The organism is Salinisphaera sp. LB1 (assembly GCF_003177035.1).
GTDB lineage: Bacteria > Pseudomonadota > Gammaproteobacteria > Nevskiales > Salinisphaeraceae > Salinisphaera.
In genome coordinates this window covers 230,686-287,804 of record NZ_CP029488.1, presented here as the reverse complement: position 1 = coordinate 287,804, position 57,119 = coordinate 230,686, and the positions used below count along the sequence as shown (strand labels likewise).

Genomic DNA, 57,119 nt, shown 5'->3' with positions numbered 1-57,119 from the left:
CCTGGGCATCGACACGTCCTCGCTGGCCGAGCAAGCGGATGAGCTGGCCCGAGCGGCCAAGACGCCGCTGTTCGCGGCCATCGATGGGCAGTTGGCCGCTTTGATCGCGGTCGCCGATCCGGCGCGCGCCGAGGCCAGGTCCATGGTCGAAGCGCTGCACGCCATGGATCTGTCGGTCGCCATGCTGACCGGCGACAACGAAGCAACAGCCCGGGCCATTGCCGATGAGCTCGGCATCGACAACGTCTTGGCCGGCGTCATGCCGGATGGCAAATCCGACGAGATCAAGCGGCTCCAGGGCGAAAACCAGTCGGTCGCGTTCGTCGGCGACGGCATCAACGATGCCCCGGCGCTCACCCAGGCCGATGTCGGCATTGCCGTCGGCAGCGGCACGGATATCGCCATCGAGTCCGGCGACGTCGTGCTGATGCGGGCGGATCTGTCGGGTGTGGTCAACGCGATCGCCCTGTCGCGGCGCACTATGCGCACGATCCGGATGAACTTCGGCTGGGCCTACGGCTACAACGTGCTGCTGATCCCGCTGGCGGCCGGCGCCCTGTTCCCATTCACGGGGTGGTTGCTCAACCCCATGATCGCGGCGGGCGCCATGAGTGTTTCGAGCATCTTCGTGCTCACGAATTCGCTCCGGCTCAAGCGTTTTGAGGCCGCATTGAAGCCAAGCCCAGAAGCGCGACCCGAGGCTGCCAAGACTGAAACGCCCGTCGACGCAGCACAATACAATCAAGCGGCTTGATCAGTTTCCCAGGGCTTTGCCCCGGGAAACGTGTTCATGCGAGCCCGGCTCGGGAGACCTGGTGTGACGTTTGTCGGCCCCGAGTCTCTGGCCGGGCTGCTTTCATGCCCAATCGACCGATCTATTGCATGTTGGGCCGACCTCGCCAAATGCGTTTCAAGACATCATCTCGGCGAACGAAATGATGGTATAGCGAGCCGGCGATGTGGACGCCAAGTGCGAGCAAGACGATCCACCAGCCTGTGAACGCATGTAGCGCGCCGAGCGTTGCACCGGCTTGCTCGCCGAGCGTGATGAAAGCCGGAATCGAGAACAGGCCGAAAAACGGGATCGGTTGGCCGTGAGACGCCACCATCAGTATCCCGAAAATTGGCTGGGCGATAACGATGGCATAAATCACGAGATGGACGAAGCGTGCCAACAGACGCTGCCAAGCAGGATCGGCTCGCAGTGACGGCTTGGGCTGCGTTAGCCGCCAAGCCAAAAGAACCAAGCCAAACAGCAGGATCAGAACACCAATGGAATTGTGAAGCATCATCACCGTCTCATGAAGACTGGCGGCCTGATGTTCATGATGATGATCGCCGCCATGCTCCGGCGCGACCCAGGTAAACACAAAGACAAGCGAGAACTGCGTGAGGATCAGCAGTGCCAGCAGCCAGTGCAGAGACCGGCTGACGACTCCGTAATGCGTGTTTGAGTCTCTCATGGTTTATCTCATATGTAGGGATTGCTGCGGTCGGGCCGATGGCGGCCGGTGCCGCCATCAGCGAGTTGCCTCAGGCTCGTTTTTCGACTGGTTGGGGCCAGCGATAAACGACCATGAAAGTTAAAAATATCAAAGCGTAAAGCACCGCATTGCCGAGCATGTTGCCGGTCATGCCAGTCTGACCCAACGCGCTATATGGGCCGCCAAAACCTTCGGCGGTCGACCAGATAACCAGGGAGTAGACGAATCCGGCAGGCATGAGTACACGTAGAAAGCGCCCCGTGATCAAAGCCCAGGCCAGGATGCCCTCCAGCAAGGCGGCCAGTACAGCGAAAAAGACCGGATTCACCAAGGTTATGAAGTCAATCCAGGCTTGGGTATAAGCCGCCAGCCAAGCCGGCTCACCTTGTTGGGATGCCGTCAGATAACCCACGAGATGAGTGAGATAGTAGGGGTGCCATTTGAACAGCGCATCCCAAGCCCACAAACCTCCAAATAATAGTCGCATCGCATAGATCGCAAGCCGTGCATGCTCGTCCGTTGCGGTGTGACCGGCTGTCGCGGGTTGGGTAAGACGCCAACAGGCAAAGGTGATGATAAGCATGATCAGGTAGGGTGGAGCTATTCCCGGATCGGTTTGCCCGGCCGCCGTATTGAAGCCGCCGGTATGTGAGATGCCCACCCACATGACGAGCAGATAGGCCACGCCAAGCCAGAGCGCGATGCGCATGCCGCGCCCGGAGAGCAAGGCGACCGCAAGAATTAGATCGAGTAGCAGAACCCCGTTGCCGATCACTCGTACCGGCCACGCCCCAAAGGGCACGCCGATGAACTGCGCTATGGCGTGTTTGTTCGCACTGGCCGACGCAGTCCAGCTGTTGAAGAGCCAGATCAGCCCGAAAGAAATACGTAGAGCGTGGAAAGCGAGTTCCTGCGGCGCTGTGATGTTTGCCGGAATATCGCGCGGTGGCCGGAGATCAAAGTCCAGCCAGCGATAAACTGTTTGAGTTACTTTTGACATGGTAAAACCTTGATTTTCAGCTTGGTGTAACGCAAATCTGATGCGGAGCTATAAGTGATTGCTGCACTAACCAGTCGATCCTCGGCTGCAATCAGTCGTCAAGCTGACATTCGAGCCGCGCTCGACCCATGACGTTTCGATTGCATGCCGTGCTTTGGTTCCGATCTTGACCCGATACCTAACGTGATGTCCGTGCGCATTGATTGAGGCCGTGATATGGGCACCGTACATGAACGCGCTGCGGCTCATAGCGGTCGCAGCGTATGAGCAGGACGAGGAAATAGCGGCGAAAAAGCGGGCTCGGGACAGCGATGCGGCACTGTCGTCCCCCATGACCTGCACCATGCGGCGCTTGGGCACGAAGGCTTGTACGGCCCCCGAAATCGCGAAGCCGAGAATCAGCGCCCACAGAATTTTCCAGAACATGCCGGCGATCGTATAGAGCGTGTCGTCGAGCAGTAAAATGATATCCATAATAATGTGCTTGAAAACGAGGGCGACCGATTAGTACCAGGCGCTCAGCCCGACCACGAACGCGGTCGAGGAACTGCGCTGACCTTCGGCCTCGGTGATACGCCGGGTATCGCCGTATGTCTTGTTCCAGCGCACGCCGATATAGGGTACGAACTCGCGCCGGACCTGGTATTTCAGCCGCAGGCCCAGTTGGGTGTTCTGCAGGCCGCCGCCCAAGCCGTAACGGGCATCGCGAGCCCCGATATTGATTTCCACGCGCGGGGCCAGACGCAAGCGCTGCGTAATCAACGGCTCGTACTGAAACTCGCCCCGGAAGCTGGGCACGCCGTCCTGACTGACGTAGAACGAAAGTTCGGTATCAAGATACAGCGGGGTCAATCCCTGCAGCTTGAGCATGCCGAACGCACGATCCTTTCCGGGATACAGGTCGTAGCGCGCGCCGATCAGCGCGTTCCAGAATGGCGTGATCGCGCGTCCGTAGTCGGCCTCGAACGACGTCGAATCGGGCGAGCCACCGGCGGTCGCGCCTTCGCCCTCGGTTTTCCACCAGAAGCGATTGATATCGCCGCCAACCCAGCCACTGCCCTCCCATTGATAACTGTCGGGCGCGTTGCCGGTGCCGTACTCCAGGCGATTGATAGCGCTGTATTGATGGATCGCGTCGTCGTGGATCGGTGGATTCCAGCTTGCTGGTGCGCCGCTCGATGCATTTTCGGCGCCGTGGGGCACAACGCTGTTCGGATTCGCTTTGCCGGGCGGCTCGGCGGCCAGAGCGAGAGAGCCAGCGCTGGTCAGCGCGAGTGCCAAAGCGGTCATTGTCCCTTGCATAAACTTAGGCATGAGTCATCTCCGAGGCCGGAGCCACGCGCACGACGCGAAACATGCCGGCCTCCATGTGGTATAGCAGATGGCAATGAAAGGCCCAGCGGCCGGGTTCATTTGCCGTCACCAGTAGCGATACGCGCGACCCTGGCAGGACGCTGATCGTATGCTTGTATGGCCGATGTTCGCCCTGATGGTTTTCCAGCTCCATGAACATGCCGTGGAGATGGATCGGATGCTCCATCATGGTGTCGTTGACCAGGATCAACCGGATGCGGTCGCGGTAAGGGAACTCAATCGGTTTGGCCTGCGAATACTCGCGGCCGTCGAACGACCACATGTAACGATCCATGTTGCCGGTAAGATGGACCTCGATCGTCTTCGACGGCTCGCGCGTATCCGGCGGCACCACGATGTTGCGCAGCTGACTGTAGGTCAGCACGCGATGTGCGACGTCGGCCAGCCCGGTCGGGCGGTCGGCCAGCCGGTACCGTTCGGCCTCGGCGACGTTGACGTTGCCGACGCCGTGAGTGCTGGGGCCGTGCTGGGCGATGACCGGGCCGGAATTATCCATGCCCATATCAGCCATTGCCGGGCTCGAGCCACCCGCAGCTTTGCCTGAGTCGGACATGCCGCGGGCGCTGCCGTGAGCGCCGTGCATGTCGCCCATAGCAGGCTCGGCGCCCATCACCGTCGTGGTTTTCTCGCCGCCGGCTGAAGACGAATGGCCGCCAGCCATTGCCATGCTCTGGTCGGACATATTCTTGTCCATGGCCATGTTCTTCATGGGCATGCCCATATCGACCATGGTGCGGGTCGGCGGCGGGCGCAGCGCCGGCACAGCCGCGGTCATTCCAGGACGCGGCGCGAGCGTGCCGCGGGTATAGCCCGAGCGGTCCATCGATTCGGCCATGATCGTATAGGCGGTGTCGGCATGCGGTTTTACAATGACGTCATAGGTTTCGGCCACGGCAATCTGAAACTCGTCGGTGTCGACCGGATCGATTTTCTGGCCGTCGGCGGCGACGACAGTCATCGGCAGACCGGGGATACGGAAATTGAAGTAGGTCATCGACGAGGCGTTGATCACCCGCAGTTTGATGCGCTCGCCGGCCGTGAACAGGCCGGTCCAGTTCGCCGCCGGGTGCTGGCCGTTCATCAGGTAGGTATAGGTATGCCCGGTGACATCGGCGATATCACGCGGGCTCATGCGCATCTTGTTCCAGGCCAGTCGGGTCTTGAGTGTCTCGGTTAGGCCCTGTCTTTCCACTTCGTCGATAAGATCGATCAGCGTGCGTTGGTGGAAGTTGTAGTAGTCGCTGGACTCTTTGAGCTTGGCAAACAGACGCGCCGGGTTCTCGAAGGTCCAGTCCGTGAGTACAACGACATACTCGCGATCCGCCGGGTTGGCCTCGGGTTCGGCCGGATGGATCACGATGGGCCCGAGCTGGCCAATTTGCTCCTGAAAACCGGCATGACTGTGGTACCAGTACGTACCTGACTGGCGCACCGGAAAATAGGCTTCGAACGTATCGCCTGCCGCCACGCCGGGGAATGACACCCCGGGCACGCCATCGAGTTCGAACGGCAGCAGGAGGCCGTGCCAGTGAAGCGACGTTATCGAACTACTCAGATGATTGTGCACGCGCAGTCGCGCATTGTGGCCTTGCCAGAGTTCCAGCAGCGGCCCCGGTACACCGTGGTCAACGGTGTTTGCCGTAGCTTGGCCACCCGCAATCTCAATGCGTTCCGATCGGATATGGAAGTCACGCGTGACCGAGCGTGGCATGCCGCCCTTGACACGTGCGGCCTGGCCGGCAGTACGCACGGCTGCGGCGCGGGATACACCCGGCAAGAACATGTCGAGGCCGGCCAGCATGCCGCCGGCGGCCATGGCCTGTAGGAGGCGCCGGCGCTCGGAATTGAGTGTGCGATCGTTCATGCGTGATCCTTTTCGCTATGCTGGGCTGCTTGCGGATCATGGCAATCGGTAGCGGCCGGGTGGCTATGGCGGTACATATTTATGGCGTGCCCACGGTTTTCTTCATCGCCCCGGGCTTGGGTGATAAATTTTTGATCGATGGCGTCTGTCATATCGGGAATGGCCTTACAAAAATTGGAATAGACGGGGTCCCGCTTTACGAGACATGTTCTGCTTGAATGAGGTGGACAGCCCGTGGCCGGGGCTTTTCTCGATCGGTGGCTTGTTCTGATCCGTGTTTTTATTTCTTTCACACCCTTCTCCGTATTCACATTCAAAAAGACGGCCTCGGGTACCCGGTCAGGGGGTAGCAGGGCGGGGTACCCGAAGGCCGAATAGCGGCGATACCGTTGATTTGGCCTCGCCGCTGGCACCCCGGTAGCAGGGGGACTACCGAGATGACCGGGCGCCAGCGCCGGAGATCGATATGTCGTTACAGCCCGGCGGACCAGCGATATACCGTGAGGTAAAACAGGCCTGAGTGATCAACCCGATGCCGAAACGCTACTGGCGGCACCTGCAAAGAGGCAGGATCAGGCCAGGGACCCGCGGCCGAGTGCGATCGCAGCTGAGAGGGGACGCGGCGGTCCGATTGGTTCGGATGATGCCGCCGTCAATAGGCTGCTGAGCCAAGGAAGAACAAAGTGTCATGGAGATCGCCTTTCGCATGGCGACTCGCAATTGCTATTCGCCATGGCCTTAAGGCCAGACGATCCCGAAAACCGGTATGGACAACCGATTCGTGGCAGCAACAATCACGAGGCACCTGGGTTAACTGGATTGCGACATCACAGACGTCGCTGAGCGTCAGTTAAATGGCGAAAGACGGGGGGCGATAGGGGAGTCGGACGAAGCCAAGCTGCGCTCGCGACATCGTCGTCGCGAGCGGATAGGTCGGTCTCGGGTTGGGTGCGACGGACGCAAGCGCATTGCTTGCCAAAGCGCTGGGCGAACAGCTGCCGATCGTGGCACAACAGCCCATCTCATGCCGAGGCGGCTGGTCCGGTTGCGAGGCGCGGCCATGCGCTGTAATCGAGGCAGGTTGCGGCGACTCGCCTGACGGGCTATGTAGACACGATATCCCGTGGACGCCGGCCTGAGCGACCAGTGCCTGCATGACTAAAAGGGTTATCGCGATTAAGCGCAACATCGGCGAAGAATAGCTTAAGCCGGGCTGGAAAGACAATATCCAGTCCATACCCGAGATGGTGGCTCGGGCTGCGGGCATGCGTTAGGCGTTCCGATGAGTCCGGGACCTACCTCGTGCCGGTCCCGCGGCGGCGGCCGGGTTTTGCCGGCCGGCTGCCGCGGAACAGAGGATGGTTAAACTTGAGTAGTGCGATAGCGCTTCGCATCGCTCGAAGCCGAGCGTCGGCGTCGTTTCCATTCTTTGGTTATGAATGGTTTCTTGTTGCTTGACTTTATATGCGATGAGTGAGCACGGATCCATCTGCAGATCAACTGACTCGAGCGGGCTCATGAACATTTACGTCCTGTCATCACAGTGCTGGAGCAGGAACGCGGTTTCTGGCTGGTCGGGTCCGGGTGTCAAAGGTTCGTTCGGCTCAGTCGTAGCGCATTGCTGATTACCGACACCGACGAGAAACTCATGGCTGCTGCCGCGAGCATCGGCGACAGCAAGGTGCCGATCAGTGGATATAGGACGCCGGCGGCGACCGGCACGCCGGCGCCATTGTAGATAAATGCAAAGAACAGATTCTGTCGAATATTGCGCATGCTCTGTTCGGACAACCGGCGCGCCTTGGCGATGCCGCGCAGGTCGCCTTTTACCAGCGTGATGCGGGCGGACTCCATGGCCACGTCGGTGCCGGTGCCCATGGCGATGCCCACGTCGGCTTTGGCCAGCGCCGGCGCATCGTTCACGCCGTCGCCGGCCATGGCCACCTTGCGTCCTTCGCTCTGGAGTTTTTCCACCAGCGCATGCTTGTCTTCCGGCAAGGCGCCGGCATGGACCTCATCAATGTTCAATCGTTCAGCCACCGCCTGGGCGGTCTTTTCGTTGTCGCCGGTGAGCATGATGAGGCGCAAGCCTGCATCATGCAGAATGCGCACGGCCTCGTGGGTGGATTCCTTGATCGGGTCGGCGACGGCGACCGCGCCTATGAGAGCGCCGTCCACGGCAGCCAGCATCACGGTTTCACCCCGGGCACGGCGCTTGTCGACGACATCGGACAGCGCCGCGGCGTCGATACCGTTGTCCTCCATCAAGCGGGCGTTGCCGATGAACACCGCGTGTCCGTCCACGGTGCCGCGGACCCCTTTACCAGTGATGGAATCGAAATCTGTGACACGCCCCGGCTTGATGCCGCGCTCGGCTGCGCCGGCCACGATCGAGCGGGCCAGTGGATGTTCGCTGGCGTTTTCCAGCGAGGCGACCCATTGCAGTACGTCGGATTCCTGAAAGCCTGACGTGGTTTCTATCGCCACCAGCTTCGGTTTGCCTTCGGTGAGCGTGCCGGTCTTGTCGACCAGCAGCACGTCGACCTGCTCCATCAATTCCAGGGCTTCGGCATCGCGGATCAATACGCCTTCGCGGGCGCCGCGGCCCACGCCGACCATGACGGACATGGGCGTGGCCAGGCCGAGCGCGCAAGGACAAGCGATAATCAGCACGGAGATCGCTGCCACCAACGCATAAGCCAGCGCCGGCGCGGGGCCGATCAACGCCCAGACCACAAAGGCAATGATGGCAGCGACCACGACAGCCGGCACGAAGAGGCCGGCGACCTTGTCTGCTAGGCCCTGGATCGGCGCGCGCGAGCGTTGCGCCCGGGCGACCATGTCCACGATACGCGCCAGCACTGTATTCTCGCCGACGCGGGCCGCGCGCATCACGAAACTACCGGTCTGATTGACAGTTCCACCCGTGACCGTATCGCCAACGCCCTTCTCCTGTGGGAGGGGCTCGCCGGTGATCATGGATTCGTCCAGCGTCGAGTGGCCCTCGATGATTTCGCCGTCCACCGGGACTTTTTCCCCGGGCCGCACGCGCAGTCGGTCGTCGGCTTGTAGCGCGTCCACGGAAACTTCCTCTTCGTCGTCGCCACGACCGATCCGGCGGGCTGTGGGTGGCGCCAGGTCCAGTAAGGATTTCAATGCTTTTGACGTCTGCCCACGAGCGCGCGTCTCCAGGACCTGTCCGAGAAGTATCAGCGTAATAATCACCGCTGCCGCCTCGAAATACAGCGGAGCGTGGCCGCCGGCGCTCTTGAAGGCCGCCGGCAAAAGATCGGGGAGAAGGAGGTCAAAGACGGAAAAGCCGTAGGCGGCCCCGACGCCAAGTGCAATGAGCGTCCACATGTTCGGACTGACATTGACGACGGATTTCCAGCCGCGCTGGAAGGCGAAGCCACCGCACCAGAGCACGACCGGTGTAGCCAGCGCGAACTGGATCCAGCCGAAGGCGGCCCCCAGGAAATCGCGAATGCCCAGGCCCGGCACCATCTCGCCCATGGCCAGCAGCAGCACCGTGGCCGAGAGCGGCACGCTCAACCAGAAGCGTCGGCTCATGGCCTTGAACTCGCCGTCGTCTGTATCACTGGCAACGGTCATGGGTTCCAGGGTCATCCCGCATTTGGGACAATCGCCGGGCGTGTCCTGGATAATCTCGGGGTGCATGGGGCAGGTGTACTGCGTGCGGCGTTTGGGTGGGGTCGTGGCCTCCAACGTCATGCCACATTTGGGGCACTCACCGGGCTGGCCCTGCTTGACCTCCGGATGCATGGGACAGATGTAGAGCGCCGTTGGGCGAGATGGCGCCGGCTGTCGCAGCGGATCGGATCGATTCCGGACTTGAAGGCTGGTCATCCCATGTGTCCTCGGCATGCTATGGATGCAGGTTGATCAAGGCGATCGCGACTCACATGCACGACCAGGCCGTGACGTCCAATGACGATGATTTTGTCGCCATTGTGTAATGAATCGTCGTCCGAAGTGGCTTTCCACAATTCGTTGTGGATTTGCACCATCAGGAACCCGCCGTCACATTGGGTGACCTGGCCATGACGGTTTAGGAGCGATTCCGGCCCGGCCATGACGGGCCGCTGCATGCCGCGAAGCATGATCCAATACAGCCACGCCGACACGGCCAATGCGGTCAGATAAAGCGGTATGGCCCAGACCAGCGGAAGTAGCCAGAACACCGGCAAGGCGAGCAATGGCAGAAACAGGATGATGTGACACATGGGTCATCACCGGCGGCGCTGGGGCGATATCAAAGCCATCGCGATGGGCGCGTTTCAATCGGACAAATGCTTTTTCTTGTCCTGGAATTCCTCCTCGCCTATTTCCCCGCGCGCGTAGCGCTCCTTGAGAATATCGAGCGCCTTGTCGGGCTTGGGGCCCGTGTCCGAGTGACTCTGATGACTGGCCATTCCCGTCAGCCACCGGACACTGAATGCCACCAATATGATCACGGCGCCGAAGAAGACAAGCATCATCAGTCCACCGAAAAACATTCCGCTCCAGCCTCCATTCCACATCATGCCGTGGCCATAGTAGTAACCATCCCCAGTCTGAGCCCAGGCCGGTGTAACCACGCTCGTAGCAACCGCCAGCGCGGTCGCCTGCAGTTTCTTGATCCCGGTCATGGTTCCGCCCCAAAAGCTTCCTGGTTGATATGGATTGATTGAATCATGGCTACGAGGAGGCGATCTTGATCTGCGTCAAGGAAGGATCGCGGCTATTGGTGTGCCGATCTGTCGTGGCGTGGGGCACGTCGTCGTGCCTTCGGGAGATGTCGAGAAAAAGCTCTGTTGTGTTGATGTGGATCAATACGCGAGTCGCCTCGGATATTGAGAATGATCACAGGCATTTAAGCTTGTAAACGATTTTTTTCAAGCAAGAATCGTCGGCACTCTTTGCGATATCGGGCGACCGGCCGGTTCGAGTCGGTAGGAATCAGGTTCTCCAAGCGCTTAACCATGAAAAAAACCAGCCATTACAACGTACGATGGCAGCCGCCGCGCTTGCCCTGACGGTGGTCGCTCTGCCCAGCATCGCGTTTGCCCATCAGAGACCACAAGATCAGCTACCGACTGGCGTAGCGCCCGGCGAGTTACGTCATGCTCAAGTAAATCCGGTGGTCAAAGTCCTGAACGCCATCCGCGTGTGGCGCGCGCCGGGGCCAGCCGGTAGGTGGCTGGCCGCCCGGCGATGCTACCGCGGGGCTCGCTGGCCCGGCGCGGTGGCAGGGAGGAATTGCTGATGCTCGATGGCGTGATGCTGCTCTGGTTTGTCCTGACCGCGCTATCGGTGCTGTACGTAGGTCTCGATATCCGTTCGACGCCGGAGTCTCCGGTGCTCAAATGGGGATTTGTTCTGCTGACCGCCTATACCGGGCCAATTGGAGCCTTCCTATATGTGCTCGGTTGCCGTGAGCCGCTGCCGGGTCTGCACGAGCGTTATACCGCGGCGCGTTGGCGTCAGGTCCTCGGATCGACCATGCATTGTGTCGCCGGCGACGGCATCGGCATTCTGGCTGGAGCCGTCATTGCCGCGTCGGTCGAGTTGTCCGGGTATGGCGATGTCGCACTGGAGTACGTGCTGGGCTTTGCGTTCGGCTGGAGCATCTTCCAGTCGCTGTTCATGCGCGGCATGGCCGGTGGCTCGTACACGCGTGCCCTTGCCGGCACGTTCTTTTCCGAACTGCTTTCCATGAACTGCCTCATGGCCGGCATGGTGCCGGTGATGACAGTGGCAATGGCCCATGTACCCGGCGGCCGGGACCCGTCCCACCCGGCATTCTGGTTCGTGATGTCGATGGCCTTATTGATCGGCTTCGTGACCGCCTATCCGATGAACTGGTGGCTGGTCGCCCGCCACCTCAAGCATGGGATGATGACCGTGCGCGCATCCGTTGAGCGCGCCGATGGGGCCTCTGCACACGCCTCCGGAACAGGGCACCATCACATGTCTGGGGATCGTCTCGATCATGACAACGTGTCTGCGCCCCATCCCGACGGAAGATCGGTGACGACCGCCGCGCTTGCCGGAATGACCGTTCTTTCCGTCGGCATATTCGCTCTAGGGTTGGTTCTCGCCATGTTTCTTGGCGGTCTGTAACCTGCGTTCATCGCGCGTCGAGACGCCCGGTCAGGTGGAACGGCGCGTTACCGACCTCTGGACGATGGGCATGGCCCAGACTGGCTGGGCCGGTTCGCCAGATTTCCGATGTCGCCTTGCTTTCGGAGATCTCACAGAAATCTGGCCAGCCTCGATCCAAGCGTCGATTGATCCTGGCCAAGACCGATCTCAGGTGCCATCGCAGACTGTGGTAAGGCTCTCTACTTCGGGTAGCGAACCAAACGTCTCAGTCTCTTGGAGAACAAGATGGGAAGCCTGCTCTGGTTCATTATCTTCGCCGGTCTCTTCCACGTGATGATGCGCTACGACTGCAGTGCGCACGAATGTAGGCCTTGATTTCTTTCATGGTGGTCTCTCCTTTGTCTATCGCATGAAAAGACGACCCACGGGCATCGCCTGAGGGGGTAACAGAGCCGGATGCCCGCGGGTCGAATGGCGACGGCGCCGGTGCGAACGGCGCCGCCGGTGACACCTTGATAGAAGGGGCGCTACCAAGGCGTCTGGCCTGAACGCCTGCCGGAACAGGGCGGTGCATTTGCGTTACAGGCCACAGGGTTAGACGTCGATGTCCCGGCGCGGCTCGGCGAACCAGCGATACACCGCCGGAAGCACGAGCAACGTCAACAAGGTCGACGTGATCAACCCGCCGACGACGACCGCCGCCAACGGGCGCTGCACGTTGGCGCCGATGCCGTTGGCCAGCAGCAGCGGAACGAGGCCGAGAATGGCGACGGTCGCCGTCATCAGAACCGGCCTGAGCCGATGCTCGGCGCCCACACGCACGGCTTCGTCGATCGACATCCCCTGCTCGCGTAACTGGTTGATATACGAAACCAGCACCACCCCGTTGAGCACGGCGACGCCGAATACGGCGATGAAGCCGACGGCGCCGGCCACCGACAGATACAGTCCGGAGACCCAGAGCGCGAATATTCCGCCGGTAATCGCGAACGGCACGTTGAGATAGATCAGTGCGGCATAGCGCAGGCTGGAAAAGGCGATGAACAGCAACAGGAAGATCAGCGCCATGGTGATCGGCACCACGACATATAGTCGGGCCATCGCCCGCCGCTGATTCTCGAACTGGCCGCCGTATTCCACGAAATAACCGGGCGGCAGTTCGACGTCGCTGGCCACGCGCTTCTGGATATCGCGCACCACACCGCCCATGTCGCGTCCGCGCACGTTGAGTTGCACGAACAGGCGCCGGCTGGCCTTGGCCCGCGAGATCTTCTTCGGCCCGCGGTAGACCTCGACGTCGGCCACGCGGGATAGCGGGATCAAGGCGCCCTGCGAGGTGCGGAAGGTCAGGTCGCGGATGGCGTCGACCCGGTTCCGAGCCGTCTCATCGAAGCGCAGAAAGATGTCGAACCGTCGGATGTTTTCGAACACCTGGCCGACGGCGGCACCGCCGATGCCGGTCTCGACCACACCCAGGACCTCGTCGAGCGGAATGCCATGGCGTGCCAGCGCGGCGCGATCGGGGCGGACCACGATCTGTGGCTTGCCACCTTGTTGCTGAACCCGTACGTCGGCTGCCCCGGGTACCGCGCGCGCAATCGCCGCGATCTTTCGGCCGGTGTCGGCCAGCTTGGTCAGATCGTCACCGTAGATGCTCACCACGACCTGGGCGAGTACGCCGGAGAGCAACTCGTCGGTGCGCAGTTGGATCGGCTGCGAGAAGTTGTTAGCCAGACCCGGCAACGACTCGCCCACGCGCTCGGCCATCGCCGTCTGAAGCTGTTCGTAGTCGCGGTCGCTCGCCCAGGCATCTAGGGGTTTGAGATTGACCAGCGAGGCAATGACGTTGACCGGCTCCGGGTCGCCGCCGACTTCGGCACGCCCCACCCGTGAATACACACCCCGGACTTCCGGGAACTCGCGCATCACGGTTTGCACGCGTTTGGCGTATTCCCTGGCTTTGTCCAGACTGGCGCCCGGCGGGAGGGTCGAGCGCACCATGAACGTGCCCTCGCGCAGCGTCGGGATGAACTCGGTGCCCAGCGTCGGGAAGATCGCCAGGCTGGACAGGAACAGCACGATTGCCGCCCCCAGCACGGCGACCGGCGCCTTGATCGCCGCATCGCGAATCGGTCGGTAGCCGGCTTTGAGCCAGCCCACGAGCCGGGGTTCGCCGTGTGCGCTGCGTCTCCTGAACAACAATGACGCCATCACCGGAACGAAGGTCAGCGCCATGACCAGCGCGCCGGCCAGCGCGAACGAGATGGTGTAGGCCATTGGCGAGAACAGCTTGCCTTCGGTCCCCTGCAAGGTGAACAGCGGGGTGAAGACCAGCACGATAATCGCGATGGCGAAGGTGATGGGCTGGGCGACTTCGGCGGCGGCTTCGCCGACCAGGCGCATGTGCGATACGTCTTCTTCCGCCCGTTCCTCCATGTGCCGAAAGATGTTTTCGATCATGACGACCGAGCCGTCGACCATCATGCCGATACCGATCGCCAGGCCCCCGAGGCTCATCAGGTTGGCCGAGAGACCGACATAATCCATGGCGATGAACGCGATCAGGGCCGACAAGGGCAGGCTCGCGATCACGATCAGGGTCGAGCGCAGATTGCCGAGGAACAGGTAAAGCAGCACCAACACCAGAAGCGAGCCTTCCAGCAAGGCGTCCTCGACCGTTGCCGAGGCCTTGTCGATCAGGCTGGCCTGGGAATAGTAGGGCTTGGCCCGCATGCCTTCCGGCAAGGCCTCGTTGACCGTGTCGATCTTCGCCTCGACGTTGTCGAGCAGGGCCTGCGTGTTGCGACCGATCAGCTTGAGAACGAAACCGCCGACCGCTTCCTCGCCGTCGGCGATCAGGGTGCCGCGCCGGATGGCCGGGCCGAAGCCTATCTCGGCGATGTCATCGAGATACACCGGTGTCCCGTTGTTTTCGGTCACCTGAATCTCGCGCAGATCCGCAAGCCCCTTTTCGCCGGGATCGACCCAGCCATAGCCGCGGATGATGTATTCCTCGCCGCCGCGGTTGATGAACGAGCCGCCGACGTTGCGGTTGTTCTCGGCGATGGCGCGACGCACGTCGGCCACGGTGATATTGCGAGCCGACAGGGCGTTGGGGTCGAGGGCGACCTGATACTGCTTTTCATAACCGCCGATCGACAGCACGCCGGTCACGCCGGGCACCGTGCGCAGCTGGGGCTTCACGATCCAATCCTGGGCGGTGCGCAGGGCGCTCGGCGAGTGCTGGCTGCGGTCGGTGTTTTCGACGGTATACATCATCACCCGGCCCAGCCCGCTGGTGATGGGGCCGAGTTGGGGCTCGCCGAGGCCCTTCGGAATCTGCTGTCGTGCCTTGGCCAGACGTTCCATGACCAGCCGCCGGGCGAAATAGATATCGGTGCCGTCCTCGAAGTAGACGTTGACCCGGGACAGTCCGAAGATCGATGTGCTCTGTACCCGTTCCAGCCTGGGCAGGCCGTACATCGAGATCGAGACCGGATACGACACCTGGGTCTCGACATCGACCGGCGACAGCCCCGGGCTCGACGTATAGATCTGCACCATCGGGGGTGTGACGTCGGGGTAGGAATCGATCGGGACATTCTGAAATGAATAGACACCGGCCAGGGCCAGGGCTGCGATCGCCACCAGGGTGAGCACCCGGTTGGCCAGCGCCAGTCTTACGAATCGAGCAATCATGTCGATCTCCCGATCAGTGGCCGTGGGCGGCGCTGCGCGAGCCGCTGGTCAGCACCGACATCAGATCGAAGGCACCGGCGGTGACCGCCGGATCGCCCGGATCGATTCCCTGACGAATCTCCACCCGGCCGTTGTTTTCGTCGCCGGTGGTCACGGCCACGGCCCGAAAATGACCGGACTCGTCGCCGGGAACAAAAACGACCGGCTGATCCTTGTCGAGGGTCTGCACCGCGTCGGCGGGCACCAGTGCGTAGTCTTTTTTGCCCGCGGTCTGCACGGTCGCGGTGCCGAACATGCCGTCACTGAGCCGCCCGTCCGCGTTGCTCACGACGGCGCGCACCGTCAGCGTGCGGGCGTCTTGATCGAGCGCCCGGGAGACCCAATCGGTCTTGCCCGCGAACCGGCGATTGGGTAACGACCGCACGCGGACCGAGACCGGCAGCCCCGGGCGCATGCGCGCGGCGTTATTTTCGGCGACGTGCAGCATGACCCACATTCGCGACGAATCGACGATCTGAAACGGGGTCTCGCTGGACGCGACGGTCTGGCCGGTGACCACATCACGACGCTGAACCGTGCCCGCAATCGGCGCGGTGAGCGCGAACCGTGAGAGTGGCGTGTCGTCGTCGCCGGGATCGATGGCTTCGATCTGGGCCGCGGTCAGCCCATAGAGCTTCAATTCAGCGCGCGCCGCGCGTCGCGAGGCGCGCGCGGACTGATACCTGGCGCGGGACTCGTCCAGTGCTGCCTGGCTGATAATCCGGTCGCCGGCCAGATCGCGCTTGCGTCGATAGGCCGCCCGCGTGTTTCTGTAATGCGCGGTCGCTGTCAGATAACGGGCCTTCGCCTTGCCGAGCGCCACGCTGTCGAGCATCGCCAGGGTGTCGCCGACCTCGACCCGATCGCCGAGATCGGCTTCGACCGCGACGACCTTCGACTCCAGCCGCGGCCCGACCCGGGCCACCCGGTCGGCATCGAAACGGACGTTGGCCGGGGCTTTGACGGTATCCGCCGCCGCCCCGCCGGGAACCGCGGTGACGCGAATGGACAGCGGCTCGAGTTGCGCTGGTGTCAGGTGGACTTCGCGTGGTGTCGATTGATGTTTTTTGTCGTGGCCGGTTCCATGGCGACTGAAGCTCGTGGACGCGGAAGTCGCGGTTTGCTGTGGTTGGTCGGTCGTCTTGCCGGCGGACTGGGAGGCGTCGCAGCCGCTCGCGACCCATAGGGTCGCCAGCAAAACGCCGAGCGTTGCGCGGAAATGACTGAATCCAGGCATGGGTTAGTTTCCTTCGCGCGTGTGGCCGGCCGAGACGGCGATCAGGCCCCCGGTCGCGCGTTCGAGATCGGTAATGGCGTCGATCAGAGCATCGAGGGCCGACAGGTATTCAGTGCGCACGGCGATCAGGTTGTTCTGGGCCGTAGTAATGGCGGGCGCACCCACTTCACCGGCCTGGAACGCGCGTCGAGTCAGATCGACCGATTGCCGGGCGGCATCGAACACGGCGCGGTCGAGCGCCTTGACCTGACGGCGCGCCGAGCGATAGTCCGATAGTGATCGCACAACCTGTAGCCGGACCTCGCGCCGCAGGTTCTCCTGCTCGAGCCGGGCCTGATCGAGTTCGGCGGCGGCTTGTTTACGCTCGCCTTCATAGCGATGGAGAATCGGCAGCTCGAACGACACGCCACCGCCGGCGATCGTCGCGCCGTTGCCATTCGGCCCCCGGCCGTTGCCGCCGTTTTCCTCGCGATAGAAGCCGAACACGGTGAGGTTGGGAATGATCTGACGATCGGCCAGTTTCAGGCGTTGGCGTGCCGCGGCGACGCGTCCGGCCGCGGCGGCCAGATCCGAGCGTTGACGTACGGCACGCTCGAGCAGGGCGGCGCGATCCGGCACCTGCAGCGGGCCGATATCCAGCCTGCCCTTCACTTGAAGACGGCGGCGCGGATCGATGCCCAGCAGTTCGTCCAGGGCCAGACGTGCCCGCTGCAGCCGATTCTTTGCCCGGGCCTGCAGGGCCGTGGCGCGGCTTACCCCGAGCTGAGCCGCATTGAGCTCGAGCTGGGTCCCGGCCCCGGCCGCCATCCGCCGCTGCGCATAATCGTAGAGTTCGCGGTTGGCCTGCACGATCCGGCGTGCCGTCGCGACCGCCTTGTCGGTCACCAGCACCGACAAGAAGGCGGCACGCACGCGCGCCGTCGTGGCCGACACCAGATAGCGGTACTGGTCCCGGGCCGCGGCAAGCTCGCGATCGGCCGCCGCGGCGCGCAGCCTGCCCTGGCCGGCGATCCAGAACGCCTGGCTGAGTTGCACATTCAGATCGGTCCCGGAACCGGCCGGGGTCGAGCGCTGGCCCGCGCCGACTTCCAGCCGCGGGTTGGAGGGGACCGCGACATCGGCGTGAATCGCCTGACCGGTCAATTGCTCTACGCGAATTTTGGCAGCGCGCAGCGTTGGGTTGTAATCGCCAGCCCAGTCCAGGGCGGCGTCGAGCGTCAGGGGTTGGGGGATCTGGGTGACCGCCGTCGCCGGGGCCATGAACCCGCCCAGCCCGAGGCCGAGCGCACAGGCGCCCAGCCGCAAGCGTATTGCAGACATGCATGAATCCTCATCGCAAAAAACAGAAAAGCGAGGGGATTCAGGCTATGGGCGGTGTGATCAGGGGTTCGGGGCGAGGGCCCGCGTAATGCGGGCGCGGGGCACGATTGAGTATGCCGCGAACCGACGCAACGGCCGCATTCAGGGACGGGATGATGCCGAGGAAATGCAACTCGCCGTGGCCGCAGTGATCGGTCAGATCGTCGCCAGCGGCATCGGCGGCGTGCGTCGCCGAATCGACCGTCTCGCCATCAGCTTGCACGATCGAGTGATCGGCCCCCGTGAAGCTCGCGGCCTGGACATGAAACGACCAACCCAGCGCATTGCAAAAAAGACAAAGCGCCAGCAAGCCCTGCACGAGGGCCGAAAATTTGGCTGGGTTCCGCGACATGCATTTTATTCGAGCATGTGAATTCGCCCAGCGCAACCGCGAATACCCGCGTGTTGTCGACGGACGGGGCAGCGCGGTTCGCGCTCAGCGGTCGCGCCAAGCCCAAAGGGCATTGGCAACGGCTTCGTTCGCAGCGCATTCGGCATGGCGCTTACCCACCCGCGTTGCTCAACCGCCGGCGTTGACGCACGATTAAGCCAGTGCCCGGATGCCCGGGTTGACCGCCCGCAATCTTCCGGTCACGCAACGGCACATTTGCATTAGTTAATGCGAATCATTACCATTCATGAGTGTTTTCCGCACGCCGAGACTTGGTGCTCCCCATGCACGCTTTTAACAACCGCGTTGTTTTCGCGATCCTCGCGATCCTCGTGATCATGCTGGTCGGGCTGCCGGCTGTTGGCCTGGCCAAGGACGCCGATTATCGACTGGCGATTACCAAGCAGGGCTTCCAGCCGCAGGCACTCAGCATTCCTGCGGGTAAACGGGTCAAGGTCATGGTGCACAACAAGCTGGCGCTGCCGGCCGAGTTCGAAAGCTACGACTTCACGGTGGAAAAGGTTGTCCCCGGCGGCACCACCGTGCCGGTTTATATCGGTCCGCTGAAAAAGGGCCACTATAAGTTTTTCAACGACTTCGCCCAGAACATGCAGGGCAAGCTGACGGTTCGCTGACCGTGTTTTCAGGAGCAGCCATGTTTCCGACCGCCATTATCGTTTTTCGCGAGGTGTTGGAAGCCGCACTCGTGGTGTCCATCGTGCTCGCCGCGGCCAAGGGTGTGGCCGGGCGCGGTCGCTGGGTTTCGCTGGGGGTGTTGCTCGGCATCGGCGGAGCCTGTCTGGTGGCCGCGTTCGCCGGTACAATCGCCGGCGCCGTACAGGGCCGGGGGCAGGAATTCCTCAACGCGGGCATTCTGCTCGTCGCGGTGGCGATGCTGGGCTGGCACAACGTCTGGATGACCAAACACGGCCGGGAACTCGCGCAGCACATGAAGGCCGTTGGCCATGATGTGGCCAGTGGCCACAAGCCACTGTACATGCTTATGATTGTGGTCATGGTGGCGGTGCTGCGCGAAGGTTCCGAAACCGTGCTGTTCACCTACGGAATCTACGCCAGCGGCGTGCAGGCGCTGCCCATGTTGTCCGGGGGTGCCCTGGGTGTACTGTTCGGGGTCGTGGCGGGCGGTCTGCTTTATAACGGCTTGCTGCGTATTCCGACGCGCTATCTGTTCAGCGTCACCAGCTGGATGATCTTGTTGCTGGCAGCCGGGATGGCGGCCGATGCCGCGGGTTTCCTGACCCAGGCTGGCGTACTGCCGGCGCTGGGCAACTCGCTATGGAATACCTCTTGGGTGCTGACCGAGCATTCACTGGTCGGCCGTGTGCTGCATATTCTGATCGGCTATACCCAGCGGCCCTCGGGCATGCAGCTGCTGTTCTATCTCGCTGCTCTGGTTCTGATCGGCGGCGCGATGTGGCGGGTCAACCGGCGTAGCGGACGCCCCCGGGCCGCCAAGCAACAAGCCACGACCTAGTTCGTGCGGGTTTGATGACCATGACGAATGCACAGGGACGTCTACAGCAGATAGCAATCCGCGTCGACGGTCCGGGCGGCAGCCGTCGCCAGCCCCATCAAGGCCCTTGGGCGCGGCGTGTGGAAGCGGTTGTCAGCCGTCATCGCAATCTGCTCGATTTCGTGCATGCGGGCATGTTCATCGGCTTTCTGGCGCTGATGCTGGTGCCATTGTTTCTACCGCTGCCGGCCGAAGGCGCGACTTTTTACAACAACTTCACCCTGTTCGCGAATTTCGTGATCTGGGGCCTCTGGTTCCCGCTGGTGTTCGTGTCCGTGATCTTCACCGGTCGCAGCTGGTGCGGCGTGCTCTGCCCGCTGGGGGCCAGTTCGGAATGGGCCAACCGGGTCGGATTGAAGCGACCGATCCCGGCTTGGGTGCGCTGGCGCGGCACGCCGATCGTCAGTTTTGTGGTCATTACGGTGCTGGCTCAGACGGTCGGCGCCCGCGACTACGCGCTCGGTATTGCCGAGGTGTTCGGGCTGACCTTTGTCTGTGCGATCCTGCTTGGGCTGGTCTATGGCCGGGGCGCGCACAAGCGTGCCTGGTGTCGGCATATGTGCCCGATCGGCCTGATGCTCGGCGTGTTCTCGCGGCTGGGTGCCGTCCAGTTCGCGCCCAAGAAGCCGCGCGGGCAGGACGATGCTTATGCCGAACGCGGCATTTGTCCCACCATGATCGATATTAACCGCAAGGCCGAGTCGCGCCACTGTATCGAGTGTTTTCGCTGCGTGAATCCGAAGGCGCGCGGCGGGTTGAAACTGCTGTTCCGGCGGCCCGGGACCGAAGTCTCCAATATTCGCCAATACAATCCGAACGCCGCGGAGATCTGGTTCCTGTTCCTGGCGACCGGGCTCTCGCTGGGTGGGTTCCTCTGGCTGGTGCTGCCGCAGTATCAATGGCTGCGCCAGGCGGTTGGCAGCTGGGCCATCGACCACGGCTGGTACTGGATCGGCACGTCGGGCCCGGCCTGGCTCATGGCCGTGCATCCGGCTGCGCATGAAGTATTCACGTGGCTCGATTTCTTCATGATCGTGGGTTTCATGCTTGGCTGCGCCGCGGGGTTTGGTATCGCGCTCACCCTGATTACGGCCGCCTCGAGCTGGCTCGCGGGGCGGCTGGGCGCTGATCTTCACCTGCGCGGACGGCTGGTCGAGCTCGCGTATGCGTATATGCCGGTCGCGATGCTGTCGCTGGTCATCGGCCTGGGCGGGAAGCTGTTCGACGCTCTGGCGCTCACTGGATTGCCGGGCGAGGCGATTGCCGGGATCAAGGCGGCACTGTTCGCGCTTAGCGTGTTGTGGAGCCTGCAGTTGGGCTTTCGCCTGCTGGGTCAGCAGAAGCTGGCCGGTGTGCGCCGCATGGTGGCGCTGGCGCCGATGCTGGCCGGCATCGCGCTGGTCGGGATCGCCTGGAGCCCCGCGCTGTTCGGTTACTGAGCGTGTGTCGATACGCAGACAGGAAAAATCAGACCCAGGGGTATTGAAAACGAATGACTCTAGCTAAAAGGAAAAACATGCGACTTCACCTCGGTTCACTCGCGGCCGCGGGCGCGCTTGTGGCGCTATCGATGCCGGCGCTGGCTGCTGAGCATTCGCTCGGCAAGCCTCTGGTCACGGACGGGCTGATCATTCATCCGGTGTATCTCCAAGCCGTGGACATGGCGCCCGTGGTGCCCGGTTTGAACAGCAGCCAGGCCGATGTGCATCTGGAAGCGGATATCCATGCGGGCGCACATGAAAAGCACGGTTTCGACCCCGGGGCCTGGATTCCCTATCTCACCGTCAGTTACGAGATCACCAAAAAAGGCAGCGATTGGTCGACCATGGGCACGATGATCCCGATGGTGGCCAACGATGGGCCGCACTACGGTTCCAACGTGAAACTCGATGGGCCGGGCAAGTACACGGCACATTTCAAGATCCTGCCGCCGCCATACCAGGGGTTTTTCCGGCACACCACGCGCGATACCGGTGTGCCCAAATGGTGGTCGCCAATCACGCACGCCTGGCAGTTCACCTATGTCGGCGTGGGCAAGAAAGGCGGGTACTGACCCAAACGCGGCCACGCGACGGCCTGCGTCGGGACGGGTGCGGGCTGTTTGCAAACCGGGTGCGGGGCGTCGCGTCGTTCGGCGGCGGGCGTGGTGTACCCGGCAGCGTTATCGTCGCGTGAACGTTCCTACTGGCGCTCCGGCACGTTTGTCGATAAGCGGGTGCTTGACTCTACACAGAGTTCAGTCAAAGGCTTGACGATGCCATTGCTTGCGCAGCTGAAGCAGAAGTGCCTTGATCTGCCTTCTTGTTTGCGCTCATTCGCGTGGATTTGCGGACAAAAGTGGATTTGCGGACAAAACAATGCGCTTGCTTATTCGGCCAGCCGGGCGTATTCAATCTATCACCCCTCGTGACTGGGCTTGTATCGATTAAGTATCTATAGCCGTTGGCATTACCCGCGATCCTGACCGATTTGAATCGAGTCGCCCCGGGGCCCGAGCCCGAATGAGCGACCCGATGAAAATTCACATCAGGTCGCTCATCCGGGATTACTAAGGCACTTTTTTACTGGCTTTGCTGCGGATTCGATTTGAGTACAGCCAGCGTGACGGTGACTGTCTTCTTCTTGCCGTGGTGCAGAATCACGAGCTTGATATGGGCACCCGCGGATTTGCTCAACACAATTTTCTGCAGCGTCTGTGCATTGTCAATCGTATGGCCGTTTGCCTTGATGATGATATCGCCACCGACCGGCAGTTTATGCCCCGCCACATTCATCGTGTATTGCGCACCCTGGAGTCCGGCCTTATCGGCTGGGCTGCCCGGCTTGACTTTGGCTACCATCGCGCCGTGATCGGGCAGATTCAATTGCTGACGCGCATCCTTCGGATATTTGTCCAGCGGTATGATGGCCACGCCCATCATCGCCTTCTTGATGAATTTGCCGGCTTTGAGCGCGGAAAGGTTCTGTTTGACGAGATTACTGGGGATCGCGAAACCGACGCCGATGAAGGTTCCATGAGGTGCCAGAATTTCGTCGTTGATACCGATGACCTGGCCCTGTGAATTGAGCAGAGGGCCACCGGAGTTGCCCGGATTGATCGCGGCGTCGGTCTGAATATATTCAATGGGTATGCCGCTTACGGCGGCCGCCTGCTTACGATTGACTGCCGATACGATGCCCTGAGTCACCGTCGACTGGAGCAGGAAGGGATTGCCGATCGCGATCGCTGTCTCGCCGACCTTTATATTGTCCGAGTCGGCAAGCGGGATGGGCTTGGCATCAGACGGAAGCTGGTCCGGATTTTTCAGCTGTAACAAGGCCAGATCGTGAGACTGATCCACACCGACAACTTTCGCGGGCCCGGAATTCTTGCCCGGGAACTTGATGGTGACCGAAGCACCGTCGGCAAGTTTGGTCGACATCCCGTGCAGAGCGGCAGCCACCACGTGATAGTTGGTCAGGATCTGGCCTTTTTGGTCGACGACAAAGCCGCTGCCGGCGGCCCGTTCTGTTTCCTTGTGCGAAGGTAACTGGCCTTGGCCGAATTGCTTGAGGAAGTGACGCATTTCCGGCGGCAGGTTTTGCATCGGGTTGACTTGTTTGCCATGTACCGTGACCCGAATTGCCACCACACTGCTTTTGTATTTCTGGACGATGTTGACGGTGTTCTGCTCGCCCGGCTGCAGCTTCGAGTCGCCGTTGTTCGTGGCTGCAGCGCTGTTCACTTGCGCGGTGGCTGCCGTTGCCACGACGCACAGAAGAAGAAGGTATCCGGCCAATGAGTGCGCGAGACGTTGCATGCTCATGATTCTCCTAGACTAAAGTTTGGCGATCCTGTAACAGCTGAAGCGGTTTCTACAGGAGCCGATTTCCCTGTAATTGCTATCATATTCAACGTGGCGATGCACGTTTCTCGTCATCGGCAAGGCGCAGCGGCCTTGAGCTGACGCTCGGTGGGCAGGCGATCCAGCGCTTTGCGCTTCCGCTGCATAATCCGGTTCGGATGCACCTCGAACGGCTGCGACGACTCCGCAATCGTGGCGATGTCCTCGACCGCGGCGCGTGCCGAACGCGCCTTGGACTTCGGCGAATAGTTCCTGCCTTCACTCAGATCGTCGGGCCCTCTTGTCGGGCTTACTCCCGCTTACGCGCCTGTCCAAATTCCGGAGACCGCTTCGGGAGCGGTTGGTACCGGAAGACTGAGCAACATAGGACCCGGCAGGCCGGCCGTGATCGAGGTCGACGATCCGATTACAGAAATCGGGTCGTAAGATTCAGTGGCTAGGGGCGACTAATCAAATAGAGCGGCGGCTGAGTCGCTCGCGCGCTGAGCGCGTTATGGCTTTTCTAAATATCGCAGAGGTTGCTATGTCAAATCACGCCATTGCATTGAAACGGGTATTCGCGCTTTTGCTCGTTGCGGGCTTTCTATTCAGTGCGTCGAGCTTTGCGGCGACGAATTTCGTCCAGGCGCAGTCTTCCCATTCCTTCAACTCGACGGTGTCCCAGCTCAAGCACGCCATCTCCGGCAACGGCATGATGGTCATGGGCCATATCGATCAGGCGAACGTATTGAAGATGACCGGCCTGCATCTGAAAGGCGCGGAGAGTTTTCTGGTCGGCAACCCGAAGGTCGGCAAGAAACTGTTCAAGATGTCGCCCGCGGCCGGCGCGGTATTGCCGCTGCGGATGTACGTATGGGAGAAGGGCGGCCAGACCTACGTGGGTTATTTTCAGCCCTCGGATCTGCTGACGGCTGTCGACAGCCAGTTCCGTAAACCCGGACAGATGATGGACAAGAAGTTCCACATGATTCTCAAGGGCGCCACGCAATAGGTCGTCGTTTGATGGGGCGGGACTGCGCTGGACCGCAGTCTCGCTGCCCAGCACGCGACCCATGAGATACGCATTGGCCAATCCCTCATCGGGCAGGAGGAAAACATGACTCTCACCTCGGAACAATCGAGCGTCGGGGAGCTGGTCGGCATTGCCATCGTGCTCGCGGCCGCTTCGGTGTCGCCTTTGATGTTCGTGGCAAGTGCCGCCGGTTACTCGAGTATGAACTGGCTCGGCCTGCATGCGCTGCTACCTGCGGTTATCGCGGTGTCCATTGTCTGGGTGTTGGCAGTGACCCGCGGATGGCTGCGCTTGGCCCGTGGCGTGCCCACGGCGCTGGTTGCGGGTGTGCTGGCCACGGTCGGTCTCGAAATCGTGCGGCTCATCGGCTTTCGACTGTTTGATGCCATGCCGGGCTCGATGCCGGAGTTGATGGGGGTCAAGCTGCTCGATCAGTTCATGTCCGGGCCCGATGCGTTGTCGAATCTGGCGGGGTGGGGCGACCATTTCTGGAACGGTGTCAGCTTCGCCATGATCTATATTCTCATCCTCGGACGCCGAGCATGGTGGATCGGCACGCTCTATGCGCTGGGCATTGGCACGATTTTCATGCTCAGCCCCGTCGTGTCGGCGATGGGGGCCGGATTATTCGGACAGCAATACGCGCCGATCGCCTTTCCGCTGACCGTGTATATTGCCCATATCACCTTTGGCACGGTGCTGGGTGTCACAGTCAGCCGTTCCCATGTGGCGCGCGCCACTTTGTTTACCTATCTGATGGATTTCATAAGCAGGCTATCGACAGGGCAGGTCGAGCGCTGATATTGCAAGTGATTGCGGTTATCTCCATGCGCCGTACTGGCACCGCCATTTGGGCCAAGATAACAACGCGTTGCCGACGATCGCCTTTATGGCCCAGGGCGAATACAGCATCAATTTTTCAGGCCGGCGATTGGGTGGTGCGCTGGGTGACGGGGTCGCCGATGGGCGATACGCTCAAACATTAGGTCGCTTATGATGCCTATTCGGGCTGAACGCATTGCATGGTTCGCGCGGTCACGCCCGAACCCCGGTATCTGAATGCCGAGTGAATGGCCCTGTTGCGCGCGCTCAAGGTATTCCTGGTTAAGAAAAATTTTCCGGTCTTGCCGTGTTGCGTATAACCGAACCCGGATCTCGTGGTTACACGCGGAAATCGTGTCGATCCGACGCGATGACGTATAGATCGGCTCGGCACAGGCCGCAGGTTGGACACGATGCCTGTCGCAGCACGGCGCACGATCTTCATTCGTGACCCCGTATCCGCCGGTCCAACACGTCCATTGCTTCGGCGCGCCGAAGATCCTCGGGCCGGTCCATATCCCACAGCGCGGGTTGCTCTACCCAGCACAGCCCGGCCGCTGCGAGCCGGGCGCGGGTTTGTGTCATCACCTGGTCGGTACTCCAGGGGATGTCGCCGAAGACGGCATCGAGGACGGCTTTCTGGAGCTCGGGCCCGGACCGGGCTTTGAGGCCGACTAACACATAGCCGCCGTCTTCGACCGGGATGAAGACCGTGTCCGTCCGGTCCTCGCCGAGCGCCGTGGCGGCGTCGCGTAGGTCGTCCGCGGACAGAACCGGACAATCGCAACCGACCAGCAACACCCGGTCGTGTGCCGTCAACAACGTAGACATGGCCGAGCGCATTCTTGCCCCCAGATCGTCGCCGCGCTGGGCGTGCATCGTGGGCGCGAAGGCATCACGAAACGGGACCAGTGTCGGGTGCTCCGGGTCGCCCGCCACCCATAATGAAACCTGCTCGCCAGCGGCATCCCGGGCCACGGCGAGCGTTTTCCAGAGCATGGCGCGCTGGAGTTCCGCAGCTGTTTCGGCGCCCACGCTCGGGATCAGTCGGGTTTTCACCTGGCCCGGTATGAGCGGCTTGGCGAAGACGGCGATGTGTAGATCGGGGGCGGGTTTCATCGGGTTCCAGTGCGGCGATGTTCAGCGGGTCTTGTCATACCCGTGGCCATACCAACGGGCGAGTCGGGCGGGCGATACGCCGCAGACGTAGGCCAGTCGTAGCGACCACATGAGAATGATGGTGCGTAGCGCGCCGTTGTCGTCCCAGCGGCGGCCGGCGGTCGTCACGCGCTGGTGCAGGCAGGCCGGGCGCGAGAGGGTCTTGAGGCGGCGGGAGAGCGTGATGTCTTCCATCAACGCTTGCGGCGGGAAGCCGCCGACGCGATCGAAGGCGCGTCGCGTGACGAAAATCGCCTGATCGCCGGTGGCGATGCCGGTCAGACACGAGCGCCGATTCATCGCCCAGGCGATGACCGGCAGCAGGGCGGCGCGGCCCTCGATGCGAACGTCGAATCGCCCCCAGACATGGCTGCCGTCGGCCAGGCCGTCATGAATGCAGGTGTCGGCGTCGTCGGGCAGCCGGGTATCGGCATGCAGGAACAACAGCACGTCTGCACCGGCCGCCCGGCCACCGGCATTCATTTGCGCGGCGCGACCACGCGCGGACGACAGCGTCTGGTCGGCCATTGGGGCGGCTCGCGCGAGCGTGTCGTCGGCACTGCCGCCGTCGACCACGATCACTTCGGCGCCCCGCCGGCGTAGCCCGGCGAGCGCTTGCAAGGCAGCCGCGATGTCGGCTGCCTCGTCGAGAGCCGGCACGATGATGGACAGACTCGGGGGCTCGCTCATCGCTCGGCATCGTCGGCGCGTTCGCTATCGACCCGGCCGCGCCCGCCGCGGCGCCAGCCATGAAAACGTTCCAGCCAGGCGAGGACGCGCTCGGGCGCGTGGGCCCGTTTCCATTCGCCGGCGGCGTACTTGTTGGCCTCGATCAGGGTGGGGTAGGCGTGGATGGTGCCGAGTATTTTATTCAGGCCCAGGCCGTGACGCATGGCAGTGACGAATTCGCCGATCAGTTCGCCCGCGTTCTCGCCGACGATCGTCGCGCCCAGGATTTTGTCCTTGCCGGGGACGGTCAGGACCTTGACGAAGCCCCGCGCTTCGCCTTCGGTGAGGGCGCGATCGAGTTCGCCGAGGTCGTAGCGGCTGACTTCGAAGGCGATGCCGTCTTCTTCGGCCTGGCTTTCGTTGCTTCCGACATGGGCGATCTCGGGATCGGTGAAGGTCACCCAGGGGATGACCGAATAATCGGCCTTGAACCGGCGGATGCCGAGGAACAGTGCATTCACCGAGGCATACCAGGCTTGATGGGCCGCGGTATGGGTGAACTGGTACGGGCCGGCTACATCGCCGCAGGCGAGGATATTGGGGTAGCGGGTCTGCAGGAACTCGTTCACCGCGAGCGTGCGGGTGGGCGAAGTCTCGATGCCCAGTTCTTCCAGGCCGAAGCCCTTGATATTGGGTGTGCGGCCCACCGCGACCAGGATGCGGTCGAACGCGAATGCCACCTCGCGGCCCTGGTGTTCGCAGACCAGCACCTGTTGTCCGTCGCGCTGTTCGACGGTCTTGGCGATGTATCCGGTTCGCACGTCGATGCCTTCGGCGGTGAAGCGTTCGAGCAGATGCGCCGACACCTCCGGGTCTTCGCGGGCCAGCAGCCGCGGCGCCATTTCGACCTGGGTGACCCGGCTGCCGAAACGGGCGAAGGCCTGGCTGAGTTCGCAGCCGATATTGCCGCCGCCGAGCACGAGCAGGCGCCCGGGCAGTTCGCGCAGGTCCCAGACCGTGTCCGAGGTGAGGTAGTCGATGGTATCGAGGCCCGGAATGGGCGGCACCAGCGGGCGTGCACCGGTAGCGATGACGATACTGCGTGTGGTCAGCTCCCGGCCGTTCACCGCAACCGTATAGGGCGAGGTGATACGGGCTTCGCCCTCGATCGTGTCCACGCCGAGGCCGCGATAGCGCTCGACGGAATCGTGCGGGGCGATCTCGGCGATCACGCGCTGGATGCGTGCCATGACCTCGGCGAAATCGATGCGTACGTTGTCGGCGTGGATGCCGAAGTCGGCGCCGCGCCGCATCAGGGCGGCGACGCGCGCCGAGCGGATCATGGCCTTCGAGGGCACGCAGCCGTAGTTCAGGCAATCGCCGCCCATGCGGTGCTTTTCGATCAGGGTGACCTTGGCGCGCACGGTGGCGGCGATATAGGCGGTCACCAGCCCGGCCGAACCGGCCCCGATGACAACCAGATTGCGATCGAAATGGCGCGGCTTGGCGTAGCCCCGCAGGGCCTTGCCTGATTGCACGCGCTCGACCAGCTTGCGCGCCACGAGCGGGAATACGCCGAGCAGCACGAAGGCGACCAGCAGTCCGGGCGAGAGCACGTCCGATAGGGTGTTGATCGCGGCGATCCGCGTGCCGGCATAGACGAAGACCAGCGTGCCGGCGAGCATGCCGAGCTGGCTGATGACATAGAAGGTCGCCAGCCGTATCGGCGTCAGGCCCATAACCAGATTGATCACGAAGAACGGGAACACCGGCACCAGGCGTAGTGTGAACAGATAGAACGCCCCGTCCCTGGCGATGCCGCGGTTGATCGCCTCCAGGCGTTGCCCGTACTTGTTCTGGACCCAGTCGCGCAGGATGAACCGGGCGGTAAGAAACGCCAGGGTGGCGCCGATCGAGGAAGCGAAAGACACCAGCAGCGTGCCCCAGAGCATGCCGAACAAGGCGCCAGCGATCAGCGTCATGACCGCCGCACCCGGCAGCGACAATGCGGTGACCGCCACATAGATCAAAAAGAACACGGCAGCCGATGGCATCGGGCGTGCATCCACGACCGATTGAAGGCGGTCCTGTTGCGCCTTGAAATAGGCCAGATCGAGATACTGGCCGAGATCGAACACGAAGAACGCGGCCACAGCCGCACAAACCAGGACAAGCAGCACGATTCTCGATTTGTTCATGGCGGACGTCTTCGCGGTATGCGGCTAGTGGGCCGTGAAACGGATGTTGCGATACTCGGCCCGCCCCGAACGGCCGCTGTTGTCGCAGTCGGTCATCAGGGCTACGCCGTCAATCTGATGCAGATCCAGACCGTAGAAGCGCTTGAAATCGGCGCGGACATTGCGCGATTCGGCCACCCAGGTGTCCGGATCGGCCGGCGGCCCGGACTGGACGGCTACCATCATCGCCTTGTCGGTGAAGGCGTTCGGCCAGTGCGCGCCGCGCGGCTCGCTGTTGGCCCAGACATAGTTGACCGCACGCGTACGCCAGAGCATGACCCCGCCGTCGTGGATCACGTAAACCCGGGCCGGGTAGTCGTCGCCGGCGCGCGTGGTCCCGTCCAGCCCTGGGTAGATGTGGTCCACGCGCCATTCCCAGCGCAGTACGGGAGTCCGTCGCAGATCCACCTTGCGGCGCAACGCGATCGCCGAAGCACTGGCGTCGCAGGTCGCCTCGAGCGTACGCGCGTTGCCGTGTCCGACGAGGCGATAACGCGTTTCACCCTTGAAGGATTTATGTTCCCAGGCCGCGAGGCTGCCGGGGGCGAAGCGCCCGATCATGACGGTGGGCGCCGCAGCGGCCGGCGTTGCGAGGAGCAGTGCCAGCACCGATCCAAGCACGCCGAGAACTGTCCGAAGGTGTTGAGCGGTCTGATGCCAGGCACGCGTGACGGGCGCGTTGCCTCGCCATGCGCCGGTCGGCAAACCGGCCTGCGGCCGAGCCGCCCCGCCCGCGGTCATCGACTGCCCCGCGCCGGGGCAAAGCGTCGATTCAGATAGTCGATGATGTCGGCGGACTCATAGAGCCAAGTGCCCTCGGCCGGATCGTCGATGTAGAGACAGGGCACGGTCTGGCGGCCGCCACCGGCGAGCAGCGCCCGGTGGGCGGCCGGGTCGATGTGGATATCACGCAAGGCGATGGGAATATTAAGGCGATGCACGGCTCGCCGCACCCGCAGGCAATGGGGGCAGGAGCGGAAGTGATACAGCGTCAGCGGCCCGGCCGCCTGATCTGCCGCACGCTGTTCTTCGGCGGATCGCCGAACCTGCGTCACGCTGCGGGCGGGATGGACCAGGTCGAGGGCTTTCTGAAACCAGACGTGCATGAGGATTCTCCGCAATGGCGTGGGCGGCGGTTACTGCCGGGACGGGCAGGGGACGGTGCCGAACGAACAGAAAACACAGCAGTCGCCCGGCTTCGGCTTGAGCATGTGACCGCAGGCGGGGCACTGGTAAAAAAACTGGCAGCTGTCGGTGGGCATGGTTTAGGGCCTGTTGATGTTTCGTACGAGCGCCGCGTTGGCGTCCGCAAATCGTGTCCGGCAAGGCGCAAGTCGCCGCGTCGTGGCGTGCCACGATCCAGACTTGCAACGCCGCCGGGCGCGATTTGCGGCCCAACCCTTCGGGACAAGCGCTGTTTTGCGGCAATCCAGCGTTGTAGCTCTCTCGCGTAGAACGACTACGCCACGTTCGCTACGCCTCGTCTTGCCGCAAAACAGCGCTTGGCGCGGGCTCGTATGAAACATCAACAGGCCCAAGTCTCGCGATGACCGCATTCCGGACATATGAGGGTCGATTCCAGTTTGACTGCTGGTTTCATGGCGTGCCTCCCAAAGTGGTGATGCTCGGATTACGTGGCGACGTCCGCAGTCGTTGCAAACAGCGGGTGCGGCGACTCCGCCGCCAGAGGCGCGGGCGATCCGGGCCTGCAGCCGGGTCAGGCCGCACCGCTCAGGGCGCCGCCGCAACTGCTGCCCTGGCCGGCGGTGCAGCCGTAGCAGTGATCGGCGACCCGGATCGGCGTGTTGGCCAGGTCGGCATCGAGCAGGTCGCGCAGGTGGGTGGCGCCTTCGCCCGCCGCGCCCAGCGGCATCTCCAGCATCTGGTTGAAATCGCAGTCGTAGACATGGCCGCGCCAGTCCACGCTCACGAGATCCCGGCACATGACGTCGGCCAGATTATCCGGGCGATAGGCGTTCTTGAGCAGCGTCATGTAGTCGCCGAACTGATGTTTCGACAACAGAATGCTGCCGAAGCGCTTGATCGGCATGTTGGCGAGCGTGAACAGGCGGTTGAACTCGATGCCGTGTTCGTCACGCAGGTGCTGCCGGTAGTCCGCCTCCAGTGCTTGCTGGGCCGGCGGTAGCTGCGGGCCGGCGGGGTTGTAGACCAGATTGAGCGCCAGGCCGCTGCCGGGTCGGCCGTAGCCCAGCCCGTTGAGCGTCTTGAGGGCGGCGATGCTGCGCTGGAACACGGATTTGCCGCGCTGACGGTCGACCGTTTCCTCGGTATAGCAGGGCAGGGAGGCGATCACCTCGACCTGCTGCGCCGCCAAGAAGTTGGCCACCCACTCGTAACCCGGTTCATTGAGAATCGTGGGGTTGCAGCGGTCCATGACATGCACGCCCATGGCGCGCGCGCTGCGCACCAGGTCGCGAAAATGCGGGTTCATTTCCGGCGAGCCGCCGGTCACGTCCAGCGTCTGGATGTGGTGGGCGCGTAGAAACGCGATCGCGAGCTCGATCGTGTCGCGGTCCATCAATTCGGTCCGCTTCGGGCCGGCCGCCACATGGCAGTGGGTGCAGGCGATATTGCACAAATAGCCGAGATTCATCTGCAGCGTCTGCAACGATCGGCGCCGGATACGCGGAAAGTCGGTCGCGGTGAGCTGCGGTTTGGTCTCGTGCATGCTGGGTTCATCCTTGCAGTTGTTCGACAGGCGGATCGCTTACCGGGCCGGGCCCGGCGCTTGCTACGATTTCGCCCGATAGCCGATCTTTGGGATGAGTCGTTCCGGCGCGACGAAACTTACACCGGCGGGCGCGGGCGCTCGTTGCGCAGCCGGTTCCGGATCCGGGCGCGGGCGGCCGCCGGGAGCCCGGGCGTGGCAACATCGGCGCTTCGGGCCAGGGTGAGTGCTTGCTGCATCCAGGCCAGTTGCCGGGCATAACGACGACAGTCGCGGCACATCAGCAAATGCAGTTTCATCGGGCGCGACCGGGGATGAAACCCGGGTACGTCGTGTTCCCGCGACAGCTCGACCGCCACTTCGCGGCATGTTGGAAGCCCCATCATCGAACGCGCTCCGCCATGAAACCACTCTTTTCCAGGCACCGCCGCAACCGCAGCCGGGCCCGATGCAACAATACATAAAGATTGTTCGGCGTCACCCCCATCTGCGTGCTGGCCGCGTCGATATCGAGGCCGTGCAGTTCGCGCATGACGAAGGAGTCGCGCTGCGCCTCGGGCACCCCGTCCAGACAACGCCCCAGCGCGGTGATGAAGGCGTCGCGCTGGAGTTGCTGTAGCGGTTCGTCCGCCCAGGCCGCCGGCGGTTCGCGCCAGCGACCATCGGGCCGGAACAGCTGTGCTTCCACGTCGTCGGCATGCGGCTCCCGGGCACGCGCCGACCGCGCGCGCCGGCGTATCTCGTCGATGCACTTGTGCTTGAGGATGCCGATCAGCCAGCTGCGCTCGCTGGAATCGGCCCGAAAGCTGTCTTGTTGGCGTAGTGCCGCGAGCAGGGTGTCCTGGACCAGATCCTCGGCGCTCGCGCGATCGAATACCCGGGCCAGGGCGAAGGCATAGAGTGCATCGCCGTGGCGTTGCAGCCAGTACTCCGCGGCGGACGGCGTGGAATCGCTGCTCGGGCGCATGGCGTCACTCATCAACGGATGCCGGCGGAATGGGGTTCGCCCGGGGCTGTTGCAACCGCCGTGCGTAAGATTCGTTCGGCCGTTGACGACTCATTGCTTGCGCGAAGCACGACGCAGATCTTTCCGGAGAATCGATGTGAGCACGACCCTGTGGGCCCCCTGGCTGGTATTGGCCGCTTATGCGGTACTGATCTGGATCATGACACCACGCGCGACCAGCGCGGCACAATTTTTCGGTGGCGGCTCGGCGCGCGGTGTGCCACCCGGCGCCTGGCTTCTCGGCGTGAGCGCGGCGATGAGCTGGGTCATGGCCAAAAGCGTGTACAACGCCATGGGCCTGTCGGCCAGCTACGGCGTGATCGGCGGCATCGCCTACGGGTCGTACTGGCTGAGCTTCATCGTCGTCGGCGCCGCGGTCTATTTCATGCGCACCCGCGGCGGGTATACCTCGCTGCCGCAGTTTCTGCGCGCCAGATATGGCACCGCCGCTGCCAAGATATTCATGGTCGTGATCGCCATTCGCCTGTTCAACGAGGTGTGGTCGAACACCAAGGTCACGTCCCAATTCTTCGGCCCGGAAGGCAGTGCATCGTACTGGACGGCAGCGATCGTGATGACTGCGTTTACCGCCTACTACAGTCTGCGCGGCGGTTTGCGATCGAGCATTCTCACCGATGCCATGCAGACGTTTCTGCTCGCGGTATTGTTGGTCGCGACACTGGCCGTGCTCATCCCCGGATTTGCCGAACACGGTTTCCCGACCGTGAGCAACGGCGGTGTCACGCCGACCATGCAGGCTGGCGGCCTGACTTTTCTGGCGCTCGCGCTGGTGCAGTGCCTGAGCTACGGCTTTCATGATCCGGTGCTCACGGATCGCGCCTTTCTCAGCCGGCCGGCCAGCATGATGCGCGCCTTTGTCATTGCCGCGATCCTGGGCGGCCTGCTGATCGCCTTGTTCAGCCTGGCCGGGGTCTATGCGCTGGCGGCCGGCGTGCCGGGTGATGCGCCGGTGGCCGTGGCCGTGCCGGCCGCGATCGGCCTCTGGATGGCGCTGTTGTTCAACGCCGTGATGCTCACCAGCGCTGGATCGACCCTGGATTCGACGTTCAGCTCGAGCGCGAAGTTCGTCTCCCGCGACTGGCCGCACCGTACGGGTGAATGCACCGAGGCCCAGGTGCGTCGCGGTCGCTGGGCCATGGCCCTCATCGCGATCCTCGGCAATCTGCCGCTTCTGAGCCTCTACATTAAAGGCGTCGGGCCCGCCGTGATTGCGGCGACCACGATCAGCGGCACGGCCATCATGGGCTTGGCGCCAATCTTTCTGCTGGCCTGGCTGCCGCGGGTCGGGCCCTGGAGTTTCTACTTCGCGATCTGGCCTGGCCTGGCGATCGGCGTGCTCAAGGCCGTGGACGTCTTCAGCGGCATCACGGTATTCCCGTCGTTTGTCGATATCGGCACGGGCACCTACGCCGAGGATCTCGGCATCAACGTCTGGGGCCTGGCGATATGCACCGTCGGTTTCCTGTGCGGCACGGTATTGGAAAGCCGCCGCAGCGTGGCGGCCCGGCCGGCCGCGATGATGGCCGCGGGCCGGTAGCGAATCCAGGCCACGGCAGGGTACCGTTCCGTCCTGGACGGTCCCCGCAACGCGGCCCGGAGCGGATGCCGATGGCCCGGGCCGCGTCGCGATCCGGGCTGTGGCCGTTCGCCTTACGCGGCCTTGTGCCATTCGAATTTCTGAAACGGCTTGTCGACCGGCGTTTCGGCTAGGTGGTTCACGTAGTTGCTCATGGTCTTCTGCGCGACACCGAGCACCACCTCCAGAACCTGGCGCTTGGTATAGCCGGCATCGAGGAAACGTTGCACCGCATCCTCGCTGACGTGACCGCGCTCACGCACCACGCTGAGCGTGAAGTCGCGCAGCGCTTCCAGTTTGGCCGTGGGCAGGGCGGTTTCGTTGCGTAGCGCCTCGGTGATGTCGTCGTCCACCTTCATCTGCTTGGCAATGCCCGTATGCGCCGGCACACAGTAGTGACACGCGTGTTCGACGTTGATGCTCTGCCAGACGACTGTCTGTTCGTCGGCATCGAAGCTGGTTTCGGTGAATAGCTGATGCAGCTGCTGATATCCCGCCAGCAGACCGGGCGCTTCGGCCATCACCGCATGCAGATTCGGAATCATCCCGAATCCATCCAGCGAGTTCTGGAGCAGGGGTTGGCTGGCCTCGGGGGCAGTGGTCTTGTCGTGCAGTGTGAATTCGCTCATGGCCCATCCTTTTCGGGTTAATGCGTTCCCGGCCTCGTCTTGTTCTTTCGAGGCCAATCAGTGGTTGAAACCATACTCGTAATTGAGTGATCACTCAAGTTAAGATTTGCGCCATATTTCTTGCCACGTGGGCTCCCTGCCCGAGCCCGGAATGACGCCATGCCAAGACAACGGCTGTATGACCGCGAGCAGAGTCTCGATAAGGCGGTAAACCTGTTCTGGCAACAGGGCTTTCACGCCACGTCGCTCAAGGATCTGGAGCATGCCCTCGATATGCGGCCCGGCAGTATTTACGCGGCGTTCGGAAGCAAGCAGGCGCTTTTCGAAGCGGCTCTGGACCGCTATGCGGCCCTCGGACTCGAGGATCTGGAAAAACAGCGGGCGCGCTACGCCTCGCCGATCGACGGGCTGGCCGCCTATGTACGCGCGCTCGGGGCGTTGCGTGAGCCGGCGGTACCCAGCCGGGCCTGTCTACTGGTCAAGAGCCTGCTCGAACTCGGCGACCGGGCGTCGCTCGCCGGGAACAAGGCCGATCATCTGCTGGCGGCCATGGAACAGCAGTTTGTCGAAGCGTTTCGCAACGCCCGGGCGCGCGGCGAACTGGGGCCGGAGCAGGATCCGACGCGGCTCGGGCGACGCCTGCAGGCCGAGGTCATGGGCTTGCGTTCCTATGCCCAGCGTGCAGTCGCGAGTTCCGCCGTCCAACAACTGGCCGACGACATCGCCGACTCGATCGTCGCGTATCGCCGGCAGCCGAACTGATCGCCCGGAATCAACATGCGATGTGGTGGGTAGTCGCCACCCATGGGGGGGGGCGGCCGGCGCCGGGCTCAGCCTGATCCAACGCTATATTCATTCGCCATTGATACGGGTCGCCACCCTGCATTGGGGGCGTTTCTTGACATGCTCTGCCTTCGGCGAGATATTTCGGTCGTACAACGAAGGCGATGGAGTTTGCCTTGAATTGCCTCCTATCCGAGGCTGATGACTCCTATTTAATCCACGTGTTGGAGGTAGGAGTGTTGTCGTCGCTGCCAGGCGCTTGCGTATTGGCGCCCCTCGCTTTTGTGCTACGCCTGTTCCCGGCCAGGATCGATCCGGCTCCGCGGCTGTTCGATCGACTGGCAAGGGCCTATCCCGGTATTGCGCTGGCCCGTCTATCGCCGTCGCCGAACCGCTTGCGGCCGGGCGCCTCGGGGGCAAGCGCCCGATGGGCCGCCGACCATGTATTCCCGCGATGCCGGTCGTTCCTGAGCGCTGCGGAGTGATCGCGCGATGAGCCCGCCGGAATCGTACGATTTCGCTCATTCGGCATACGAACCCGAAACACATCACGCTCAAGGCCAGACCGTCGAGTCTGAGGATGGCGCGGAATACGAGCAGGACAAAACAATGCCGATCATTTATTCGATTCTCGCGATCGCTGCCGGTGCGGCTATTGGCGCGAATATACGCTGGTTGCTGGGCATCGCCCTGAACGCTTACCTGCCCGATCTGCCGCCCGGTACATTGGCGGCGAATCTGCTCGGTGCCTTTCTGATCGGTTTGGCGATCGCGACCTTCACGGCCATCCCCGAGCTGTCGTCGTTCTGGCGCTTGTTCGTGGTCACCGGCTTTCTCGGTGCGCTTACGACTTTCTCGACGTTTTCGGCTGAAATATTCAGCGAGCTACAGGCCGGTCGCTTCATCTGGGGCTTTGTCGGCATCGTCGTGCACGTCGTTGGCTCGTTGTGCATGGTGGGGCTTGGAATGGCCTCGTTTGTGCTCTTGCGCCAACTTCTGGGAGGTGGGCAATGAAAGGATTCGAAGTGATCTTCATGGCGCCGCGATCACGCCGGCATCACGGTAAGCCGGTGCTCGACACGGTCGCCGGCATCGCCAAATCGCATGACATCAAGCGCCATACGCGCCGGGTGGATGCGGAAGGTACGGGGGCCAGTGGGCATACCCATTCCGCACACTTCTTTGAGCTGGCCGATGAGCCAGAGGAGCTGATGTTCGTGCTCGACGGTGACAAGGCCGACGAACTCCTTCGCGCCGTGGAGGAGGAGAAGCTACACGTGTTCTGTATACGCCGAACCATCGAGTACTGGGAATTTGGCCACTGAGCGATCGAGCGTGGGCCGTTGGCTCGGTTCGCGATGTCATTGTCCGCGCGATAGCGTGACCCCCGGGGCATCACAGGCGCTCGATCGCCCGGCCGGAGACCAACGATCCCGAGTTTCTACGACCTGGCACGGGTGTTCGAGGCTGGTGTCAGCACCCATCGAATACAGCCGGAACGGCCGTCGCGTCCCCCGTATGGGTGCCAGCTCCATGCGCGCATATTTGCCGATCGTGAGACGAAAGCGAATGATAACGAGGCTTATTGTTCTGATGCTGCAAAGCAAGCGTCGGCGTTTATCGGCGATTGACAGCGCCGTGCGAATAGCGAATAGTTGATGCGGCCAGACGATCACAGGCGATGGAGTTCGCCTCGAACCGCCGACATCGGCTAATGACTCCTATCTGATCGCAAGATAGGTGCATCCGATGCTGGAATATGCTTCGTCAATCGACGAGATCATCGTAGCTCATAGCAGCGCAAGGAGCGCTGGGTGAGTCTGCCTGATGTGGTCTCGCAAATTGGACAGGTGCTGGCGGCGTTGTTGCTTTCGCCTTTGCTTGAGGGGTTCATTCTCCGCGGCAAGGAGCGCGTCCAGCGCGCGACCGGTCCGTCGCTGATCCAGCCCTATCGCGACCTGTGGAAGCTGTTCCATAAGGAACTGGTGATTCCAGAGTCGGCGTCGTTCGTCTATCTGATCACGCCGGTGGTCGCGTTCGCGGCCATGTGCATCGTGCCGATACTGATTCCGGTGCTCACCGATTTCCCGCTGCCGCAGTCCGACATGGGCGATATTCTGGGCGGCGGCATGGTGCTGTCGATCGGCTCGTTCATGCTGATGATGTCCGGCCTGGATACCGGCAGCGCCTATGGCGGCATCGGCTCGAGCCGCTCGGCCATGCTCGGCATCCTGTCGGAACCCACGCTGATCCTGGTGTTGGCCGGCGTCGCGCTGCTGGCGCACACGATGTTGCCGTTTCCGGTTAATCATCTGCTGGCCGGCCATTGGCCGGTGTTCTTCAGCCCGGCGCATATCTTCATTGTCTGTGCGTTCTTCGTGCTGCTGCTGGTTGAGACTGATCGGCTGCCGATCCACTCCAGCACCGATATCGAGATCTACATGATCGGCGCGGCGCGCACGCTCGAATACTCGGGCCCGCTGATGGCCTTCGCGCGCTGGGCTTCGATGATGAAGCAATTCATCCTCTACACCATTTTCTGCAACGTGCTCACGCTGCCCTGGGGGTTGTCGCATGTCGGCACGCTCGTCGGCGAGGCCGGGGCGGTCGGCGCGATCGCGATCAAGTTCGGTGTCGTGGCCTTGGCGGTCATCGTGGTCGAGACGGCGCAGGCCCGGTTGCGTTTCTTCCGTTACCAGGAACCGCTGGCGGCGTCCTTTTTACTGGCGGTGCTTGGCATCGTGGCGCAGCAGTTTTAGGGGTGGGTCCATGAACTCTCTTCAATTCACCCCGCTGGCCACCTCATTGTTCAGCCTGCTGGCAATCGCCAGCTTGATCCTGGTGTTCGTCATGCTCGGCTCGCGCTGGCTGCAGAACTATCTGCTGGCTTATACCGGGCAGTGCTGGCTGATCGCGTTGTTGTCCGCAGCGGTCGGCTATTACGGCGGCTATCCCGAGTTGTACCTGGTGGCGGCGCTGACCGCGTTGTTCCGGGGTCTGGCGCTGCCGTATCTGCTCTGGCGAATTACCGGGCGCATGGGCGTGGACCGCGAACTGCACGAGATCATCAAGCCGTCCTCGGCGCTCGTGATTGGCGCGGCGCTGGTGCTGCTGGCGCTGGCGGTGGCCGAGCATATCGGCGCCAGTCTGGCGCATCCGGACACGGTCGTTCTGCTTGCCCTGACGGTCATGCTGTCGATGAAGCTGATCGGCTTTCTGATGCTCTCGGTCCGGCACGAAGCGATGAGCCAGATCCTCGGCCTGCTGGTACTGGAAAACGGCATCTTTCTTGGCTCGCAGATTCTCGTGCCGGGCATGCCGCTGTTGCTGGAACTGGTGATTCTGTTCGATCTGTTGGTGGCGGTCGCCTGTTTCGGCGTACTCACCCGCTACCTCGTCACCCACGTGGGCAGCACCAGCAGCCTGGACCTGCGGAGGCTGCGCGGATGAGCCAGACGATCTGTTATGCCATCACGCTCGGCGCGCCGGCGCTAGCGATTCTGGTGGCGCTTTCGCTGCGGCGCGCGCGGTGGTCCGAGTGGATCAATCTACTGTCGGCGGTGGCCTCGCTGGGCGCCACCATCGGGCTGGTGGCCACAACCGCCGCCGATGCAGGCGCGCTCTGGCATGGCTATGTGCTGCTCGACCCGCTTGCCTGCTGGGTGCTGCTCTGTGTGGCCGTGGTGTATCTGCTGGCCTCGATCTATGCGCTGGGCTACATGCGCGCCGAAGCGGATCATGACCGCCTGTGGGCGTTTTACGCGCTATTCGCGGGTTTCGCGCTCAGCATGTTTATTGCGCCGGCCATGAACAAGCCGGGGCTGTACTGGATCTCGATCGAGTTGACGACGCTGGTGAGCACGTTCCTGGTCGGGTTCGAACGTTCGGCCGAAAGCACCGAGGCGGCCTGGAAATATCTGATCATCGTATCGGCCGGTATTACGCTGGCGCTGCTGGGCACGGTGTTCTGGTACTGGGCCGGCACCTTCGTATACGGGGCCCGGTACGACATGACCTGGGCGGCGCTTGGCGCGGCGGCTGCCAGGGCGGATCCGGTGCTCATGGCGCTCGGCTTTCTGCTGATCCTGGCCGGTTATGCCACCAAGGTCGGCCTGGCGCCGATGCACACCTGGCTGCCGGACGCGCATAGCCAGAGTCCGACGCCGGTGTCGGCGATGCTGTCGGGCGCATTGCTGAACACCGCGATGGTGGGCATCGTGCGCGGGCTGCGTATCGCCGATGCGGCGCATCTGACACGGCTTTCGCACGGCGTACTGGTGGCGCTCGGGTTGCTCTCGCTCGCGGTCGCGGCCCTCCTGATCGTGCGCCAGCGCGATCCCAAGCGTTTGATGGCTTACTCGAGCGTCGAGCACATGGGCGTGGTGGCGCTGGGTTTCGGTTTCGGTGGCGTATTCGGCGTGGCCGCGGCCTGCTACCACATGCTCAACCATTCGTTGAACAAGTCGCTGATGTTCTTCGGCGCCGGCAATGCCGGCTTGCTGTTCGGCTCGCATGACATGAGCCGGATCCGCCAGATTTTGCGGCTCACACCCGTTGGTGGGGCCCTGTGGCTGGCCGGCGCGGTGGCGATCACCGGCGCGCCGCCGTTCGGCCTGTTCGTGAGCGAATTCACCACGCTGCGCGCCGGCTGGGTTGGCGACTGGCCGGCGCCGGTGGCGATCATGCTGGTGTTGCTGATCGTGATCTTCATCGGTTTTCTCGATCATTTCCGGCGCATGTACTACACGGCGGACGAATCCGACGCCGCGCCCGGCGCGGTTGGCGCCGACCGTGTGCGGCGCCTGCCGTGGACCAATGTGTTGGCGATGTGGCTGGCCTTCATCCCGTTGCTGGTGTTCGGTCTGTGGTGGCCGGCGCCGTTGCATGCGTTGTTCGCTTTGGTTGCGAAGGGGGGCTCGTGAACGGAGTCGAGTACATGACGGTGCCGGCCGACGCGCTGCGGGCGCGCTGCCAGCAGCTTGTGCGGGACCAGGGACGCCTGCAGATGATCTACGCATGGCGCGATGCCGACGACGAACTCGAGGTGCGGTATCTGTGCGCGCCGGCGAAAGGCCGGGCGTTCGAGATGTGGTGCTGCAAGCCTGTCGACGGACGCCTGCCGAGCGTGGCCGATATCGTGCCGCTGGCGAGCTGGTACGAGCGCGAAATGCGCGATCTGTTCGCGCTCGAAATCGACGACATGCCGCAATCGGCGCCTCTGGTGCTGCACGAAGGCGCAAGTTCCGAACATCCGCCGATGGAACCGGCGCACCCGCGGGGCCAGGCATTGACCTTCGAGCGCAGCGAATGGCACGCGCCGGAAATCGCCGCCAATGGCGATGTGCAGCGCCTGCCGTTCGGACCGGTGCGCGCCGACGTCATGGAATCGGCCCAGTTCATTTTCTATTACCTGGGCGAGTCCATCCTGCACTACCAGCCGCGCCTGTTCTTCAAGCATCGGGGGCTGGAAAAACGCTTTGAAGGTGTGGCGCCTGACTTGGGGACGGTACTGGCCGAGCGGGTTTCCGGGGTAGGCAGTTTCGCCCACGCCTGGGCGTACTGCCGGGCGATCGAGTCGATGGCGGATGCCGGGATACCACCGCGCGCCGAAGTGATACGGACGCTGCTCGGCGAACTGGAGCGAATTTACAACCACCTGCATTACTTCGCGCATCTGGCCAGCACCACGACGCTGTATGTCGGCGATGCGCAGGGCCGGTTGCTGGAAGAAAAAGCCAAGCAGATCAATGCGAAATTGACGGGCAGCCGCTTTCTGCGCGGCATCGTGGTCCCGGGCGGGCTACGGCGTGATCTGGCGCTCGATGGCGATGTACTGGGCGACGTGCGGGCGCTGGCCGATGAGGCAGCCGAGTATCTGCAGCATCTCGAATCCACGCCGAGCTATATGGATCGCCTGATCGAGACGGGTGTGTTGTCGCGTGACGTCGCTTACGACCAGGGCGCGACCGGCCCGGTGGAACGCGCCTCCGGGCTCGACCGCGATCTACGGCGTGATCATCCGTATTCGATGTATCTCGATATCCCGCTGGAGATTCCCACCGACGATCGCGGCGATGCCCTGGCGCGCGCTCGCGTGCGCGCGGCGGAACTCAAGCAGAGCTTCGAAATGGTCAAGCGTCTCGCTCGGCTCAATCTGGACGGGCCCGTCCGCACCGACCTGACGGTGCCCGCCCTGGGCGCGGGGCTGGGCTGGGTCGAAGGCGCCCGCGGGTCGCTCTATTACGCCGTGCATACCGATGCCGCCGGGCGTCTCGCCCGCGTCAAGATCAAGTCGCCGTCGTTTTCCAACTGGCGTGTGTTCCCGTTCACGATGCACGGCGGCGACATCATGGACTACGCCATCAACGAAGCCAGCTTCGGCCTGACCATCGCCGGTTGCGACCGATGAATAGCGGTATGCCAAATCCGGGCCGAGCAGCGCAGGGCGTGCACTTTACGGATTAAGGAGGCTCCGGCCATGGCGTTATGGACTCTTTTCGGACTGCGCGCCGGGCGTGCGACGACCGCCTGGCCGGCGCGCGGCGATGCGCATGGCCAGGCGGGTGTGCTCGGCATGCCCCGGTTCGATGCGGACAAATGCCGCGACGGCTGTCGCGAATGCGCCGACGTCTGTCTGCCGGATGCGATCCAGTTTCGGGCCGACGGTGAGCCGGCGCTCGATATAGACTACGGCCGTTGCATCGCGTGCCAGCTCTGTGTCGAAGCCTGTCCGACCGGGGCGTTGACCGCTTCCAACGACTGGGCGCTGGGCGTGCGCGAGCGCGACGATCTGCGTTGGCGGCCGGCCGACGCCGATGCCAATAACGACGACGGCGCATCACCCGAACAGAAACTGGCCGCCGGTATCCGCCGCGTGTTCGGGCGCAGCTTGCATATCCGGCATGTCGACGCGGGTTCCTGCAATGGCTGCGAGTCCGAGCTGCAGGCGCTCAACAATCCGTTCTACAACCTGCACCGGCTGGGGATATTTTTTACCGCATCGCCCCGTCATGCCGATCTGCTGCTGGTGACCGGCACCGTGACTTATGCGATGCGCGACGCCCTGCAGGCAACCTACGAAGCCATGCCGGAGCCCCGTTGGGTCCTGGCGACCGGGACCTGCGCGGTCTCCGGCGGGGCGGTCGGCGGCACTTATGCCAGTGGCGTCGGCGTGGACCCGATCCTGCCGGTGGATGTCTATTTGCCGGGCTGTCCGCCTAATCCCGCCGCCTTGATTCATGCACTGTTGATGATCGTCGGGCGGGCCGAACAGCATATGCGGGGAGGGCAGCTGGATGACTGATCATGCCGCTGTGACCACAGGCTTCGGCGAAGTCGCCCTCGTCGCCCTCGCAGCAATGGCCTGGCTGGTGGCTCTGGTTGCCGGCTTTGCCCGCGGTGGGCGTGGGTTGGCCAGACTCGGGCTGTTGGCCGGCCTCGTCGCCTTGCTCGCGGGTGTTGTCGGAGCGCTCATTGCCCAGACACCGATCGTGGGCTATTTACCGTTCAATCCGGTCGCTGCCGGCACGCCGATCAAATTCGATGGCCCCGCGCTGTGGCTGCTGTTGTTCGGCGCACTGGGCGCCTTTGCGGCCGTGTGTTCCGATTCGCCGGTGGCGCGTGGGCCGAGTTGGTACAGCGGCGTGGCCATCTGTCTGCTGGGTGCTATCGGCGTTTTCGGCGTTCAGGAAGGCACGGCGTTTCTGATCAGCTGGGAGTTGATGAGTCTCGGTGCAGCCCTGATGCTGCTGGCCGAGCAACCGGATCGGGACAGTGGGCGCGGCGTGCTGTTCATGCTGGGCTTGCTGGAAGTCGGCAGCGTGGCCCTCTTCGCTGCCATGCTCTGGTTCACTGCGGCCAGCGGTCACACCGTTTTTTCGGGATTCGCATTGTCCGGCTGGCCGGGTTTCATCGTTGCGTTGCTGCTTTTGGTCGGTTTCGGCGCCAAACTCGGATTGCTGCCATTCTACGAATGGTATCCCGACGCCTATGCCAGCGGCAGTGGGGCGAGCGGGGCCATTTTATCCGGCATCGTATTGAATGCGGCGTACTTCGCCCTGGTGCGTGGTTTGCTCGACTGGTGCGGTAATGCCCATGCCGGTCTGGCGCAGCTGGTACTGGCGGCGGCCGTGGTCAGCGCGATTCTTGCCGCCCTGTACGCCTTCCAACAGGACGATTGGCGCCGTCTGCTGGCATTTTCCTCGGCGGATAATGCAGCAATCGCCTTATCGCTGGCGGGTTCGGCATTACTGTTCAAGCTTCACGGTAGTGATCACCTCGCCGGCATAGCCTGGGTGGCCGGTTTGCTGCATATGGCCGGTCACACATTGGCGAAATCGGGCTTGTTGCTGGCGTCCGATGCCGCGTTTCGGGCAGGTCGCGGCTACGGGTTAAGACAGGGCGGGCTCGTGCGATTGATGCCCTGGATGACGGCCGGCGCCTTTCTGGCGGCACTGAGCCTGGCCGCCGTACCGCCGACCCCGGGCTTCATCAGCGAATGGTTCGGGTTCCAGAGCCTGTTCCACGGTTTCAGTCTGGATACCTTGAATGCCCGGATTGCCCTGGTGCTGTCGGGGGCCGGATTGGCGCTGTCCGGTGCGATCGGAGTGGCGACCTTCGTTAAAGCCATCGGGCTTGGCTTGCTGGGACGCCCGGAACCCACAGCCCCAGACCGCCAGCCGATCGGCGTCAACGTGGTTTGGCTCGGTATCGCCGTACTCGTGCTGGCGATCGGTATGCCGTGGTGGTTGGACGCTCTTGGGCCGGCGACAAGCCTGCGTTTTGGCGCGTCCGCTACCGATTTGATGCGCCGCGGTTGGCTACTGGTTCCTCTGGCCAAGGATTTTGCTTTTATATCGCCGACCAAACTGGCGCTCGCGCTTGCCGCTTATAGCCTGATACCCGCAATGCTGGTCCTGGGGCTGGCCCGGCTGAAGCCGAGGCGGGCGCCCATTTGGTTCGGCGGCCTCGCCGAACCGGCCAGCAGTGCGACCACTGCGCTGACGTTTGCCAACGCCTTGCAGCGCTACTATGGCTTCGTCTATCGCCCCACGGCCACCTCTTCAAGCGAGCACGAAGTGTCGAGCTATTTTCCGAAAAAGCTCAACTTCAGCTATGCACTGGCCCCGGTGTTCGGGCCGTGGTTGTTCGACCCGATGGTGCGGCTGGTGCGTTGGCTGGGTCAGAGGCTCAGGGCCCTGCAGTCCGGCCACCTGAATTTCTATCTCTTTTTGATCGGTGGTGTTCTGGTCGCTGTCCTGGGCATCGTGCTGGCTATTGTGTAGACGGCAAACAATATGACCGATGCTGCGAATCCGGCAGTACGGCGCGGGGCCCGGGCCGGCAGATCGCGTCGGACATAGGCTTCGGTCTGCGCCGGTGCGGGCGTGTCGAGGGCATCGAGCTGCCTGGGTCGCGCGTCAGCCGGGCACGAGCTCGTCCAGCGGCCCGGTCTCGATTTTGCCGGGCTGGTCGCGCTTGCCATGCACGGTCGATTACTTGCGCAGGCTGATGCTGTCGACTGCGTGTTCGGGGCCCTTGTTGAGAATCAGGCTGGCCCGCTCGCGGGTGGGCAGGATGTTCTGGCGCAGATTGACCTCATTGATCTCGCGCCAGATGCGATCCGCCGTGGCCACGGCTTCCGCGTCGGACAGATCCGCGTACTTGTGGAAATAGGAATGCGGGTCCGAGAAGACACTGTCGCGCAGGGTCATGAAGCGGCGGATGAACCACTCGTTGAGTTGCGCGATCGGGGCATCGACGAATATCGAGAAATCGATGAAATCCGACACGAACACATGATGCGTGTTCTGTGGATAGTCCATCCCGCTCTGCAACACGTTCAGCCCCTCAAGGACGAGGATATCGGGCTGATCCACGATCTGTGCCCGATCCTGTAGCACGTCATAGACCAGGTGCGAGTACAGCGGCACCTCGAGCCTGGGCCGGCCGGCCTTCAAATCCGAGACGAATTCGATCAGGCGATTGATATCGAAGGACACCGGGAAGCCCTTCTTGCTCATCAGATTGCGCGCTTCCAGGGTGGCGTTCGGATAGAGGAAACCGTCGGTGGTCACCAGGGCGACGTTGCGTTGTTCGGGCCAGCGATTGAGCAGGGCCTGCAGCACACGGGCCGTGGTTGACTTGCCGACCGCGACGCTACCGGCGATGCCGATCACGAACGGCGGCCGGCGGTCACGGTTGCCGAGAAAACGGTCCAGCGTTGCGCTGCGGTGCTGATTGGCATCCACGTAGAGATTGAGCAGACGCGCCAGCGGCAGATAGATCTCGGCCACCTCCTCAAGCGACAACGCTTCATTGATGCCCTTGAGAGTACGGATCTCGTCCGGAGTCAGCGTCATGGGCGTGGTGTCGCGAAGCGACGCCCACTGTGCCCGGGAAAATTGCATGTAGGGGCTGCCTACCGAGCGGGTCGACATCGTTCGGATCCCCCGTGGCCAAAATTAAATCGGGCCAGTATAGCCATCCGCGGCGGGCTGAACAGGGGCCGGTCACGCGCGCAGCGGTATTCGAGGGCAGGCGCGAGTCGGTGCGGCGCGCATTACGGCCATGGTTCAACTGGCCAGGGATGGGGCGTGTCGGCGTGCGTCGTGCCCGTTTGCCTGGCGCGATCACGCCCGCCCGCGACCGTGTTATGCCCCGAGGGCCAGACGTGCCGCGAGCACGGCCATCAATAGCGCGATGCCGCCGTCGACGATGCGCCAGGTCAGTGGTCGGGCAAACAGCCCGCGCAGCCGACGGGCGCCGAATCCCAGGGCGAAAAAGAAGACGAACGAGGCGCAGATCGCCCCGGCACCGAAGCGCAGACGCTGGTCGCCGTAGGTGGCGGCCACGGTGCCGAGCAGCAGCAGTGTATCGATATAGACATGCGGATTGAGCCAGGTGAGCGCCAGCGCGATGGCCAGGGTGCGTGCAAGTGAAGCGTCGCCGGTCCTGCCGGGCGTCAGGCCGCTGTTCCCCAGCGCCACACGGCGGGCACTGGCCAGGGCATAGGCGGCGAGAAACACTGCGCCCGCGTAGCGAAGCGTCATGATCCAGGCCGGGTGCGCCTGGGCAACGCGGCCGATCCCGGCCACCCCCGCGGTGATGAGAATCAGGTCGGACAGCGCACAGCACAGACAGATCGCGAGCACATGCCGGTCGGCCAGGCCCTGTCGCAGAACGAACGCGTTCTGCGCGCCGATGGCGGCGATCAGTCCGAGGCCGAGAGCGAAACCGCTGTAGAAGGGCATGGGGCGGCGGTCGATGCGAAGGATGAAGACAAGCAACTTGCATCCGCGAGCCGCAACAGGAAAGCTAAATTAACTGAGGCCAATTAAGAAAATGTAATGCAGCTCGATTCGGCGCGGCTCACGGCGCTCCTGGCGGTGATTCAGCATGGCTCGTTCGAGCGGGCCGCGCGGGTACTGCACGTCACGCCGTCCGCGGTCTCCCAGCGCATCGCCCGTCTGGAGGACGAACTCGGTCTGGTGCTGATCGCGCGCGGTATGCCGTGTCAGGCCACGCCCCACGGCGAGCGTCTCGCGCGTCACGCGGAGGCGGTGGCCCTGGCTGAGCGGGATACGCTCGATCGGCTGGGCGTGCCCGCGCCCGATGCCACTCGGCCGGTGGTTCGGGTGGCGGTCAACGCGGACAGCCTGGCGACCTGGTTCGTCGACGCGCTGTCCGATCTGCAATCGATGCGCGTGGATGTGGTGATCGACAATGAAGACCATAGTGCCGACTGGCTGCGGCGTGGCGAGGTCATGGCAGCGGTGACGGCGCAGACACACCCCGTGGGCGGCTGCGACCGCCGGCGGTTGGGCCGTCTGCGCTATCGCGCGACGGCTGCGCCGGCGTTCCTTGCGCAGCATTTCGCGGACGGCGTGACCGCGCAGGCATTGCAGGCCGCCCCCGCGCTGTCGTTCAACACGCTCGACCGCCTGCAGGCGCGCTGGGCGGCGCAGTATGTCGCGCCGGTGGAGCCGGGCCTCGGCCACCGCCTGCCCTCGGCCAACGCCTTCGTCGAAGCAGCGCTCGCCGGGGTCGGATGGGGGCTCAATCCTGAAGCGCTGGTCGCCGACGCCTTGTCCGCGGGGCGTTTGCATGAGCTGCTGGCGGATACACCGTTCGACGTGCCGCTGGATTGGCATTACGTTCGGCGGCTGGAAACGGTAATGGCGCCGCTGACTGAGGCCGTGACGGCCGCCGCGGCGCGGCACCTGCGGGCCGGCACCGGCGCAGGGGCGGCCGTCGATTCGTTGCTATAACGTCAACGGCGCGTTTCATATTCGTGCCTCGCTACTTGTCCATACTCTTGGCACGATCAGATTAAAGAACGGCGCCGGCCGACTGCCGGCTGACAGGAGACTTCATGAACGTAGAGACGCGACAACACCATTACCATCCCGCCGCCAAGGCATTTCACTGGTTGGTAGCGGTGCTTGTGTTCGTTTTATGGCCGTTGGGGCTGCTGGGTGCGAGCCTTCATGTCGATGCCACCAAGAGTTTTTTCTTCTGGCATGAAGCACTGGGTGTCACCGTATTTTGGCTTATGTTGGCGCGGCTGTGTGTGCGCTTTCTCACAGACACGCCGGCCAAGCCCGCCGGCATGCCGGCAGGCTTGGCCTCGCTGGCATATTTGAACCAATGGCTGCTCTATCTCGCGCTGATCTGCCAGCCTATTATCGGCTATATCCTGGTGACTGATCATGGTTCGACCTATATGTGGTTCGGCGCCGTTCCAATCCCGAGCCTCGTGGGCAAAGCACCCGGAATCGACCATTTTGTTGCAGATCTGCACACTTACCTGGGTTGGACTATTCTTGTGCTGGTTGGTCTACACCTGCTGGGAATGCTCTATCATCGCGTGATTCGCCAGGATGACACGCTCGCGCGCATGACCTGAAAAGCCCGCGACCGGCTCCTGCGGCGTGCCTGACAAGACACGCTGGCCGGCGATCCCATTATCGTAGGCGGACCGGTATCGTCAGACGCATCGGTTTTCCACGGGCTTGGGCACTGGCGGTACGTTGTCGTATCGCGTCTCGGCCCGGCCATCGTAGCAATTCACCACAAGCCAAAAGGATCAGATCATGCAGCATAAACCCGTGCTTACGCTGGACGACGTCAACCGTATTCTCGATGCCGCCCAGGCCGAAGCCGAACGCAACGGCTGGAATGTGGCGATCGCGGTGGTGGACGATGGCGGGCATCCGTTGGCGCTGCGCCGGCTGGACGACTGCGCGCCGATGGGCAGCTACATCGCGACCGAGAAAGCCCGTAGCGCCGCTCTGGGCCGCAAGGAAAGCCAGGTGTTCGAAGACATGATCAACGGCGGGCGCGCCGCGTTTCTCTCGGTGCCCGAGTTGAAGGGCACGATGACCGGCGGCGTACCGGTGGTGGTCGATGGCCAGGTGGCCGGCGCCGTGGGCGTATCCGGGGTCAAACCCGATCAGGATGCCGCGACGGCCAAGGCCGGTGTCGCCGCCGTGACGGACTGAATGCTGGAAGGCCCGGCCGCCTTGCGGCCGAGCCGATTTCGCCGGGAACTTATATGTCAGCTTCAGTACGGACTGGCTCGCGTTCACCGAGCCGTGCCGGGTCGTAACCGAAGCGCTCGGCCACCGGGCCGGCGATTTGGCGAATGAGGCCGATCTCATCGGCTTCGAAGGCGGGCTTGTAGTAATCCGGCAAGTGCAGCCGCTGGCTGGCGGCGTCCAGCGTGGCCGGGTCCACGGCCAGGCCGCAGTGACGATAGAAATCCGCGAGCACGCGCTGTGAGTCATTGCACAGCGGCTCGTAGCGCACGATCTGCGTGGCCTGCTTGAGCGTCTCGTCGCCGGCGAGCTGGTCGGCCACGGCGCCGTAGACCATGGCCCAGTAGCGCGCCCAGCCTTCGATCTCCCGGCCGTCCCGCCACAGCGATTCGATGCGTTCGACGGCTTCGGCGTCGCCGGTGTTGATGGGGCGTCGATCCAGACCGAACTCGAAATGGCCCACCCGGCGCAGATGATCGATCGCCCGCGGATGGGCCTTCTCGCCGGCCTCGAACAGCGTCTGCTGCTTCATCAGCGAGGCGATGTGCCAGACCGGGTCGCGCACGGGCAGCACGAAGCGCGCATCGGCGAACATCCTCTGCAGATACGCCAGCCGCATGAGGTTGTAGTTGCCCTTGGCGACATAACGCGTGCCCTGACGTATCGCGAGAATCTTGCGGATATGGTCGGCGTAGAATTTCTCGAATTCGGGGTTCGAGGTCTCGCGCGTCAGCCGGTTCGAATGCGCGGCGTCGTGGCTGTGCTCGAAGAACGCCATCCACAACACTTCCTCGAATGCTTCCGGGCTGTGCGAGGTGACGGCGATACCGTCACCGTGGGCACGCTCGGCGGCGGATTCGTCTTTTTCCGGCACCCGGGCCAGCCATCGATCCCACAGCCAGGGCGTGAACACCGGCGGGAAGTCGCGGTACTTGTGGGTGGCCACGTCCGGGTGCTCGGCGAGCAGTTCGAGCAGGATGGTGGTGCCCGAACGCGCCAGCCCCGCGATGTAGATCGGCGCCTCGATCGTGACGTTCTCGATCGCTTCCGAGGCCGTCTTCGTATCGAAGTTACCGAGCCGGATCGCAGCACGCGGATGGCGTTCCTGCCAGCCGGCGACGCGGTGCATCCAGGTCGGTACCGCGAAGCTCGCGATGGCCGATTCGCTCGGCGCGGAGCGCGGCGTGCGTACTGTGGTGCGGCGGGTATCGTCGCTCATTCGATTTTGGCCCATTTGAACATCAGCAGCGAGACGATGAACATCACCGGGATGAACACGGCGAGCCAGCCGCGCATCCACGACGGGCCGAAGTGAATGAATTCCCGTTCCGGCAGCGCGATGCGCACCGCCTCCACCGGGCTATCATCCGGCAGATAGCCGAGCGGATTGCCCACCAGCCAATTCCAGGCCCCGTGTTTGGTGATGATCGGTACCGGCGCGGTCATCGGATAGGAGCGCGGCGTGGCGCCGTTGCCACCCAGCGAGACAGCGGGCGGCGTCTGGCCGGCGTCCCAGTGTGCGCTTACGCCCGACGCACCGGCCGGCACGGTGGCCACGTCGGGCGCGCTGCCGTGGGCCGGTAGGCTGTAGTCGAAATGGTTATCGGCCCAGACCAGAAAGCAAAGCAGCGGCAGAACCGCGATGATCGTGCCGGGCACGACCAGGCCGATGTGCTTGAAGGCGGTGAGGAACTGGTCGCGGATCAGCGGGCCGGCATCGGCGAATTCGCCGTCGAAGCTGTTGAGCTTGCGCCGTGCCTCGCGGGCCTCCCGCTTGGCCGTGCCGATGCGGGCCTGGGGTGAAAGCGCCTTATACAGCAGCATGGTGCCGACGGCGAGAATCGCCGCCCACAGCGCCAGACGCAGCGTGGTAGGCAACACCAATGCGGCGGCGCCGTCGATGGCAGCAAAGACCGGCGAGAGAATATTGAACAGGCCCATGGAAGGTTCCTTGCCTCGAAACTCGGCCACGCCGCTGGGAGCGGGCGGCCGGGGCAATCCGCGCGTCGGGTATCAGCGCGAATCGCGCGGTTGTTCGGATGTCTGGGCGGTCGTCGGCTTGTCGGCATTGTCCGCATGCTGCTCGCGGGCCTGTCGGGCTTCACGGCGCTTGCGACGCAGCCGGCGGATCGGCCACAGGATCACGAACAGGAATGCCGCGCCGATGGCGCAGAGCAGGCCCCACAGCGCACTCAGCAGGCTGAGCCCGGCACCGGGGCCGACATAGGCCTGGGCCGCCGCGAACGGCGCCAGCAGGATGAGCAGCGTGACGCCGAGCTTGAGCGATGTGCTGTAGCGGCGGGCGTTGGAACAACGATGGGACATGACATCACTCCTGCGAGGTGTTGAGCGAACGGCGGAAGGCCGGGGCGAGTTGATCGGGCTTGATGCGCTGACCCGAGGACACCACCGGGATGTATTGATTGTGGTCGCCGCCGCGGATCGGGTTGTCGTACTCCCAGACGATGTCGCCGTTGGGCGCGACTTCGAACAGGCGGCCGCCGTCGGATTCGGTGATCAGGCGGTCGCCGTTGGGCAGTGTGACCACGGCACCGCGCAGCAGATTCGAAAACGGGTGCTGCGCATTGCCTGCGTATTGCCAGGTAATCGCGTGCGTGGTCGGGTCGACCTCGAGAATCCGGCTCATGTTGTGCTTCTCGAAGTTGCCATAGTTGTCGAAAATGGTGAAATGCCCGTTCGGCAACGCGCGCATGGAATGCTGGCCCAGCCACGAGCCCTTCAGCGCCCAGGTCACCTGGCCGGACTTGACGTCCAGCAGCACAGCGAGCCCGGGATGCCGCGTGGACAACAGCACTTGATCGCCGTTGCCCTGGGCCGGCGCGAATGCCTTGCCGAGCGCGTCGCCGAGATATTGCACGCTGTTGGTATGCAGCGGATCTTCCATGGCGAAACTCGGGTCGGCGCCGAGCAGAGCCTGGTAGCGCGAATGCCACAGCGCGTCGAAGATCGAGATCTTCTTGACGACCTGACCGTTCTCGCCGTTGAGTTCGACCAGATAATCATCCAGCCACGGTGTTTTCAGATTGCGGAACCCCGGCACCGGTTGGTCGCGGTAGGCATCGGTGAGAATGAACACGCGGTTGTCGTCGGTCAGATACAGGTCGTGATGGGTCGCGCCGTGATACTTCCAGATTACGTTCGAGTTGGCGTCGAGCTTGACCAGGCCGTAGCCCCAGGGCGTATCACCCGCGGCGATGAAGATCGCCAGCAGGTCGCCGTTGGGGTACATCACCGCCTTGCGAAAATACATCAGCTTGTCGGGCTGGGCTTCGCGCCCGTCCGGCGTGGTCTGCCAGAGCTTGGAGTAGTCGGCGTGCCATTGGTGCACGACATGGCCCTGCATGTCGATGAGATAGGCCGTGGTGCGGCCCCCCGAGGTGTAGAGCGTATAACCGTTGTAGGCGCGCTTCGGGTCGTAGATCGCGGTGCCGCGCTTGTCGCTGCGCGCCTTGCGCCATTGATCGGTTTGCGTGAACGGGCTGTCGATCGTGTGCTTCTGCTGCACGAGCGCCCACCCGGCGCGATAGGCGTTATCGAGAAATTTATAGGGAAAGACCTGGGCCAGAACGATATAGGCGCCGCCCAGAAATGCGAAGAACAGACAACCTATAAAAAATGCCGTCAAGCCGGCCCGATCGCCTTTTTCCATACCCGAAACCCCGATTTAGTAGCGGTTGCTCGACCTGCCCATCGGGGCGAGCACGACCCGTAATTGCGATGCGCTACTATAGATTAGATCGTCAGGCTTAACGGCTGATTAGCCGTCCGTTCGTCGGTTTGTCAACGGGTTTCGTCGGCCTGTGCCGGCGGGCCGTATTCGCCGGCCACAATGCGCTCGAGTTCGCCGTACAGATCGACTTCGGCGTGTAGGCTGCGCAGAATCCAGTACAACCCGGAGAGGGTGCGCATGACGAAAACCATGTCGGGCGCGGCGCGAAAATACCGCCAGTAGCCCATCGAGCGCCCGATTTCGGCGCGGATGGAGTCGATCAGTTCGTCGCGTTCGAATACATAGGGCCGGCGGTCGCGCAGCGGGGCCAGGGCCGATTCCGCATGCCGGGCATAAATTTCCCGATAGACCTCGGCATGGCGTTCCCAGCTGCCCTCGGGCACTGCACCGAGCCGTTCCATGCCATCGTGTACGCCCGCCCAGTCATCAGCCATGGCGGCGGTCAGGATATCGCGCATGGCGACTCGGGTCGGCTGGTCCAGATACTTCAGGCAACCGAAATCGTACAACGCCATGGTGCCGGCCTCGGTGATGCCGAAATTGCCGGGATGCGGATCAGCGTGCAGGGCGCCGAGTTCGAAGACCTGACGATTGATCGCCTCGACCACCGCCGCCCCGAGTGCCGGTTGGCCGGTCTCGAGCGGCGCCGAATCGAGCCGCGTGGTGACCAGCACGGCCTCGGTACAGAGTTCGGGTACCGGCTCGGGCAGCTCGAAGTCGTGTAGTTCGAGCTGACGCAGCAGCTTGAGGTTGACGAGCTCGCGGCGATAGTCGGTTTCCTCGACGAAACGTTCGCGCAGCTCTCCCAGCACGCCATCCAGGTCCCGCCCGCCGATCGGCAGGAAGCGCGACCACTTGAGCAGCCGGCCCAGATTGGCGATGTCGGCATCGATCGAGTCGGCGACGCCGGGGTAACGGATCTTGATCACCACCGCGCGCCCATCCGTCAGCTGCGCGGCGTGTACCTGGCCGATCGAGGCCGCCGCCATCGCGTTCTCGTCGATGTGTTCGATCATCTCGCGCTGTTCGTCGGTCCAGTTCGCATCGAGCACCGGTTCGAGATCGGCAAAGCGCCAGGGCTCGGCGTTGCGCTGCAGGCGGGCGAGTTGTTCGGTCAGCTGCGGCGGCAGCAGGTCCTGATACTGCGAGGCGATCTGGCCGAGCTTCATGGCGGCGCCCTTGAGCCCGCCCAGCGTGTCGTACCAGTCCTGGCCGGTCTTGTGCAGGCTCTTGGCGCGGTCGTAGCCTGGCATGCCGCGCATCGCGCCGCGAGAAAGTGTACGGATGCCGGCGCCGAGAATGCGCCGGCGGCGTTTCTTCGAGTCGTCGCTATCCGAGGCCATGGGGGGGCAGACCGGTGGTGTTGCGAAGCCAGCCATACAGGGTCTGGGCCTGGCTGGGTTTGACCCGGGTGCCGGGCACGAGCGCCGTCGGCCGCGGCCTGCGATCGAACACGAAGGCGCCGTTGAGCCCGGCCGCGGCCCGTGCCGCACCCAGCCAGACCGCGGTGTCGGCGCCCATGCGCGTATCGCGCAACACCGGGCGCATCACGAAATGAAAGCGCGGTAGCGATCGTGCCACGCCGGGTGTGTCCACCCAGCCGGGGTGCATGGCGTTGAATTGTAGCCCCTGGTCGCCGTAGCGGCGCGCCCAGTGCGCAGTCAGCGCGACCAGCGCCCGCTTGGCCCGGGCGTAAGCCTTGAGCCCGCCATAGTTCGTCGGCAACGGCGACAGCGCGTCGATATCCAGGTCGACCGCATACATGCCGCCGCTGGCCATGTTGATCACCCGGCCGCCGGCGGCCTGCAGCGGGCCGATCAGGGATTCGGTGAGCACGAAGGGCGCCACCAGATTGACCGCCACGGTGCGTTCGATGCCGTCATCGCTCACGCCGTATTCGTCGAATAGCGCGCCGGCGTTGTTCACCAGTACGTCGAGCTTGGGTGCGTCCTCGGCGATGGTCGCGGCGGCCCGGCGCGTGGCGGCGATGCTCGTCAGATCGGCCTCGACCACATCCACGGCGTCCGGCGCGGCCCCGGCGAAACCGCGTACGTGTTCGGCCGCCGCCTCCAGACGGTCGGCATCGCGCCCGACGAGCGTGACATGCGCGCCGAGCCGGGCATATTCCGCGGCGATGGCGCGGCCGATGCCGCCGGTCGCGCCGGTCACCACGACGCGCTTGCCGTCCATGAATTCGCTGTGCGAGCGGTCGGGCATGGCGAAATAGCCGCGATCGGTATACAGCGCTTCGCCGGGCAGGATGGCGCGGTCGGCGGCATAGCTGAGCCAGCCCTGGCGCGGCGTTCGGGTGTCGACGGCCAGCGCCGCGGCCAGGCCGCGCGCCGCGCGCGACACCATGCGCCGGATGGCCGGCGCCAGGATCGGCTTCGCCCGGGCCAGCGGGCCGCGCAACGAGAAGCGACCCTGATAATCGATGCGCGATCGACGCCCGCCATCCTCGGCGCTCACGGTGAACGTTTCGAAGGTCTTGATACCGGCGCCACGGCCCACGAGTTCGATGCGCCGGCCGGGCTGGATCGCGTCGATGCGGTAACGCAGCGTCTTGCGGCGGGCGCCGAGCGATACGATCACACGGAACTCGCTGCCGACCGCGGGCAGGCCCGCGCTGAGCTTGTCCGCGCGATAGACCGCCGGGTCCCACTGTTCGCATGTGGAAAAGTCCGCGAGGTAGCGAAACGCGTCTCTCGGCGGTCGGTCGGCGATGACATGGGTATCGATTTCGGTCATGGGCGCGCAGTAATGGTCTGCGACATTGGTCGGATTCCGTTCGGGCAGTCTGTCCACTGCAGGGCGACGCTGCAAGCGATTCCCCGCCGCAGGCGTCAAGGGTTCAACCGTCTGACCGCCGTGGCTCGACAAGTTCACTCGGAAACGGCATTCATCACGGCGGCGGCGACATGCGAGACTCGGTGCATGAACGTCTTCGACCGCATCTACGCGCTGCACAAACAACTGTCCGGCGCGCATCATCCAATCCCCAAGGCCACGCTGGAACGGCGCCTGGAATGCTCGCCGGCCACGGTCAAACGCATTATCCGCGATATGCGGCTGTATCTCGATGCGCCGATCGAATACGACCGCGAATACAACGGGTACTACTATCACGGCCAAGCGGATGCGCGCTTCGAGCTGCCGGGGTTGTGGTTCGACGCTGCGGAGTTGGTGTCGCTGCTGGCCATGGATCAGTTGCTGGAAACACTCGAACCCGGGCTGTTGTCGGCCGATCTGGCGCCGGTACGGCGCCGGCTCGAGCGGATTCTGGAATCGCGGGCGATG

General features: G+C 63.2%; 53 protein-coding genes and 2 riboswitches (2 of these 55 only partly in view). Of the genes, 23 read left to right on the top strand and 30 right to left on the bottom strand.

What is annotated here, in order from left to right:
• On the top strand, nt 1–754 hold the 3' portion of the coding sequence (locus SALB1_RS01255; protein WP_109992204.1) for a heavy metal translocating P-type ATPase. Its footprint begins 1,778 nt before the window's first position; 754 of the gene's 2,532 nt are visible here — the last part of the coding sequence; the start codon falls outside the window, past its left edge; the stop codon is at nt 752–754.
• A gap of 121 nt (nt 755–875) precedes the next feature.
• On the opposite strand, the gene SALB1_RS01250 is transcribed toward SALB1_RS01255, so the two are convergent.
• From SALB1_RS01250 to SALB1_RS01210, 8 genes are all read right to left on the bottom strand, one after another.
• Entirely contained in the window at nt 876–1,463 is a 588-nt protein-coding gene (locus SALB1_RS01250) for a cytochrome b (RefSeq protein WP_109992203.1), read from the bottom strand.
• Nucleotides 1,464–1,533: 70 nt separating this feature from the next.
• On the bottom strand, nt 1,534–2,484 hold the full coding sequence (locus tag SALB1_RS01245) for a hypothetical protein (RefSeq protein WP_109992202.1): 951 nt from the start codon (nt 2,482–2,484) through the stop codon (nt 1,534–1,536).
• 66 nt (nt 2,485–2,550) lie between these two features.
• Nucleotides 2,551–2,958, bottom strand: coding sequence for a permease (locus SALB1_RS01240; protein WP_109992201.1), 408 nt, complete (start codon nt 2,956–2,958; stop codon nt 2,551–2,553).
• A gap of 30 nt (nt 2,959–2,988) precedes the next feature.
• Nucleotides 2,989–3,774 (bottom strand): copper resistance protein B, encoded by a 786-nt coding sequence (locus SALB1_RS01235; RefSeq protein ID WP_255414468.1) that lies wholly within the window; start codon nt 3,772–3,774, stop codon nt 2,989–2,991.
• A gap of 16 nt (nt 3,775–3,790) precedes the next feature.
• On the bottom strand, nt 3,791–5,722 hold the full coding sequence (locus tag SALB1_RS01230; RefSeq protein ID WP_109992199.1) for a copper resistance system multicopper oxidase: 1,932 nt from the start codon (nt 5,720–5,722) through the stop codon (nt 3,791–3,793).
• A gap of 1,587 nt (nt 5,723–7,309) precedes the next feature.
• Nucleotides 7,310–9,505, bottom strand: coding sequence for a copper-translocating P-type ATPase (locus SALB1_RS01220; protein ID WP_222843037.1), 2,196 nt, complete (start codon nt 9,503–9,505; stop codon nt 7,310–7,312).
• Between the two features lie 80 nt (nt 9,506–9,585).
• Entirely contained in the window at nt 9,586–9,966 is a 381-nt protein-coding gene (locus SALB1_RS01215) for an NfeD family protein (RefSeq protein WP_109992196.1), read from the bottom strand.
• A 54-nt stretch (nt 9,967–10,020) separates the two neighbouring features.
• Entirely contained in the window at nt 10,021–10,371 is a 351-nt protein-coding gene (locus SALB1_RS01210; RefSeq protein WP_109992195.1) for an SHOCT domain-containing protein, read from the bottom strand.
• 616 nt (nt 10,372–10,987) lie between these two features.
• On the opposite strand from SALB1_RS01210, the gene SALB1_RS01205 reads away from it, so the two are divergent.
• The gene (locus tag SALB1_RS01205; RefSeq protein ID WP_109992194.1) at nt 10,988–11,845 is read left to right on the top strand and encodes a DUF4396 domain-containing protein; all 858 of its coding nucleotides are present in this window, start codon (nt 10,988–10,990) and stop codon (nt 11,843–11,845) included.
• A gap of 576 nt (nt 11,846–12,421) precedes the next feature.
• Here the strand turns inward: SALB1_RS01205 and SALB1_RS01200 are convergent.
• Genes SALB1_RS01200 through SALB1_RS01190 form a run of 3 tightly spaced genes read right to left on the bottom strand, consistent with a single transcriptional unit; the run spans nt 12,422 to nt 18,122 of the window.
• The gene (locus SALB1_RS01200) at nt 12,422–15,526 is read right to left on the bottom strand and encodes an efflux RND transporter permease subunit (RefSeq protein ID WP_109992193.1); all 3,105 of its coding nucleotides are present in this window, start codon (nt 15,524–15,526) and stop codon (nt 12,422–12,424) included.
• A 13-nt stretch (nt 15,527–15,539) separates the two neighbouring features.
• Nucleotides 15,540–16,802: an efflux RND transporter periplasmic adaptor subunit gene (locus tag SALB1_RS01195; protein ID WP_109992192.1), complete on the bottom strand. Its 1,263-nt coding sequence runs from the start codon at nt 16,800–16,802 to the stop codon at nt 15,540–15,542.
• Nucleotides 16,803–16,805: 3 nt separating this feature from the next.
• Nucleotides 16,806–18,122, bottom strand: coding sequence for a TolC family protein (locus SALB1_RS01190; protein WP_109992191.1), 1,317 nt, complete (start codon nt 18,120–18,122; stop codon nt 16,806–16,808).
• 88 nt (nt 18,123–18,210) lie between these two features.
• On the opposite strand from SALB1_RS01190, the gene SALB1_RS18630 reads away from it, so the two are divergent.
• From SALB1_RS18630 to SALB1_RS01165, 5 genes are all read left to right on the top strand, one after another.
• Nucleotides 18,211–18,534: a hypothetical protein gene (locus SALB1_RS18630; RefSeq protein ID WP_145961211.1), complete on the top strand. Its 324-nt coding sequence runs from the start codon at nt 18,211–18,213 to the stop codon at nt 18,532–18,534.
• A gap of 302 nt (nt 18,535–18,836) precedes the next feature.
• Nucleotides 18,837–19,187, top strand: a complete 351-nt coding sequence (locus SALB1_RS01180; protein WP_109992189.1) for a cupredoxin domain-containing protein — start codon at nt 18,837–18,839, stop codon at nt 19,185–19,187.
• A gap of 20 nt (nt 19,188–19,207) precedes the next feature.
• Nucleotides 19,208–20,047: an FTR1 family protein gene (locus SALB1_RS01175; protein ID WP_109992188.1), complete on the top strand. Its 840-nt coding sequence runs from the start codon at nt 19,208–19,210 to the stop codon at nt 20,045–20,047.
• 20 nt (nt 20,048–20,067) lie between these two features.
• Nucleotides 20,068–21,525, top strand: coding sequence for a 4Fe-4S binding protein (locus tag SALB1_RS01170; protein WP_109995213.1), 1,458 nt, complete (start codon nt 20,068–20,070; stop codon nt 21,523–21,525).
• A 77-nt stretch (nt 21,526–21,602) separates the two neighbouring features.
• Complete coding sequence (locus SALB1_RS01165) at nt 21,603–22,139, top strand: iron transporter (RefSeq protein ID WP_109992187.1); 537 nt, start codon at nt 21,603–21,605, stop codon at nt 22,137–22,139.
• Nucleotides 22,140–22,647: 508 nt separating this feature from the next.
• On the opposite strand, the gene SALB1_RS01160 is transcribed toward SALB1_RS01165, so the two are convergent.
• Nucleotides 22,648–23,892, bottom strand: a complete 1,245-nt coding sequence (locus SALB1_RS01160) for a S1C family serine protease (protein WP_199678638.1) — start codon at nt 23,890–23,892, stop codon at nt 22,648–22,650.
• 562 nt (nt 23,893–24,454) lie between these two features.
• Here SALB1_RS01160 and SALB1_RS01155 point away from each other — a divergent pair.
• Nucleotides 24,455–24,922 carry a DUF302 domain-containing protein gene (locus SALB1_RS01155; RefSeq protein ID WP_158590568.1) on the top strand — a complete coding sequence of 156 codons (468 nt, stop codon included), beginning with the start codon at nt 24,455–24,457 and terminating at the stop codon, nt 24,920–24,922.
• A gap of 105 nt (nt 24,923–25,027) precedes the next feature.
• The gene (locus tag SALB1_RS01150) at nt 25,028–25,744 is read left to right on the top strand and encodes a hypothetical protein (RefSeq protein ID WP_109992185.1); all 717 of its coding nucleotides are present in this window, start codon (nt 25,028–25,030) and stop codon (nt 25,742–25,744) included.
• A gap of 462 nt (nt 25,745–26,206) precedes the next feature.
• Here the strand turns inward: SALB1_RS01150 and SALB1_RS01145 are convergent, their stop codons facing one another.
• The 9 genes from SALB1_RS01145 to SALB1_RS01110 all read right to left on the bottom strand — a co-directional run bounded on the left by SALB1_RS01145 (nt 26,207) and on the right by SALB1_RS01110 (nt 33,497).
• On the bottom strand, nt 26,207–26,884 hold the full coding sequence (locus SALB1_RS01145; protein WP_109992184.1) for a TIGR04282 family arsenosugar biosynthesis glycosyltransferase: 678 nt from the start codon (nt 26,882–26,884) through the stop codon (nt 26,207–26,209).
• Nucleotides 26,885–26,905: 21 nt separating this feature from the next.
• A complete protein-coding gene (locus SALB1_RS01140; RefSeq protein ID WP_109992183.1) occupies nt 26,906–27,613 on the bottom strand; it encodes a TIGR04283 family arsenosugar biosynthesis glycosyltransferase in 708 nt (235 codons plus the stop codon).
• Nucleotides 27,610–29,790, bottom strand: coding sequence for an FAD-dependent oxidoreductase (locus SALB1_RS01135; protein ID WP_109992182.1), 2,181 nt, complete (start codon nt 29,788–29,790; stop codon nt 27,610–27,612). The genes SALB1_RS01140 and SALB1_RS01135 overlap by 4 nt, the downstream gene beginning before the upstream one ends.
• A 24-nt stretch (nt 29,791–29,814) precedes the next feature.
• Entirely contained in the window at nt 29,815–30,450 is a 636-nt protein-coding gene (locus SALB1_RS01130; RefSeq protein WP_158590567.1) for a DUF3047 domain-containing protein, read from the bottom strand.
• A gap of 116 nt (nt 30,451–30,566) precedes the next feature.
• Complete coding sequence (locus SALB1_RS01125) at nt 30,567–30,935, bottom strand: glutathione S-transferase N-terminal domain-containing protein (protein WP_109992180.1); 369 nt, start codon at nt 30,933–30,935, stop codon at nt 30,567–30,569.
• Between the two features lie 30 nt (nt 30,936–30,965).
• Nucleotides 30,966–31,091 (bottom strand): GDCCVxC domain-containing (seleno)protein, encoded by a 126-nt coding sequence (locus SALB1_RS19785; RefSeq protein WP_370453211.1) that lies wholly within the window; start codon nt 31,089–31,091, stop codon nt 30,966–30,968.
• A gap of 455 nt (nt 31,092–31,546) precedes the next feature.
• Nucleotides 31,547–32,518, bottom strand: a complete 972-nt coding sequence (gene arsS, locus SALB1_RS01120) for an arsenosugar biosynthesis radical SAM (seleno)protein ArsS (RefSeq protein WP_109992179.1) — start codon at nt 32,516–32,518, stop codon at nt 31,547–31,549.
• 119 nt (nt 32,519–32,637) lie between these two features.
• Nucleotides 32,638–32,817, bottom strand: coding sequence for a hypothetical protein (locus SALB1_RS01115; RefSeq protein WP_145961209.1), 180 nt, complete (start codon nt 32,815–32,817; stop codon nt 32,638–32,640).
• An 83-nt stretch (nt 32,818–32,900) separates the two neighbouring features.
• Complete coding sequence (locus SALB1_RS01110) at nt 32,901–33,497, bottom strand: sigma-70 family RNA polymerase sigma factor (protein ID WP_109995211.1); 597 nt, start codon at nt 33,495–33,497, stop codon at nt 32,901–32,903.
• Between the two features lie 124 nt (nt 33,498–33,621).
• Here SALB1_RS01110 and SALB1_RS01105 point away from each other — a divergent pair, with 124 nt between their 5' ends.
• On the top strand, nt 33,622–35,082 hold the full coding sequence (locus SALB1_RS01105) for a Na+/proline symporter (protein ID WP_255414467.1): 1,461 nt from the start codon (nt 33,622–33,624) through the stop codon (nt 35,080–35,082).
• A gap of 113 nt (nt 35,083–35,195) precedes the next feature.
• On the opposite strand, the gene SALB1_RS01100 is transcribed toward SALB1_RS01105, so the two are convergent.
• The gene (locus tag SALB1_RS01100; RefSeq protein ID WP_109992177.1) at nt 35,196–35,750 is read right to left on the bottom strand and encodes a carboxymuconolactone decarboxylase family protein; all 555 of its coding nucleotides are present in this window, start codon (nt 35,748–35,750) and stop codon (nt 35,196–35,198) included.
• Nucleotides 35,751–35,909: 159 nt separating this feature from the next.
• On the opposite strand from SALB1_RS01100, the gene SALB1_RS01095 reads away from it, so the two are divergent.
• The 9 genes from SALB1_RS01095 to SALB1_RS01055 all read left to right on the top strand — a co-directional run bounded on the left by SALB1_RS01095 (nt 35,910) and on the right by SALB1_RS01055 (nt 45,817).
• A complete protein-coding gene (locus SALB1_RS01095) occupies nt 35,910–36,512 on the top strand; it encodes a TetR/AcrR family transcriptional regulator (RefSeq protein WP_109992176.1) in 603 nt (200 codons plus the stop codon).
• Between the two features lie 172 nt (nt 36,513–36,684).
• Nucleotides 36,685–36,751: riboswitch (Fluoride riboswitch) on the top strand.
• Nucleotides 36,752–37,142: 391 nt separating this feature from the next.
• Entirely contained in the window at nt 37,143–37,547 is a 405-nt protein-coding gene (gene crcB / locus SALB1_RS01090) for a fluoride efflux transporter CrcB (protein WP_370453238.1), read from the top strand.
• Nucleotides 37,544–37,858, top strand: a complete 315-nt coding sequence (locus tag SALB1_RS01085) for a DUF190 domain-containing protein (RefSeq protein WP_109992175.1) — start codon at nt 37,544–37,546, stop codon at nt 37,856–37,858. Before crcB ends, SALB1_RS01085 begins: the two co-directional genes overlap by 4 nt.
• Nucleotides 37,859–38,201: 343 nt before the next feature.
• Nucleotides 38,202–38,264, top strand: a riboswitch (Fluoride riboswitch).
• A gap of 83 nt (nt 38,265–38,347) precedes the next feature.
• Nucleotides 38,348–39,292: a respiratory chain complex I subunit 1 family protein gene (locus SALB1_RS01080; RefSeq protein ID WP_199678636.1), complete on the top strand. Its 945-nt coding sequence runs from the start codon at nt 38,348–38,350 to the stop codon at nt 39,290–39,292.
• 10 nt (nt 39,293–39,302) lie between these two features.
• Nucleotides 39,303–39,983, top strand: coding sequence for a hydrogenase (locus tag SALB1_RS01075; RefSeq protein WP_109992174.1), 681 nt, complete (start codon nt 39,303–39,305; stop codon nt 39,981–39,983).
• Entirely contained in the window at nt 39,980–41,455 is a 1,476-nt protein-coding gene (locus SALB1_RS01070) for a proton-conducting transporter membrane subunit (RefSeq protein ID WP_109992173.1), read from the top strand. Before SALB1_RS01075 ends, SALB1_RS01070 begins: the two co-directional genes overlap by 4 nt.
• On the top strand, nt 41,452–42,942 hold the full coding sequence (locus SALB1_RS01065) for an NADH-quinone oxidoreductase subunit C (RefSeq protein ID WP_199678634.1): 1,491 nt from the start codon (nt 41,452–41,454) through the stop codon (nt 42,940–42,942). The genes SALB1_RS01070 and SALB1_RS01065 overlap by 4 nt, the downstream gene beginning before the upstream one ends.
• Before the next feature lie 69 nt (nt 42,943–43,011).
• Nucleotides 43,012–43,836 (top strand): NADH-quinone oxidoreductase subunit NuoB, encoded by an 825-nt coding sequence (gene nuoB / locus SALB1_RS01060; protein WP_109992172.1) that lies wholly within the window; start codon nt 43,012–43,014, stop codon nt 43,834–43,836.
• Nucleotides 43,829–45,817 (top strand): proton-conducting transporter membrane subunit, encoded by a 1,989-nt coding sequence (locus SALB1_RS01055; RefSeq protein ID WP_109992171.1) that lies wholly within the window; start codon nt 43,829–43,831, stop codon nt 45,815–45,817. The genes nuoB and SALB1_RS01055 overlap by 8 nt, the downstream gene beginning before the upstream one ends.
• A gap of 210 nt (nt 45,818–46,027) precedes the next feature.
• Here SALB1_RS01055 and coaA read toward each other — a convergent pair whose 3' ends face one another.
• Both coaA and SALB1_RS01045 read right to left on the bottom strand, forming a co-directional pair.
• Nucleotides 46,028–46,972, bottom strand: coding sequence for a type I pantothenate kinase (gene coaA / locus SALB1_RS01050; RefSeq protein ID WP_109992170.1), 945 nt, complete (start codon nt 46,970–46,972; stop codon nt 46,028–46,030).
• A 213-nt stretch (nt 46,973–47,185) separates the two neighbouring features.
• Nucleotides 47,186–47,785 carry a LysE/ArgO family amino acid transporter gene (locus SALB1_RS01045; protein WP_109992169.1) on the bottom strand — a complete coding sequence of 200 codons (600 nt, stop codon included), beginning with the start codon at nt 47,783–47,785 and terminating at the stop codon, nt 47,186–47,188.
• Nucleotides 47,786–47,881: 96 nt separating this feature from the next.
• On the opposite strand from SALB1_RS01045, the gene SALB1_RS01040 reads away from it, so the two are divergent.
• The 3 genes from SALB1_RS01040 to SALB1_RS01030 all read left to right on the top strand — a co-directional run bounded on the left by SALB1_RS01040 (nt 47,882) and on the right by SALB1_RS01030 (nt 50,035).
• Nucleotides 47,882–48,802, top strand: coding sequence for an ArgP/LysG family DNA-binding transcriptional regulator (locus SALB1_RS01040; RefSeq protein WP_109992168.1), 921 nt, complete (start codon nt 47,882–47,884; stop codon nt 48,800–48,802).
• A gap of 104 nt (nt 48,803–48,906) precedes the next feature.
• Nucleotides 48,907–49,440 (top strand): cytochrome b, encoded by a 534-nt coding sequence (locus SALB1_RS01035; protein ID WP_109992167.1) that lies wholly within the window; start codon nt 48,907–48,909, stop codon nt 49,438–49,440.
• A 187-nt stretch (nt 49,441–49,627) separates the two neighbouring features.
• Nucleotides 49,628–50,035: a heme-binding protein gene (locus SALB1_RS01030; protein ID WP_109992166.1), complete on the top strand. Its 408-nt coding sequence runs from the start codon at nt 49,628–49,630 to the stop codon at nt 50,033–50,035.
• Between the two features lie 49 nt (nt 50,036–50,084).
• On the opposite strand, the gene SALB1_RS01025 is transcribed toward SALB1_RS01030, so the two are convergent.
• The 6 genes from SALB1_RS01025 to SALB1_RS18625 form a co-directional block, all read right to left on the bottom strand.
• Entirely contained in the window at nt 50,085–51,290 is a 1,206-nt protein-coding gene (locus SALB1_RS01025; protein ID WP_255414464.1) for a sulfotransferase, read from the bottom strand.
• On the bottom strand, nt 51,287–52,012 hold the full coding sequence (locus SALB1_RS01020; RefSeq protein WP_109992165.1) for a hypothetical protein: 726 nt from the start codon (nt 52,010–52,012) through the stop codon (nt 51,287–51,289). The genes SALB1_RS01025 and SALB1_RS01020 overlap by 4 nt, the downstream gene beginning before the upstream one ends.
• Before the next feature lie 72 nt (nt 52,013–52,084).
• Nucleotides 52,085–52,396: a hypothetical protein gene (locus tag SALB1_RS01015; protein ID WP_179950696.1), complete on the bottom strand. Its 312-nt coding sequence runs from the start codon at nt 52,394–52,396 to the stop codon at nt 52,085–52,087.
• A gap of 4 nt (nt 52,397–52,400) precedes the next feature.
• Nucleotides 52,401–53,741 (bottom strand): arylsulfotransferase family protein, encoded by a 1,341-nt coding sequence (locus SALB1_RS01010; RefSeq protein WP_109992164.1) that lies wholly within the window; start codon nt 53,739–53,741, stop codon nt 52,401–52,403.
• 131 nt (nt 53,742–53,872) lie between these two features.
• A complete protein-coding gene (locus tag SALB1_RS01005) occupies nt 53,873–55,165 on the bottom strand; it encodes an AarF/ABC1/UbiB kinase family protein (protein ID WP_158590566.1) in 1,293 nt (430 codons plus the stop codon).
• Complete coding sequence (locus SALB1_RS18625) at nt 55,152–56,570, bottom strand: SDR family NAD(P)-dependent oxidoreductase (protein ID WP_158590565.1); 1,419 nt, start codon at nt 56,568–56,570, stop codon at nt 55,152–55,154. Before SALB1_RS18625 ends, SALB1_RS01005 begins: the two co-directional genes overlap by 14 nt.
• A 186-nt stretch (nt 56,571–56,756) precedes the next feature.
• Here SALB1_RS18625 and SALB1_RS18620 point away from each other — a divergent pair, with 186 nt between their 5' ends.
• On the top strand, nt 56,757–57,119 hold the 5' portion of the coding sequence (locus SALB1_RS18620; protein ID WP_145961207.1) for a YafY family protein. The gene runs 606 nt beyond the window's last position; the window shows 363 of its 969 coding nt (coding positions 1–363); the start codon lies at nt 56,757–56,759; its stop codon lies off the right edge, out of view.

Coding starts and splice junctions, on each gene's coding strand:
- SALB1_RS01250 (WP_109992203.1), bottom strand. CDS start 1,463: ATGAGAGACTCAAACACGCATTACGGAGTCGTCAGCCGGTCTCTGCAC.
- SALB1_RS01245 (WP_109992202.1), bottom strand. CDS start 2,484: ATGTCAAAAGTAACTCAAACAGTTTATCGCTGGCTGGACTTTGATCTC.
- SALB1_RS01240 (WP_109992201.1), bottom strand. CDS start 2,958: ATGGATATCATTTTACTGCTCGACGACACGCTCTATACGATCGCCGGC.
- SALB1_RS01235 (WP_255414468.1), bottom strand. CDS start 3,774: ATGACCGCTTTGGCACTCGCGCTGACCAGCGCTGGCTCTCTCGCTCTG.
- SALB1_RS01230 (WP_109992199.1), bottom strand. CDS start 5,722: ATGAACGATCGCACACTCAATTCCGAGCGCCGGCGCCTCCTACAGGCC.
- SALB1_RS01220 (WP_222843037.1), bottom strand. CDS start 9,505: ATGCATCCGGAGGTCAAGCAGGGCCAGCCCGGTGAGTGCCCCAAATGT.
- SALB1_RS01215 (WP_109992196.1), bottom strand. CDS start 9,966: ATGTGTCACATCATCCTGTTTCTGCCATTGCTCGCCTTGCCGGTGTTC.
- SALB1_RS01210 (WP_109992195.1), bottom strand. CDS start 10,371: ATGACCGGGATCAAGAAACTGCAGGCGACCGCGCTGGCGGTTGCTACG.
- SALB1_RS01205 (WP_109992194.1), top strand. CDS start 10,988: ATGCTCGATGGCGTGATGCTGCTCTGGTTTGTCCTGACCGCGCTATCG.
- SALB1_RS01200 (WP_109992193.1), bottom strand. CDS start 15,526: ATGATTGCTCGATTCGTAAGACTGGCGCTGGCCAACCGGGTGCTCACC.
- SALB1_RS01195 (WP_109992192.1), bottom strand. CDS start 16,802: ATGCCTGGATTCAGTCATTTCCGCGCAACGCTCGGCGTTTTGCTGGCG.
- SALB1_RS01190 (WP_109992191.1), bottom strand. CDS start 18,122: ATGTCTGCAATACGCTTGCGGCTGGGCGCCTGTGCGCTCGGCCTCGGG.
- SALB1_RS18630 (WP_145961211.1), top strand. CDS start 18,211: ATGCGGGCGCGGGGCACGATTGAGTATGCCGCGAACCGACGCAACGGC.
- SALB1_RS01180 (WP_109992189.1), top strand. CDS start 18,837: ATGCACGCTTTTAACAACCGCGTTGTTTTCGCGATCCTCGCGATCCTC.
- SALB1_RS01175 (WP_109992188.1), top strand. CDS start 19,208: ATGTTTCCGACCGCCATTATCGTTTTTCGCGAGGTGTTGGAAGCCGCA.
- SALB1_RS01170 (WP_109995213.1), top strand. CDS start 20,068: ATGACGAATGCACAGGGACGTCTACAGCAGATAGCAATCCGCGTCGAC.
- SALB1_RS01165 (WP_109992187.1), top strand. CDS start 21,603: ATGCGACTTCACCTCGGTTCACTCGCGGCCGCGGGCGCGCTTGTGGCG.
- SALB1_RS01160 (WP_199678638.1), bottom strand. CDS start 23,892: ATGAGCATGCAACGTCTCGCGCACTCATTGGCCGGATACCTTCTTCTT.
- SALB1_RS01155 (WP_158590568.1), top strand. CDS start 24,455: ATGTCAAATCACGCCATTGCATTGAAACGGGTATTCGCGCTTTTGCTC.
- SALB1_RS01150 (WP_109992185.1), top strand. CDS start 25,028: ATGACTCTCACCTCGGAACAATCGAGCGTCGGGGAGCTGGTCGGCATT.
- SALB1_RS01145 (WP_109992184.1), bottom strand. CDS start 26,884: ATGAAACCCGCCCCCGATCTACACATCGCCGTCTTCGCCAAGCCGCTC.
- SALB1_RS01140 (WP_109992183.1), bottom strand. CDS start 27,613: ATGAGCGAGCCCCCGAGTCTGTCCATCATCGTGCCGGCTCTCGACGAG.
- SALB1_RS01135 (WP_109992182.1), bottom strand. CDS start 29,790: ATGAACAAATCGAGAATCGTGCTGCTTGTCCTGGTTTGTGCGGCTGTG.
- SALB1_RS01125 (WP_109992180.1), bottom strand. CDS start 30,935: ATGCACGTCTGGTTTCAGAAAGCCCTCGACCTGGTCCATCCCGCCCGC.
- SALB1_RS19785 (WP_370453211.1), bottom strand. CDS start 31,091: ATGCCCACCGACAGCTGCCAGTTTTTTTACCAGTGCCCCGCCTGCGGT.
- arsS (WP_109992179.1), bottom strand. CDS start 32,518: ATGCACGAGACCAAACCGCAGCTCACCGCGACCGACTTTCCGCGTATC.
- SALB1_RS01115 (WP_145961209.1), bottom strand. CDS start 32,817: ATGAAACTGCATTTGCTGATGTGCCGCGACTGTCGTCGTTATGCCCGG.
- SALB1_RS01110 (WP_109995211.1), bottom strand. CDS start 33,497: ATGAGTGACGCCATGCGCCCGAGCAGCGATTCCACGCCGTCCGCCGCG.
- SALB1_RS01100 (WP_109992177.1), bottom strand. CDS start 35,750: ATGAGCGAATTCACACTGCACGACAAGACCACTGCCCCCGAGGCCAGC.
- SALB1_RS01095 (WP_109992176.1), top strand. CDS start 35,910: ATGCCAAGACAACGGCTGTATGACCGCGAGCAGAGTCTCGATAAGGCG.
- crcB (WP_370453238.1), top strand. CDS start 37,143: ATGCCGATCATTTATTCGATTCTCGCGATCGCTGCCGGTGCGGCTATT.
- SALB1_RS01085 (WP_109992175.1), top strand. CDS start 37,544: ATGAAAGGATTCGAAGTGATCTTCATGGCGCCGCGATCACGCCGGCAT.
- SALB1_RS01075 (WP_109992174.1), top strand. CDS start 39,303: ATGAACTCTCTTCAATTCACCCCGCTGGCCACCTCATTGTTCAGCCTG.
- SALB1_RS01070 (WP_109992173.1), top strand. CDS start 39,980: ATGAGCCAGACGATCTGTTATGCCATCACGCTCGGCGCGCCGGCGCTA.
- nuoB (WP_109992172.1), top strand. CDS start 43,012: ATGGCGTTATGGACTCTTTTCGGACTGCGCGCCGGGCGTGCGACGACC.
- SALB1_RS01055 (WP_109992171.1), top strand. CDS start 43,829: ATGACTGATCATGCCGCTGTGACCACAGGCTTCGGCGAAGTCGCCCTC.
- coaA (WP_109992170.1), bottom strand. CDS start 46,972: ATGTCGACCCGCTCGGTAGGCAGCCCCTACATGCAATTTTCCCGGGCA.
- SALB1_RS01045 (WP_109992169.1), bottom strand. CDS start 47,785: ATGCCCTTCTACAGCGGTTTCGCTCTCGGCCTCGGACTGATCGCCGCC.
- SALB1_RS01040 (WP_109992168.1), top strand. CDS start 47,882: ATGCAGCTCGATTCGGCGCGGCTCACGGCGCTCCTGGCGGTGATTCAG.
- SALB1_RS01035 (WP_109992167.1), top strand. CDS start 48,907: ATGAACGTAGAGACGCGACAACACCATTACCATCCCGCCGCCAAGGCA.
- SALB1_RS01030 (WP_109992166.1), top strand. CDS start 49,628: ATGCAGCATAAACCCGTGCTTACGCTGGACGACGTCAACCGTATTCTC.
- SALB1_RS01025 (WP_255414464.1), bottom strand. CDS start 51,290: ATGAGCGACGATACCCGCCGCACCACAGTACGCACGCCGCGCTCCGCG.
- SALB1_RS01020 (WP_109992165.1), bottom strand. CDS start 52,012: ATGGGCCTGTTCAATATTCTCTCGCCGGTCTTTGCTGCCATCGACGGC.
- SALB1_RS01015 (WP_179950696.1), bottom strand. CDS start 52,396: ATGTCCCATCGTTGTTCCAACGCCCGCCGCTACAGCACATCGCTCAAG.
- SALB1_RS01010 (WP_109992164.1), bottom strand. CDS start 53,741: ATGGAAAAAGGCGATCGGGCCGGCTTGACGGCATTTTTTATAGGTTGT.
- SALB1_RS01005 (WP_158590566.1), bottom strand. CDS start 55,165: ATGGCCTCGGATAGCGACGACTCGAAGAAACGCCGCCGGCGCATTCTC.
- SALB1_RS18625 (WP_158590565.1), bottom strand. CDS start 56,570: ATGACCGAAATCGATACCCATGTCATCGCCGACCGACCGCCGAGAGAC.